Source organism: Kitasatospora sp. NPDC043949 (assembly GCF_056435365.1).
On sequence record NZ_JBWKEQ010000025.1, the window covers coordinates 1 to 54,833 of the forward strand.

Sequence of the window (54,833 nt, forward strand, 5' to 3'; positions counted from 1 at the left end):
CCCCCCCCCCCCCCCCCCCCCCCCCCCCCCCCCCCCCCCCCCCCCCCCCCCCCCCCCCCCCCCCCCCCCCCCCCCCCCCCCCCGCCGCCGTTTCGGGCCTCGGTCACTGCTGGGGGGGGGGCGGTTTACCGCTCGGCCCACTCGACCAGTTCGATCACGACCCCGTTCGGGTCGGTGACCTGGAACAGCTTCTCGCCCCACGGCTCCTCGCGCAGCGGCAGGGTGATCTCGACCCCTTCGCCGCGCAGCCGCCGCTCCTCGCCGGCGAGGTCCTCGACGACGAACGCCAGGATGACGCCGGTCGCGGTCCGGTCGCGCTGGTCCTCGGGCAGCACCTCCAGGCCGCGTCGCAGGCAGACGACGCCGACCCCGCCGCCGGGGTGCTGGAGCGAGACGAAGCCGTCGGCCGACATCTCCTCGGTGTAGCCGAAGTGCCGCTGGAGGAAGGCGGCGGAGGCGGTGGCGTCCTCGACGGTCAGGGCGAGGGTGGTGGTGGTGATCTGCATGGCGGAGCCCTCTCGTCGGCGCGAGCGCGCGGTTATCCCGTACGCTGTACACTATACATAGTACGGAGAATCACGCGAGGGGTGTCCGCCCTGGGGTCGGACGCGGGGGAAGGGCGTGGGGAAAAGCCGTGGGGAAAAGCCGTGGGGAGGCTCCCTGGTGGGAGCCTCCCCACGGCTCGGTGCGGTGCGTCAGGTGCGGGGTGTCAGTAGACGCAGGGGATGCCGCCGTCGCTCTGGGCGTCGACCGACGGGCCCTGTACGGGCAGGTTGGCCGCCGGGTCGGACGGGGCCCCGGTCGCGCCGCCGCCCGGCGCTGCGGCGCCGGTCTTGTCGTCGGTCGCGCCGGTGAAGCCGGTGCCGAGGGTGACGACCACCCGGTCGGCGGGGGCCGACGCGGACTCCGTGGCGGTGACGCCGTAGCGGGCGGCGATCTGGTCGGCCGCCTCCTTGGCGCCCTTGCCGTAGGCCACGGTGGTGGTCTTGGGCTTCGCGGCGGCGCTGCCGGTCTTGCCCGCCTTGAAGCCCATCGCGACCAGGGCCTTGGATTCGGCGGTGGAGGAGACCCCGGCGGCCGTGGAGGCGTTGAAGACGTCCACGGTGGTGGGGGCGGCGGCCTTGGTGGTGGGCGGCGCGGTCGTGGCCGGAGCGGAGGGGGCCGCCGGGGCGGGCGTGTCGCCCGCCGCGTCGGGGGCGGCCGGCGCGGAGTCGGCGTAGCCGAAGATCTGCTTGACGACCTTCTGGAGCTTCGCGGGGGTGACCAGGTTGACGTCCTGGCCGTTGCGGGTGCCGAAGCCGTCGAAGGTCAGGGTGTTGAACTCGACGTTGCCGCCGGTGAGGTTGGGGGCCTGCTGGGCGAAGTCGAGGACGTTCCACTCGTTGTCGATGACCAGGTCCTTCTGCACCACGCCGAACAGCTGCTGCAGCTTGCCGAGGTCGCTGATGACGCCGTCCTGCTTGAGCTTGTGCACGACGGAGGAGATGAAGGCCTGCTGGCGGTGGGTGCGGGCGAAGTCGCCGCTGTTGCCGTCCGGGCCGTCCAGGTTGTGGCGCTGGCGGACGAAGGAGAGCGCCTGGGAGGCGTTGAGCTTGTTGATGCCCTTGTGGAAGTCGGCACCGGAGCCCTGGCCCTCCATGGCCGGGTCCTTGGTGTCGTGGGTGAGGCAGACCTCGATCGGCTCGACGGCCTTGGCGATGTCGTAGAAGCCCATCAGGTTGACTTCGGCTATGTGGTCGACGGGCTGGTCGAGGAACTTCTGCACGGTCTGGATGGTGGCCGCCCGGCCGGCGTCGCGGCCGGCCTTCTCCAGGTCCGCGCCCTTGAGCCCCTTCGCCTGGAGGGCCGGGGTGGCCTTCTCCTTGGCCTCGCCGTAGGCCTCCTTGATCTTGCGCATGCCGGCCTGCTTGCCGTCCCCGGTGTAGGTCATGACGTAGTCGTCACGGGGGATGGAGACGGCCTGCGCCTTGCCGCCGCCGGCGGGGATGTGCAGCAGGATCAGGGAGTTGGTGTTGTAGCCGCCGATGTCGGAGCTGTGGCCGGCGTGCAGTTCGTCCTGGACGAACTCCGGCGGCAGGTCCGTCCCGTCCATGTTCTTGCGGCTGTCGAGGCCGATCAGCAGGATGTTGACGGAGTTGTCGAGGTGCTTGGGCGCGTTCTTCTTGGTCTCGGCGATGGCGTTGGAGGTGGTCATCCCGTCGGTGAGGGACGTCACCTCGTACCAGACCACCCCGCTGGCGCCGAACACCGCCAGGGCGACCGAGCAGGCCAGCGTCCGGCCCGCGATCAGCAGGGGGGAGATGCGGCGGGTCGGGGGCGCGGCGGCGCGGCCCCCGTCCCGGGTCTGCGGGTTCTCAGCCATGGTCCCTCCTCCGGTCCCGGACCAGCCGGACCACGATCACCAGGGCGGCCGCTGCGGCGGCCGCGGCCATCACGGGAAAGTCGTGGACCACCCACTTCGCGGAGCCGGTGGCCAGGTTCTTGCCCCGGTAGGCGTCGCCGTTGGCCAGCAGTTCCGCGCCGGCCGTCACCCCCAGGACCAGCAGCGGAGTGGAGGCGAGGACCCACCACCAGCCATTGCGGCTGCTGAGTGCGGCCGCCAGGCCGGTGCCGAGCACGGCGCCCACCAGGAAGGCCGTCCCCATGCCGGGGCCGGAGAGTTCGTCGATCCCGGCGCCCACCGCCGGCAGCCCCACGGCCAGGGCCACGGGCAGGGCCGCTCCGCCGGGGAAGGGGCGGACGGGGGCCTTGTTCGCCCGCCGACGGGCTCCCTGGTCGGAGGTGCGCCCCGGTGCCCGCCGGTCGGGTGTCCGCCCCGGTGACCGCTGGTCGGCCGTCCGTTGGTCGGTCGTCCGCGCCTGCGTCTCCTGGCCTGGCGTTCGCCCGCGTGCCTCCTGGTTGGACGTCCGTCCTCGCCGCCCCGCCACGCACTCACCCCCGGTGTTCCCGTGCCTTGCGCCCCTGTGGCGCCTGCGCCCGGTCCTCGTGTGATGAGCCGTTGTGCGCTGCCACTTCTGGACGCTGCTGTTCGGCCGGCCGGTTCCCGCGCTCGGCTTCCGTGTTCCGGTCGGGGGCAGGCGTGCTGTTGAATTCCCTCTACACGGGTGTAGAGGTTGTAGGCAGCATAGAGCACCCTTGTTCGATGGCAACCCGGCTCAGGCGGGCTCGGGAGACACTACACCGGGCAGTTTTCGAGAGTCCCGGTAGATGAGGAGTGACGCCGTGGCGGCGACGGGCGGAGCGGGACGGCCGGAGAAGCGCAAGGCGATCACGCGGGCCGCGACGGCGGTGTTCGGGCGCGAGGGATACGTCCGGGCCAGCATGGACGCGATCGCGGCGGAGGCCGGGGTGTCCAAGCGCACGGTCTACAACCACTTCGCCGACAAGGAGACCCTCTTCCTCTCCGTCGCACTCCAGAACTCGGCCGAACTGACCGAGGTCATGCGCGAGTTGATGGACAAGCACCTCGACCGGGTGGTGGACCTGCGCCAGGGCCTCACCGACTTCGCGGTCGAACGGGCCCGGGCCGTCCTCTCGGCCGGGGACCGCGGCGCGCTCGGCCGGGCCATCCGCGCCGAGGTCGCCAACATCCCGGCCGACGTCCTGGAGGCGTGGCTGGAGGCCGGCCCGATCGCCTCGCAGCGCGACCTCGCGCAGCGGTTCGAGGCGATCGCGGACCGAGGCCTGCTGGCCGTCGACGACGCCCCGCAGACCGCCGAGCAGTTCACGCTGCTGACCTTCCACGGCGTCGCCGAGCGCTCGTTCTGGGGCGCCCTGCCGGTGGCGGACGAGGAACTCGCCCGGATCGCGGCGCTCGGTGTCGACGCCTTCCTGCGGATCCACCGGGTGCCTGTGGCGCGGTGACGGCGCGGGTGCCTGCGGCGCGTTGACGGCGGACGCCGGAGCGTGAGACGCCCGCAGCGCGGTGACGGCGGACGCCTGACCGTGACACGCCGTCGGGGAGGGGTTCGGCGGCGTGTCACGGGGCCCACTCGTGGGCGAGCAGGTCGAGGACCGGCTCGCCGACGAACCCCTCCGCCGGCCCAGGGGTGGCTCGGGCGGAGGGTGGTGGGCGCGGACCGGTCCGCCCGCCGGAGTCGGCGAACGGACCGGGGACGGGCCGGGTCCGACGATTCGCGCCCCGGGCGGGAACCGTCGGACCCCTCTCGGGGAGCCGTCAGCCGATCTTCCAGCGCTGGGCCGGGTCGCTGCCGTTGCAGGACGTCACCGAGGTGAGCTGGGCGACGCCGTTGGACTTGAGGCACTGGCCGGTGGCCGCGTTCTGGATCAGGTACCAGCCGCGGTCCTCGCTGGTGCGGATCCACTTCTGGTTGGCCGGCAGCCAGTCGCCGGCCGGGCGGTTGAGGCCGTCCCAGCCGCCGGGGGTGTCCCAGAGCTGGACGGCGCCCGAGCCGGTGTCGAGGTCGACGACCTTGCCGGCCGAGCCGTGCGAGATGGCGGTGGTGCCGTCGCAGTAGCCCCAGAACGACCAGGTCTGCGCGGGGCTCTGGTTGCCCTGGTAGACGCCGATCCGCTGGCCGTTGGTCTCCGTGTTGGCCGGCAGGTCGAGGACGCCGGTGGCGCCGTTGTAGACGGCGGTGACGGTCTGCAGGTTCGGCGCCAGCTCGCAGCCGGCGGCGTGCGCGGCCGGGGCGGTGACCACGGCCGCCCCCGCGACGGCCGCGACGGCGCCGAGCCCGGCGAGGAACCTGCGGGTACGGGTGACGGGTTTCATCGGGTTCTCCTTCTTGGGTGTGGTGGATCCGGGTGTGGTCGAGGTGCGGCGTCAGCCGCGCGGGACCTGGAGGGCGTCCCACTGCTTGGGGCCGGGGACTCCGTCGGCGTCGCTGCCGGAGTCACCCAGCTTGTGCTGCCAGTTGCGGAAGGATTCGAGGTCCGCCCCGGACCACTCGGGGCCGGGGCCCTCGGCGTAGGCGGAGCAGCCCTCGGCGACCAGGCGCTCTCCCATCCGGGTGATGACGTCGCTCTTCTGGCCGTCCTGGAAGAAGTCGGCGCCGGGGAAGGGCTCGTAGCCGCCCTCGCCCCCGCCTCCGTCCCCGCTGCTGTCGGCCTGGGGCCGGGCGCCGCCGTTCGGCTGGTCGGCGGCGGAGGCCTCCTGCCCGAAGTAGACGGCCCCCTGGCGGTCCCGCCACTGCGGGTCGGCGAGGATGACGCCGTCGGCGAAGTCCGGGACGCCGTACCCGTACACCCAACTCGACTTGCGGTCACGGGTCTTGAGGTAGACGCCGTCGCCCTCGGAGCTGCCGTCGTCGTTGGTGTTGCCCTCGACGGTGGTGATGGTGGAGCTGGTGTAGGCGACGCAGATGCCGGTGTGGCTGCCGCCGCCGGGGCCGTAGAACACCTGGCCGCCGATCACCGGGTAGTCGGTGAAGCGGTCGCGGTCCCTGAACCAGGCGACGCCCTCGGCGCAGGAGGCCGTCACCGGGAACAGCCCGGCGTTGCCGGACTGCTGGGCGCACCAGGCGACGAAGGTCGCGCACCAGGCCTCGCCCTGGGACCACTCCAGGCCGGGGACGGCCGGGGAGTACTTCTGGATGTTGTTCCAGTGCGAGCCGCTGCGGCCCTCCTGGTATCCGACCTCGTCTCGGGCGACGCGGATCAGGTCCGCCGCGTTCGAGGACATGAGGGTGGCTCCTTGCTTGCTGTGGCTGCTGTGGCTGCTGTGACGGCTGAGGGGACGGGGAGGTCAGGCCTGGGCGAAGGTCTGGACGTAGCGGCCCCAGTTGCCGCGCTGGCGGGGGGTGTAGCCGATGCCGATGGAGGTGAAGTCGCGGCCCAGGATGTTGTCGCGGTGGTGCGGGCTGTTCATCCACATCTGCATGGCCTCCGCCACGCTGTTGCCCGGGGTGACGTTCTCGGCGGCCGAGCGGAACTGGAAGCCGGCGGCGTGGATGCGGTCCCACGGGTTGCTGCCGTCGGTGCCGTCGTGCTGGGTGAGGTCGTGGGACGCCATGTCGTTGGCGTGCCGCTGGGCGGCGGCGCTCAGGCGGTCGTCGAGCCGCAGCGGCTGGAGGCCGGCCCGGCCGCGCTCCGTGTTGACGGAGGCCAGCATCTCGGTGCGGAAGTCGCCGCCGGGCTGCGGCTGCGGCTGGGGCTGGGGCTGCTGCTGGCCGCCGGCGCTGCCGTTCTGGCCGCCGGCCGGGATGAGCTGCCAGCGCTGCGCCGGGTTGTTGTCGTCCTGCTTGGTGAGGGTGAGCGGGGCGCCGGGGGCGGCCGCGGTGAGGAACAGCTGGCCCTCGTCGCCGCGGACGGTCCGGACCCGGAACCAGTCGTTGTCGATGACGTCCAGCACCCAGCGCTGGTTGGGCTGCCCGTGCTCGTTGAACAGCCAGGTCTGGCCGGTGGAGTAGTTGTAGTCGATGACGACGGCCTGGCCGGGGGCGTGCCTGCCGTTGGTGAGCTGGGTCTCCAGGAGCCAGCTGCCGCCGTCCTTGGCCCAGAAGACCCAGCCCTGGGCGGTGGTGCCGTTGGGGCCCCAGGACTGGACCGGGGTGCCCGGGCTGCTCTGGCTGGAGCGCACGTCGGCGACCGTTCCGTTCGCGGACTTGAGGGTCCAGACCTGGCCGTTCTGCGGGAGCGTGGGCATGAGTGGCGCCTATCTTCGATGGGAGTGGCCCCGGCTCCGCACTGGTGCGGTCCGCGACCTGACGAGAGAGAAGATCGCGGACCGCGGTAGACAAGTGATCAACAAGGGGGGCGGCCCCCGGGCCCAGGGCCTGCCAGGTCTCGTCCGGCCCGCCGAGATCGGCCGGGACCTAGGGCTGCGGCAGGCCGTCCAGCAGGGCCCTGGTCCGCTCGGCGTCCTCGCCGAGTCCGAGCCGCTCGTACACCTCCAGCGCGTCCGCGAGGCAGGCGCGGGCCTGGCGGGGGCGGCCGAGGCCGGTGAGCGCGGTGCCCAGGGTGCGCAGCAGCGCGGCCTCCAGGGCGGCGCTGGTGCGGCGGGCGAGCGGCAGCGCCGCCTCGGCGGCGTCGGCGGCGAGCAGCCAGCGCTCGGCCTCGGCGTGGATCCGGGCGGCGAGGTCGCCCGCCGCCGCCGCGAACACCGTCACCTGGAGGGCGGCGAACTCGTCGCGGGCGCCGGCCGCGTGGGCGAGCGCCGCCTCCGGGTCGCCGCACAGGCGCAGGACCCGGGCCAGGTAGTAGCGGCCGGTGGCAGCGGACACCGGGCCGGAGCCGCTCATCAGGCGGGCGCCGCGCTCGGCGGCGTCCCGGGCCTCGGCCAGCCGGCCGGTCTGGGCGCAGCTGAACGCGAACTCGCCGAGGGCGCTGCCCTCGGAGCGTTCGGCGCCGAGGCGGCGGAACAGGTCGGCGGCGCGGCCGGCGTGTCGGGCGGCGTCGGCGTAGCGGCCGTGGACGCGGGCGTTGCCGCCGAGGGTGAGCAGGGCCTTGGCGAGGACGCGGACCTTCGGGCCGTCGCCGCTGCCCCCGTTGCCGCCGTCGTCGTCCTGGCAGAGCGCGACGGCCTGGCGGATGTCCTGCTCGGACTCGGCGTAGCGGTTGATGTGCCAGAGCATGCCGCCGCGCACGTAGCGGGCGAGGGCGAGCGGGCCGTGGTCGCCGCGGGCGGCGGCCTCGCGGGCGATGCGGTCGGAGAGGTCGGCGATGTCGCGGGTCTGGGTGCGTTCGGCGAGTACGGAGCCCATCCGGTCGGCGAGTTCGGCCGCCCGGTCGAGCGGCAGCGCCGCGTCGGCGCAGCTCAGGGCGATGGCGGAGGCGTGCACGCCGGCCTGTTCGCGCATCCAGCGGACGGCGGCGGGCCCGTCCGTGATCGTCTTGCCGGGGGAGCGGACGGGTGCGTCGAGCAGGCTGAGTTCGACCGGGTCGGCCTTGCGGGCGGCGCGGTCGGCGTTGCGGGCGGTGGCCAGGCAGTAGTCGACCAGCCGGTCGGCGGCGGCGGTGTGTTCGGCGGCGGGCTCCTCGGCGGCGAGCCGGCCGCGGGCGTAGTCGCGGACCAGGTCGTGGAAGCCGTAGCGGCCGAAGCGGGGGGAGTGCAGCAGGTTGAGGTCGACGAGCGCTTCGAGGAGTTCGTCGGTCTCGGCTTCGGTGCGGCCGAGCAGCGCGGCCGCGCAGGGCAGCGGGACGTCCGGGGCGTCGGGCAGGGACAGCAGGCGGAAGGCGCGGGCGAGTTCGGCGTCGAGGCGGTGGTAGGAGAGGGCGAAGGTGGCCTCCACGGTCCGTTCGCCGTCGCTGAGTTCGGCCAGCCGGTGTTCCCGGCGCAGCCCGTCGGCGAGCGCGGCCAGGGTGAGCGCGGGGTCGGCGGCGAGCCGGGAGGCGACGATGCGCACGGCGAGCGGCAGCAGTCCGCAGGCCCGCACGATCTCCTCGGCGGCCCCGGGTTCGGCGTCGACGCGGTCGGCGCCGATGATCCGGGTCAGCAGTTCCAGTGCCTCGGCGGGCGGCAGGGTGTCCAGGCGCATCTGGTGCGCCCCGGCGAGGCCGGCCAGCCGGACGCGGCTGGTGACCAGGACGGCGCAGCCGGACGAGCCGGGCAGCAGTGGTTCGACCTGGCCGAGGGTGGCGGCGTTGTCGAGGACGACGAGGACCCGCCGCCCGGCCAGTGCCGAGCGGTAGAGGGCGGAGCGCTCCCCGGTGTCGAGCGGGATCTCGGCGGCGGCCACGCCGAGGGCGCGCAGGAAGCCGGCGAGCACCGCGCCCGGGTCCAGCGGGGTGCGGTCGGCGCCGCGCAGGTCGGCGAAGAGCCGCCCGTCGGGGAAGCGTCCGTGGGCCTGTCGGGCGACGTGCACAGCGAGTGTGGTCTTGCCGACCCCGCCCATGCCGTCCAGGGCGGAGACCACGACGGCTCGCCCGCCGGCCCCGGCGAGGCGGTCCACCAGGGTCTCGACCTCCTCGGTGCGGCCGGTGAAGTCGGCCAGGCCGTCGGGCAGTTGGTCGGGCGGCTGCCAGGCGGCGGCGGGTTCGGCGCGGACGGAGGCGGAGGCGGCGGGGGCGGGCAGCAGGGACGGGTCCTCGCGCAGGATCCGCAGGTGCAGTGCGGCGGGGCCGTCCTCGGCCGTCGGAGCGGCGGCGGCGGCCGTCGGCGGCCGGCGGGTGTCCTCGTGCCGGGTGGGCCCGTCCCCGCCGGACGGCAGTCGGCGGCGGGCGTCCTCGTACACGGCGAGCGCCTCGGCCTTGCGGCCCGCCTGGTAGAGGGCGCGCATCAGGACGGCGGTCAGCCGGGGCCGTTCGGGGTGTTCCAGGGCGAGTGCGGCGGCCTCGGCCGTCAGACCGGTGTGGTCGCCGATCTCCGCGTCCAGCTCCAGCCGCGTCTCCTTGGCGTGAAGTCGCTGTTCGGCGAGGCGGGAGCGGACGGCCTCGGCGTGCGGCCCCGGCAACCCGGCCAGCGGTTCGCCGACCCACAGCCGCTGCGCGGCCAGCAGGACCTCCCGGACCTCCTGCGGCGGGGCCTGCTCGCCGCGCAGCCGTCCGGCCGTGGCCAGCAGTTCCTCCCAGCGGGCCGCGTCCACCTCCGCGTCCGGCACCCGCAGCGCGTACCCGTCGCCGACCCGCACCAGCGGCATCCGCTGCGGATCCGGCCCGGTGTACGGCTTGAAGGCCGAACGCAGCCGGGAGACGGCCAGCTGGACGGCCTTGCGGGGGTCGGCCGGTGCGGCCCCGCCCCACACCCCCTCCACCAGCACCGGCGTCGCCACCGTCCGTCCGGCGGCGTCCAGCAGCACCGCCAGGACGGCCCGCTGCTGCGGTCGGCCCAGTTCGATCTCCCGCTCCCCGTGCCAGGCGCGCAGTGGTCCCAGCAGTCCGAACCGCAGCCCGGACGCCCCGATGTCAACCATGTCCCGTCCCCGAATGTCGTCCGGTGCCCGGATCACGCCACTTCCGTACGGACGGCGGCGCCCCCTGATCCGGTCACCTATGCTCTGTCACGGATTGTGTACTTGAACTCATGGCTTCGAGGGGTGGGGGCATGGGGCTCGAATTCCGTGTTCTGGGGCCGCTGCGGGCCCGGTGCGACGGCCACGAGATCGATCTCGGTCGGCCGCAGCAGCGGGCCGTGCTGGCCGCCCTGCTGCTTGCCCCGGGCCAGCTCGTGCCCACTGAACGGCTGGTCGAGGGCTTGTGGGGCGAGGATGTCGCCCGTTGGCCCAAGGCCCCGGCCGGCCAGATCGGCACCCACGCGCACCGGCTGCGCCGTGCCCTCGCGGCCCCCGGCCTGCTGGTCGCCACCGCCGGTGGCTACCGGTTGGAGGTCGACCGGGCCGCCGTCGACCTGTTCCGCTACGAGGCCGGGGTGGGTGAGGCCGTCACGCTGCGCTACGACGACCCGGTGCGGGCCCGGGAACTGCTCGCCGGCGCGCTCGCGCTGTGGGAGGGGCGTGCGCTGGACGGCGTGCCCGGCGGTTTCGCCGAACGCGCCCGCGAACGGCTCGCCGCCGGTCACCATGCCGCCGTCAAGGTGCTGCACGACCTGGACCTGGCGCTCGGCCGGCACGCCGAGGCGCTGCCCGCGCTGGACGCGCTCGCCGCCGCACACCCGCGCGACGAGGAGGTGCAGCGCCTCCACCTGCTGGCCCTGCACCGCTGCGGGCGGACGGCCGAGGCGCTGGCCGCCTTCGAGGCGCTGCGCGAACGGCTGGACCGCGAGCTGGGGCTCGAACCGGCACCGGCGGTCGCGGACCTGCACGCCCGCATCCGGAGAGGGGACGCCGAGCTCGCGGCGCCGTCCGCCCCGGTACCGCCGTGCCGGCCCGCCCGGCCCTGCCAGCTGCCGCCGGACATCCCCGACCTGGTCGGGCGGGCGGCCCAGGTGCGGGAGGCCGAGCGGATCCTGCGGTCCGGTGCCGGTGCCGGTGCCGGCGGTGATGTCGACGGCGGTGATGCCGGGGCCTCGCCGGTGCTCGGCCTGTCCGGGCCGGCCGGCAGCGGCACCTCCGCGCTCGCGGTGCACCTGGCGCACACCGTCCAGGACGCCTTCCCGGACGGGCAGCTGTACGCGGCCGGCGGGACGGCGGAGCCGGGAGCGGTGCTGGCCGCTTTCCTGCGGGCCCTGGGGGAGCGGCCCGTCGAGGACGCCGGTGTCGGCGAACTGGGCGTGCGCTACCGGGCCGCGCTCGCCGGACGGCGGGTGCTGGTCGTGCTCGACGGCGTCACCGACCCGGCGCCGCTGCTGCCCGCGGTGGCGGGCTGCGCGGCCGTCGTGGCCGGCGCCGAACCGGGCGCCCTGCCCGCCGACGCGGCCCGGCTGGCCGTCGGCCCGCTGGAGCCGCAGGACGCGTACGAGCTACTGGCCCGGGTCGTCGGCGCCGAGCGGATCCGCCGGGAGCCGGGCCCGGCCGCCGAGGTCGCCGAGCTCTGCGGCTACCTGCCCGTACTCCTGCGGTCGGTGGCGGCGCGCCTCGCGGCCCGCCCGCAGTGGTCCGTCGCCGACCTGGTCCGCTGGCTCGCCGAACGGGGCGCCTGAGCGGCGCTCCGGGCCGGTGCGGTGGTCAGTAGAGGTCCGAGGACATCGCCCACATGCGGATGTCGTTGGTGGGCGTGGTGACGATGGGGACCTCGCCGTCACCCCAGTAGATGGCGACGCCGCCGAGCCTCTTCACCACCAGCCGGGCGCCCGGGTGCCCGTACGTGCCGGAGGACCAGCAGACGCCCCCGGAGGCGGAGTAGACGACCAGGTTGCCGTCGGACTGCATGACCGCCTTGTACCCGCAGTGGTTCACGTGGGTGCCGGAGTTCCAGACGGCCAGCGGGTTCGGGGTGTTGTACCCGCGGTAGACGACCAGGTTGCCGTCGGACTGCATGATCAGCCGGGAGTTCTCGGAGTCGACGTGCCAGCCCGGGTAGAGCGGCTCGTCGTTCCAGAGCGTGTGGGTCGTCGGGTCGTACGCCGCCTGCGCGGTGCCGGCCCCCAGCATCGTCCCCGTCAGCGCCAGCGCCGTGGCCGCCACCCCGACGGCCATGCGTCGCACTGCCTTCACTGCCTTCATCCCCGGGTACCTCTTTCGTCCATATCGCGCCCGTGAAAGTTCGGGGCGCCCCGTGGGACTGACCATGGGGCAAGGCGGTAGACAAACGATGAACGATCCCGTTGATGGGCGCGGGCGGGACGGCTCAGCCCCGGTGCTCCTCGTCCTCGTGGGTGGCGGCGTGGTCGGCTCGGCGGCCTGCGGTCGGGCCGGACATCACCCGCCGGGCGTTGGCCTCGGCCTCGCGCTCGAAGCGGTCGGACGGGTCGCTGACGCTCAGCCCGGAGCCGTTGTCGGAGCCCGCCACGGGGCCCTGCCGCTGCTGGAGCACGTGGGTCAGCTCGTGGGCGAGGGTGTGCCGGTCGCCGCCGCCGTCGCCGATGACGACGTGGTTGCCGGAGGTGTAGGCGCGGGCGCCGATCTCGGCGGCGGAGCTCCGGGCGGCGCTGTCGTCGTGGATCCGGACGTCCGAGAAGTCGGCGCCCAGGCGGGCCTCCATGTCGGCGCGGGTGGCGCCGTCGAGCGAGCGGCCGCCGCTGCGCAGCACGTCGTGGACGGCGGCGGCGGAGCGCTGTACCTGGCCGGCCCGCTGGAGCCGTCGGACGACGGCGGCGTTCCCGACGGACGCCTGGAGGCCGAGCAGCGCTGGTGCTGGTGCGGGCGCGTGCGCGGGTGTCCGGGCGGTCGAGGGGGCGTGCGCCTTGTCGTCACTGTCGCTGGTCCTCATCGGCGTCCCTTCGGGTCGATGGCCGGTGAGTCCTGGATACCCCGCCCACACCCGGAGCGATAGAGATGGCGGGGGCAGCAACCCTGCCCACCGAGGGCAGTCCCGCCCGCCGGTCGGTCCCCAACGCGCGGGCAGGGCAGGGGGATCGCCGTCGAGGGCAGGGCGTGCAGGCGAGGCGGCCATGGTGGATCAGTGAAGCCGGTACTCCTCGTGCGGTGTGGCCCGGTCCCACACCGCCTCGAATGCCGACTTCACCAGTTCGACGACGGCCGGCTCGGTGCGCCATTCACGGTCGACGACCTCACCGACGCCCGAGAAGTACGTGAACAGCACCGACGACCCGTCGAACAGCCAAAGGTCGGTGCCGGGGAGTGCGATGTCGGCCGCCTTCCGGCGGGGAAGCCAACGGATCTGTTCGCCTGCTCGGACGTTCGGGAACGTCACGTCGTACTCGGACCGGATGTAGTCGGTGACCGGTTCGGAGACGATCCGGGCGCGCCTCATCACGACACCGCGCGCCGTCGTCTCGGTCACCACGTCCAGGAACGGGCGCCACCAGGACGACCGCTCGGCGGCAGGGTCAAGGCGTTTGCCCTGCTGCCATGCGATGAACTCGGGGTCGCTGGGCTGGTAGGCGTCGCGCATCTCAAGGTGTACGGCGGAAACCTTGGCCGTGGCCAGGCCCTCAAGTACCGGGTTTGTCATCGCTCCTTACTCACTGTCGGGCTTGGGGATGAACTGAAGCATGATCTTGGGAAGCCTGATGATCGTCTCGTGATCGGGCACGTCGGTGGAGTGGCCGGGGATCGAACCGATCTCCTGACATGCCTTCACTTCGTTGTCCGTGGCCTTGTAGGACTGGATCAGCGAGTCTCCGGTTTCCTCGTCCAACCAGATCGTCGGCGAGTCCGTGTCCGGGGTGTTCGGGATGATGCCGAGGAACCTCAGGGCCATTCTCACTCCCGTAGTCGAGTGGGGTGCACCGGTGTGCGTGAGCCCCACCCTTCCGGTTGATCGCCGCCAAGAGGGCGGTAGGACGTTTGCCGCCCGCTCGTTGGGCTCCAACGAGCGGGCGGGTGCGGCCTCCTCCTACGGCACCTGGCTAACGCCAGATTGCCTTGCTGGACGCCGGATGGCGTGCGTGCACCGGTCAGTGGAGCTGGAAGTCCTCGTGCGGGACCGCCCGCTCCCAGACGGCCTCGAACGCGGAGTGGGAGAGCTTCACGGGTTGCGGGTCGGTGCTGATCTCGTCGTCGACGAAGTCGCCCTCGCCGCTGAAGTGGTGGACGACGAGCAGCCGCCCGTCGATGAGCCAGAAGTCGTTTCCGGGGAGCGCCAGGTCGGTCGTCTGCTGACGGGGGAGCCACCGGACCTGCTCGCCGGAGGCGATGTTCCGGAACGTGATCTCGTGTTCGAACCGGATGTACTCGCTCACCGGCTCCGACACCACACGGGCGCGCCGGACCTCGACGCCTCGGGCGGTGGTTTCGTGGATCAGCTGCAACCACGGGTTCCACCACGACGAGCGGTCGGCCGGGTCGTCCCGGTGCCCGTCGAGCCAGCGGAGGAACAGTGGGTCGTCCCGCATGTAGCCGTCGCGCATCTCAAGGTGAAGCGCGGAGCGGGTGCAGGATCGCAGCAGGTCCTCAAGTGGGGGATCTGCGGGCATCGTTCACCTCCGGGAAGAACTGCATCGTTCGCTTGGGAGATTCGACCACGGCCTCGACCCTCCGGGCGCCGATCTTCGCGGAGACGCCCGGACAGGAAGTCCGGCGATCTGTCAGATCCGGCTCTCAGCGGCCGAGGTGAGCAGCCGCCGGGCGTCCGCGTCGTAGAGCGCGCTCGGGGCCAGTAGATCGGGAAGGTGATGGCCGGCGAGGTGGCTCGCTGGGGTCTTGTCGTATCGCGTGGCCGATACCTCGCCTGGCTTTCCGTTTGTTGATCAGACGCTCGACGGTGTCCCGTTCCCCAGAGAGGTCGGTCTCACGGGCGGCCATGTGGAACCGCCAGATCCGGGACCAGCGGCTCGGCAAACGCATCGGAGCCGACACCGGCGCTGTGCGGGGCGGAGTCGCCTTGTCCTGGCAGTGCCGGTGGCTATTCGCCGGTCACGCCGTCGGTGAGCTCTCGAACGATGTCCAGATGGCCCGCGTGGCGGGCGTACTCCTGCAGAACATGGAACAGGATCCAGCCCAGGGTGGGCCGCGTGGTGCAGTCGTCCGGGAAACGGCCGCCGGCCGCGGCGACGGTGGTCAGCGGCGTACCCGACACGACGGCTCGCGTGTACTCGCCGCCCGCGTGCAGCGCGGCAAGCAGGTCGGCGGCCGTCTCCTCCGGGCCGACGTACCAGCGGTCCGCTGGGCCGCGGTCGCCCCAGGGCGCCGAGACCTGCTCGGCCCGGAAGCCCCAGCGCAGCCAGCGCTGCTCCATGTGGACGAGGTGCTTCAGGAGTTCGAGCAGGGTCCACCCGGAAGGGAGCCGGCTGGCACGCAGCTCTGCGTCGGACATGCCCTCGATCTTGGCGCCGACCACGGACCGGTAGTAGTCGAGATAGTCCAGCAACAGCTCGCTGGGATCGGAGAGTTGCTGGTCAGGCTCGGGCAAGGAGGAAGTCATGGGTCCGATTCTGCCACTGCACGGCCCGGCACCCGGAGGGTTTTCCGTTGCCGGCGGTCCCATCGGACCGGCCGGGCAACGAGAGCGCCCGCTCGTCGAGATCGACGAGCGGGCGAGGGTGTGCAGATGGGGAGTGGGCCTGCCTCAGGTGGCGAAGAGGCGGCGGCGGGGAGGGCGCGCGACGACCGAGGCGTGTTTGAGGGTGCCGGTGATCTCGATCCGGAGCCGGGGGCTGGTGGCGTCGCCGCCGCCGTTGGAGCGCTGCTTGACCTTGGAGAAGACGAGGGTGAGATCGTCGGTGTCGAGGGTGACGAGGCCCGGCGGGCTGATGATGAGCAGCTTGCCGTGCCGCAGGGCCGCGTCGATCAGAAGGGTGTCGGCCGTGATGACCGCTTCGGTGAAGTCGAGGACGACCGTGCAATGTTTCGGCCGCAACTCGATGTGCCGGGGGACCACCCAGCGCCCGGCCCGGGTGTACTTGCCGCCGCGCTGGTCGATGACCAGCACGTCCTTCGGCGTGGGCACGGCCGACGCGAAGCTCGGCAGGTCGGTGGTCAGCTCAGCCAGCTCGGCGAGCGTCCGGGCCGAGAGCGCGGATTCCAGCCGGGCTTCGAGCTCCTCGGGGGTGAGCCGGCCGTCTGCGGCGGCGACCTGCAGCGTTTCTACGGTGCGGTCCCGGTCCTGATGGGATGCCCGTAGCGCGGGCAGGTCTCTCGACATGGGTCCACGCTAACCCAGTGCGGGCGGCCCGGAACAGGGAGCTGAGCGGAGGCGGTCAGCACCGAGTGTGCTGACCGCCGGGCGTGCGTGGAGTTCAGGCTCGGACGAGATGGTCGAACTCGCCGGCCTTGGCGCCGAGGAGGAAGGCGCGGAGTTTGGGGACGGTGGTGGTGACGATGACGTCGGGGTCGTCGGACTCGCGGAAGTGACGGAGGCTGTCGACCCCAGTCGCTAGTTCAAGACATGTGCTGCCGCCGTCTGCGTCGCTGAAGGATGACTTCTGCCAGGCAAGGTCGGACATCGGGCGCCTTTCACGTTTGAAGCTGGTAGATGAGGTGCTGAAGGAGTCCCCACGAGTCACGAGAGGAATCACGCCTGGGCTTCGACGCATCCACGGCCGGTAATGAGAGATCGCAGGCCTCGCGAAACTTCTGGTGGTAGGCCACTACATCTGATGGATCCCCAAGGTGAATAGCGCGCTTGGGCCCATCCAGGATGATGGTCGACAGCGCGGTGCACCCGGGGTCGCAGATCAGGAAGGCGCCTGTGTAGGGGACCTTCTTGGGGGCGTCGAATGGAATGATCTCGATCGTGACATTGGGTAGCTCCGCCATATCGACGAGGTGAAGAAGCTGCTCGTGCATGACCGACTTGCCGGCGAACCGCATCTGAAGAGCTGCTTCGTGGATGACGAATCGAAACTGACGCCTACTGTCGGTCAGGACGCGCTGCCGCTGTAGACGGAACTGGACGGCGGTCGCCGTGTCCCAACGGCCATCTTGGTAAGCATCCTTGTAGATAGCTTCGATATAGCCCGGGACCTGCAAGCTGCCGGGGATATGGAGCGTATCGAACACTGAGAAGGTCTGTGCCCTGTCCTCCGCCTCGGCCAGATCCAGCGCGAGTGTCGGAACTTTGCCCTCGAACTCGCTCCACCAGCCCTTGCCGCTGCTCCGCCCCATCTCGGTAAGACCCGCGCGGTATACCGGGTCCGTGCAGCCATAGGCGTCGAGCCAGACTTCGAGGCGTTCGGGGTTGAGAGTGATCCGACCAGCCTCGGTGTGGCTCACTGCCGGAACCTTCATACCGACCAGTGCCCCGGCGTCGGCAGACGACAGCCCGGCGGCTGTCCGCAGGTGCTGCAGCTCCTCGCCGAATCGGCGCTGCCGTTGGCTGATTGGTCCCTTGTATCCCACGATCGTCCTTCCCTGTCGGCGCAGTCTCGCGCACAACCCCTCCGGGATGCCACCAACGAGTGATGGCTGGTACGAGTCTCCTGGATCTGCTTGCAACCTTGCCAGACAGACCCCTACTCTCAGTGTTGCACTGATCACATGACGGAGCGTCAGTCCGGTTCATGGCGACGTTTCCGCCGATTCCCCTCCTCTCCTCCTGGGGTCTCCCATGCGTGCTTCCAACCCTCCCGACTGGACCGCCGCCCGCACCGAGCTGTGCGACCTCCTCACCACCGCCGGCTGGCCGCCCCCCACCATCTCCGACGCCGAACTCGCCCTCCACGAACTCTTCTTCAACGCGTGGAAGCACGCCGGGAGCCTCGCGCCCCTCGTCGTGCTGTCCCTCCTCAACCGCAGGCTCCGGGTCTCGGTCTGCGACGACAGCCAGACCCTCCCGCCCGAGCCGTGCGTCCCCGCCGACCCCCTCGCCCTCTCCGGCCGGGGCCTCCACCTCGTCCGTTCCCTCACCCACCGCTTCGGCACTGACCTGCGTAAGCAGGGCAAATCCGTCTGGTTCGAACTGCAGTTGGACGCCGCCTGATGCCTCTTCCCCGCCGCTACCCGATGCTGCCGACCGACCCCCGGATCCGGTACTACACCGACGACCACATCCGCACGCTCCTCGCCGAAGTCGACGAGCGCGGCCGCAGGTTCGGCCTCATCTTCCCCTCCGCGACCACCGACCGCACCATCGACGGCCGCATCCTCGTCCGCTTCAACACGGCCCCCGCCTCCACCCTCCTCAACCTCCTCTCCCTCCTCCTCGCCGCCGACCGAGACCGCGACGACCCGTGCGCTTTCTGATCGCGGCCGCCTTCGCCGTCCTCCTCGCCCTGGCGATCGCCACCGTCGTCCTGGGCGTCATCACCGCACTCAACGTTGCAAAGCCCGACGAGGAGGACCCCTGACATGTCCGACCCCGCCCCGGAGCCCGACTTCGGCCCCAACCCCCTGGCCAACGCCCTCGCCGCGACCCACTACGCCGTCGCCGCCGCCTTCAACACCCTCGCCCCCGGCGCCGCCCAGCCCGTCCCCGACGACTTCGACTGGCGCGAACTCGAAGCCTTCATCTTCCACTTGGGCTTCGCCGCCGACGACTCCGACGCCGCTCTCAACCTCTACCGCCTGCTCACCGCCGTCCAGCGCATCGCCTACCGCGAGGCCGCCGGTCGCAACGCCGCCGGGCACCCCGCCCGCCTCAACCCCCACCTCAACCCCAGCCCGAGCCCTCGCTCGTCCTCGACCGCGTTCACCCGTGGGAGTGGTGCCGGGTGAATGCCACCGACCGCGCCCCGCGCGGCCCCTAGCGTGGGCAGCGCCAAGCGCCAGCCACCCCAGGGGAGGGGACCCGACGTGTCCGACGTCGCCGAATACCTGCTGCTCTACGTCGAGGGCGACGCGGTCGTGGCGCACGACGCCGACCTGCGCCCGCACACGTTCCCCCTCCCGCCCGGCGAGCTGGGCGCCACCATTGCCCGGGCCGACGCGGCCGGCGGTGCGCAACTCCTGTTGACCGTCAGCTCGTCCGTGGTCATCTCCTGCCGCAAGATCTGACGGATCGTCAATCTCCGGGCGTGTTCCGCGCCGACCGCCGTCCGTGTCTGGTTGGCTACCCGGATGCGAGGCGACAGGCGCCTCCAAGTCAAAGGAACACCGGCATGACGACAGAGCGCACCAACCCGGCGGCCCGGCTCGGGTTCGAGCCCGGGCAGGTCGTCCAGGAGATCGGCTACGACGAGGACGTCGACCAGGATCTCCGCGAGGGCATCGAGGTGCTGATCGGCCAGGACCTCGTCGACGAGGACTACGACGACGTGGCCGACACCGTCCTGCTCTGGTTCCGCGAGGACGACGGCGACCTCACCGACGCCCTGGTCGACGCCATCGGCCTCCTCGAAGAGGGCGGCATGATCTGGCTGCTCACCCCGAAGCCGGGCCGGGGCGGCTACATCGAGCCCAGCGACGTCAACGAGGCCGCCCAGACCGCCGGCCTCGCCTCGACCAAGGCCATCAGCGCCGCTGCGGACTGGACCGGCATCCGCCTCATCGCCCCCAAGCGCTGACACCCCCGGAGCAGGAAGTCGGCCCCGCCGACTTCCTGCTCCACGCCCTTCGCCTCACCGCTGCGGCAGCTCGCACCCGTCCGGCCCGCAGACCTCGCCGCTGCCCTCACCGCCGGCGCCGCAGACCAGCAGGGGCACCGCCACCCGGCTCTCCCAGGCCTGCTCCAGTGCCGCCGTGAACGTCTCGGCGGGCTGGGCGCCCGAGACCCCGAGCCGCCGGTCGAACACGAAGAACGGGACCCCGGTGGCGCCCATCGCGCCCGCCGTCGCCTCGTCCTCGCGCACCGCCTCCGCGTAGGCGTCCGGATCGGCCAGCACCGCCGCCGCGGCCTCGCCGTCCAGCCCCGCCTCGACGGCCAGTTCCACCAGTCGCCCTTCCGCGAACGCGGATCGCGCGTCGGCGAAGTTGGCCCGGTACAGCGCGTCCAGCAGCTGCCCCTGCCGCCCGTGGTCCTTGGCGAAGTGCAGCAGGCGGTGCATGTCGAAGGAGTTCGCCGCGTCGCGCCCCTCGCGGAGGTACGCCAGCCCCTCCCCGTGCGCGTTGTCCGCGATCCGCGCCTCCGCCGCTTCGGCCTGGTCCAGGCTGAGCCCGTACTTGGCGGCGATCAGCGGGACGACCGGCCGCGCCTCGGCCGGCGAGTGGGGGTCGAGTTCGAAGGAGCGGTGGACGACCTCCACGTCTCCGCGGTGGGGGAACCGCTCCAGGGCCTGCTCGAACCGGGCCTTGCCGATGTAGCACCACGGGCAGTTGATGTCGGTCCAGATCTCCACGCGCACGGCGTCGCTCCCGTCTCCAGCCGTGCGGGGCCTTCCCGCACCCGGCTCCGTGGTCAACGCCGACGACCACCTGAATATTTCTCGTGATGAAATATTCAGGTGCCCGACGGGACCGGCCTCACCGCAGCCGCGCCGTCGCGAGGTGGATCCTGAACCCGTACGGGAGGTGCCCGTCCGCCGAGCCCGACGCCGCCCGGGCCTCCGTGAGGAACGCCTCGTGCAGGACGGCGCAGGCTCCTCGTCGAGCGCTGGGATGCGCCGGTCTGCGGGGGGCCGTGAGCAGGAAGTCGGCCCGGTCGACTTCCCACGCACGGGGCCGCCGGTCAGCAGGAGATGTTGCCGCCGCCGACGTCGGTGCCGAGGACGCCGACGAACTTCTTGTAGAGGTTGATGCGGTCGTTGCGCTCGTCCGGGTTCTTGCCGTTGCACTCCAGGTCGCCGTTGATGCTGCGGATGGTCTCGCCGAAGCCCTTGCCGTTGACGATGGCGTCGTGCGCGGTCATCGTCCCGGCGCCCTTCTGGGTGTTCCAGAACCAGAGGCCGGTCTTCCAGGAGACGGCCGGGTCCTTCTCGGCCAGGTAGGGGTTGTTCAGCAGGTCGATGTGCAGGGCGTCGCCCGCGGCCTTGTAGTTGAAGTTCCAGCTGATCTGGAGCGGGCCGCGCCCGTAGTAGGCGCTCTTGCCGGCGGGACAGCCGTAGGGCTGCGAGGCGTCGCAGTAGTGGCTGTAGTTGGCGGTGTTCTGCTCGACGACGTACTTCAGGCCGCCGGTCTCGTGGCTGACGTTGGCGAGGAACGCCGCGGCCTCGCGCTTGCGGGTGGCGTCGTTGCCGGTGGTGGTGAACCCGGGGTAGGCGCTGAGGGCGTCGGTCAGGCCGCGGTAGGTGTAGAAGGAGTTCCGGCTCGGGAACATCTGGTTGAACTGGGCCTCGCTGACCACGAACGAGGCGGCGGCCGCTGGTGTGGCGTGCCCGGTGAGGGCGGTGGTGCCCAGGGCGACGGTGCTCAGGACGGCGGCCGAGGCGGCCATGGACAGGGTGCGGGAGAGCTTCATCGTCACTTCTCGCTTGTCGTCGGGGTGGGGGTGCTCCGGTGGGTGCTCCAGTGAGTGCTCCGGTGGGTGCACCGGGGGGTGCTTCGGGAGCGAAGCGTCGGGAACATCGTGGTGCGCCGATTCCGGGAAAAGGCGCCGACCAGCACCCAAACCACTCGTTCGGGGTGTATCCGACCTAGAGGTGAGCGCGATTCAGGCCAATTCCAGCTCGTCCGACACACCGGCAGATTGATCATCCGGTCATCAGATACGCGGGATAGCCTCGTCCGCGCACAAGGCAGACACCGCGAGCGGGGGGACGACCACATGGGGCACGCCGACGACGAGGGCGACGAGCGGCTGGCGGCGGAGGGCGAGGTGGCGGTGGCCCGGCTGGCCATCGACTCCGGAGACCTCCCGCACGCCGCCGACCACCTGGCCGACGCGATCCTCGCCGACCCCCAGCTGCCCGAACTGTACGAGGCGCTGGCCGAGTTGTGCGCCGCCGCCGGAGGACCGGCCGCCGCCCGCGACCTGTTCCCGCTGGACGGCCAGGTCTACCTGGGCACCGTCGCCTGCCGGGCCCACGTCGAGGCCGCCGCCGGGGACTGGGACACCGCCGTCGGCCTGCTCGCCTCCGCGATCCAGTACGAGCCCGCGAGACCCTGGGCGCACACCGCCTGGCTCGCCCGCGAGGACCTGCCCGCCCTCGTCGACCCGGACGCCGTCGCCCAGGCGGTGGCCCGGGCCGCCGGCGGACTGCCCGACCCGCTGCCCGCCGAACTCGCCGAAGCCGTCCAGCCGTTCGAGGACTTCGTCCAGTCCGTGGTGGCCCGCCACGGCGACCACGCCTTGCTGCTCGCGATGGCCTCCGGCCTCACCCGCCGCCTCGGCGCCACCGACCGCGCCGTCGAACTCGCCGAACTGGCCCACCTGCTGGCCCCCGGCTACCTGCCGTCCGTGATGCTCGGCAACGCCCTGCGCGCGCACGGCCGGCCGGAACGGGCGCTCGCCGTCTGGGAGGCCGAACTGGCCCGGGTCGAACCGGAGCGGGACAACTCCAGCAGCTACCTCGCCGTCGACGTCGCCGAGTTGTACGGCGCCCTCGGCCGCCCCGCCGACGGCCTGCCCTGGCTGGACCGCGTGCTCGCCACCGAACCCGACCACCCCAAGGCGGCCCCCGCCCGGTACGGCCTGCGGCACGCCGCCGACGGCGACCCCGCCCACCTGCTCGCCCTGGCCGACCACCACCGCGCCCACCCGGACCACGAGTACGCCCAGGACCTGCTGGAACGGCTCAGCCACCGGGAACCCTGGCTCGGCATGGTCTCCGGCGCCACCGAGGCGACCGTCAACGTGCTGCACCAGCTGCTCGCCGCCCCCGGCACCACCCGCGACAGCGAGATCGAGTGCAGCGCCTCCGCCGTGGAACCGCCCAGCTCCCTGCTGGCCGTCCGCCTCGCCCTGCCGCGCGCCACCGTCGACTACCGGTCCGTCGCCGAGCCCGACCCCCGGCTCCCGCTGGCCGAACCGGCCACCCGGATCTGGGCCTGGGACGGGACCGACCCGCGCCCGGCCGTCGCCCCGCCCGCACCGGACAGCGCCGAACTCGTCCGGGCCACCGCCGAGATCGTCTGGGCGACGGTCCCCGCCGCCTACGACCACGCCGTCCGGCTGGCCGGACTGCCGCTCGACGACCTGCTCGGCGCGCTCGTCCACCCGCCGATGCCCCGGGAGGACGACCTCGGCCGGGCCCTGCTCGCCCACCAGCCCGAACTGTGGGTGCGGGCCGTCCAGGTCTTCGCCTGCCTCGGCATCGCCCACCACCGCACCGACCAGCCGTGGGAGGACTCCGACCGCCGCCGCGTGCTGGTCGACCTGCTGCTCGGGCCCGAGGACTGGGTGGTCGAGGCGGCCGGCTTCGCCCTCGTCGCGATCGGCTGGACGCACCCCGAGACCCGCGCCGACATCGCCGACCGGCTCCGGCAGCGGCTGCACTACAGCGCCCGGGCCCGCCGCACCCGCGTGGTGACCGTCCTGCGCTCGCTCGCCGCGCTGGCGCTCACCGCGCCCTGGCTGCCCCGGGCCGACCTCGACCTGGCCCGGCGGCTGATCGAGCGGGCCGAGGCCCAGGAGGCCAGGGAAGCCCGGGAAGCCGGGGAAGCCCAGCAGGCCGAGGTGGTGCCCCGGGAGCAACCGGAACCCCGCCCCGGCCTCCTGCGCCGCCTCTTCCGGCGCGCCTGACGGGCGCTACAGCAGAGGTCGGCGGGCGATGCCCGTCACCCGACGCCCGTCACCCGATGCCCGGCAGCGGATCCTGGTCGACGTCGAAGCGCGCGACCCGCTCCGCCGGATCGCGGCACTCCGGGCCGAGCCGCAGGATCCGCGACTCCGGGTCGTGCAGCGGGCGATGGCAGCGGCGGCAGGTGACGCGGGGCCGGATGGCCTCGGGAGTGTCGGTGCCCGGGATCGGGTCCGGGCCGCCAGCGGTCGAGCCGCCGCCACTCGGGCCGTTGCTGGTCGGGCCGTTGCTGGTCGGGACGCTGGTCATGGGGAGACGGTAGCCCGGCCTCGGGGAACACCGGTACAGCGGTTGGCGCCGAGCTTGATCATGGTCGGCTAGGGACCTCTCTTTCGGATCTTGTCGAATCAGCGCGGCATCGGGCGGCCGGGAAGACCGGAGTGAGCAGGCCTGAACGTCTGCGTAGAACGGGAGAGGAGCCGGCGTCGACTGGCTGATCGGCTTCTGGACACGGGGTCAGCCGTGGTACTCAAAGTCCTCGATGCAGAAGCAGGCCGCGCTGACCGAGGTGTCCCCTGCCCGCTCCGCCCGTGCCCACACCTGAGAGTCGCCCGGGCTGATGTCCCCGCCGCAACCCATGCGCAGGTCCAGGCCGCGGTCCTGGATGTAGCGGATGATGTCCGCCTCGACGGCGGAGGGCTTGCGGCCGATCAGTTCGATGCCGTAGAGGGACACTAGGGGGCCGCTGCGCCCGTGGACGCTCACCCGGGCCAGCACGGAACCCCTGCCCGCCTGCGACGCGTAGAAGTAGTGCGCGCTCGCCCCAGCCCGGGCGTAGTACTCCTTGCTCACGTGCCACTCCTCGGGAGTGCCCTGGTCCTCCCAAGGGCTGCCCACCGGGAAGGGGTGGTGGCCCCAGCTCTCGGCCGGCACCTCGCCGTCCAGGGCGGCCGACACCTGCTGCGGACTCATCCCGAAGCGCAGCGGACCGACTCCCTCCAGCGGGGTGCAGTACCACCGCTGTCGGTCCCCCTGCTTCCTGTTCCTCAGGCTGGCTGCGCCGCAACCGGGACCGCGGCCTGCTCCGCTTCCGGCACTGGCCGTCCCGGACCCGCCGCCCTCGGTGCCGCGCTCGACGGGCTCTTCAGCAGCAGGGCGCAGGCCAGCGCGGCCAGCAGGGCGAGGCCGGCGGAGACCAGCAGGCACAGCCGCATGCCGTCCAGGAAGGAGTTGCTCAGCGCGGTCAGGGCCTGTCCCGTGGCGGGGCCGAGGTCGAGTCCGGCGACGGCGCCCAGGCCGTGTTCGCGGGCGGAGTCCAGGACACGCGCGCCGGTCTGGGCCGGGACGCCGGCGTTCGCGAGCTGTGCGGGCAGGGCGTTCAGGGCACGGGTGGTGAGCAGCGCCCCGAGGACGGCGGGGCCGAGCGCGGCGCCGACCTGGCGGATCGCGTTGTTGCCGGCCGCGGCCATCCCGGCCAGGTGGAAGGGAACGGCGGAGACTGCGGAGGCGGTCATCGGGGTGAGCACCGCGCCCATGCCGAGTCCGAGCAGCACCAGTCGCCAGGTCAGCGCCGCGTAGGAGGTGTGGGCGTCGACGCCGGTCATGGCGAACATCGCGGCGGCGACCAGCGCCAGCCCGGAGGTGATCAGCACCCTCGGCGGGATCCGGTGCATCAGCCGTCCGACAGGGAGGCCGGCCACCAGCGAGGTGCCGGACACCAGCACCATCCGCAGTGCCGCCTGCATGGTGCTCAGGTGCTGGACCAGGCCGAAGTACAGGCTGAGCACGAAGAAGAAGCCGATCAGGCCGAGGAAGCTGACCACGGCCACCAGTGCGGTGGCGGTGAACGCGGGGCTGCGGAACAGCGCCAGGTCCAGCATCGGGCTGGTACTGCGGAGTTCCACCAGGACGAAGGCTCCGGCGGCGACCGCGCCGAGCGTCAGCGCGGTGATCACAGCGGGTTCGTCGAAGCCGTCCGCGCCGCCCTCGATGACGCCGTAGACCAGTGCGGTGACGGCGGTGGCGGCGGTGATCTGGCCGGGCCAGTCGAGCCGGCGGCCGTGCGGGGCGCGCGAGTCGGGCAGCCGGAACGCGGCGACGGCCAGCAGGGCCACGGAGAGCGGTATCGGCAGCAGGAAGATCCAGCGCCAGGTGGTGTGCTCCAGCAGGGCGCCGCCGATCAGCGGGCCGACGGCGAGCGGGGCCGTCAGGCTCATCGCCCAGAAGCCGATGAACTTGCCCCGCTCACGGTGGTCGGGCACGGCATGGCTGATCAGTGTGAGTGTGGTGGGCAGCAGAGCGGCGGCGCCGATGCCGGAGACCGCCTGCCCGACCCACAGTGCCTGCACCGAGCTGGACAGCAGCGAGATCGCGGCGCCCAGCGCACAGAAGACCATGCCGGTCTGGAAGACCTTCTTGCGGCCGTGGACATCGCCCCAGACGCCGGTGGTCAGGATCAGCGCGGCCATCGGCAGCACGAACGCGTCCGACACCCAGGACAGTTCGGAGGTCGACGTGCCCAGCGCGCGCTGGATCGCCGGCAGGCTCACCGACACGGTGGTGACGGGCAGGTAGGCGACGAAGACACCCAGGCAGGCCATGACGAGCGTGGCGGCCCGTCCGGCCCTGAGGTCCGGCGTCGTTGTGGAGTTCACGGGGTCGTTCCTTCGGCTGCTGCGGGGGAGGCCCCGCATTCTCGGAGCGCCGCCGGGAGCGTGCGCCCGCTCCCGGGGGCGACGGCCGATGGCAGCCGCCCGTGGAGCCGCCGATCAGCTTCTCCCCGAAGCACCCGAAACCCGCAGTCGATCCCAAGAAGCCTCCCGGAACCTCCGCCTGGGCGCCTGGCGATGGGACCATTCCTCCATGGCTGATGATCTGGACCGCAAAATCATCCACGGTTTGCAGTGCGCGCCCCGGGTCTCGTTCCGGCGGCTCGGGGAGGTCATCGGCGTGTCCGAACAGACTGTGGCGCGCCGCTACGCCGCCCTGCGGCGGGACGGCCTGCTGCGCGTCGTCGGACTGGGCAACCTGAACGCCGACGGCCAGGCGGAGTGGATCGCCCGGCTGCGCTGCCGACCTGATGCGGTGGCACCGCTGGCCCAGTCACTGGCCCGCCGGTCCGAGGTGGCGTACGTCGGCATCGCCTCCGGCGGCTCGGAGATCATCTGCATCATCCGGTCCCCCGCCGGAACCGACCATGACGACCTGCTGCTGCGCCAGCTGCCGCGAGCGGGCGCGGTCCTGGACGTGAACGTCGACCTGGTCGTGCGTATCTACGGCGGTCCCGGAACCGCGCCCTGGACCGACCCCGACGCCTCGCTCACCCCCGAACAGGTGCGGCGGCTGACCTCCGGCCACCCCACCCCGGCAGTGGCCTCGTCGACGCCCCTGGGTGAACAGGACCTGCCGCTGCTGCGCGCGCTCGCCGAGGACGGCCGGGCCACCCATACCCACCTGGCCAAGGTCACCGGCTGGTCCAAGCCCCGGGTCGCCCGTCGCCTGGAGGCACTGGAGGCAGCAGGCTCGCTCACGTACGACGTCGACACCCTGGCCGAGCGCCTCGGCTACCGGCTCAACGCCACCCTGTGGCTGCAGGTCGACCTACCGCGGCTGCACCAGGTCGGCGAGGAGGTCGGCGGCCACCACGAGTGCGCGTTCGTCGCCGCGATCAGCGGACGCCACAACCTGATGGCCGTGGTCGCCTGCCGGGACACCCCCGACTTCTACCGTTACCTCACCGGCCGCCTGGCCCACGTCGAGGGCATCCGCGGCTACGAGATCAGCGTCCGGGTGAACCGGCTCAAGCAGTCCGCCTCGCTCATCCACCACGGGCGGCTGATCCACCCGGCGCTCGTATGACGCCGGCACCGGGCTGCCGAACCGCCGAGCGACCGCCCCCGTCGCTCCGTCGAGCTGTCGGCGGGGCCGTGAAAAGATCCCCCCATGGCCACGGACCGCAGCAGCGCAGGAGATCCGGCGCGCACCCTCGCCCTGCTCTGGGGGCTGACCGCCGAGGAGAAGCCCGGCCGGCGCGGCCCGCGGCAGGCCCGGTCGACCGGCGAGATCGCCGCCGTGGCCATCGCCCTGGCCGACGCCGAGGGCGTGGACGCCGTCACCATGCGCCGGGTGGCGCAGGAGCTGGGGCTGTCCCCGATGGCGCTGTACACCTACGTCCCCGGCAAGGCCGAACTGCTCGACCTGATGCTGGACACCGTCTACGCGACGACGCCGCGCAGCACCCCCGCCGACGACGGCTGGCGGGCCAGGGTGACCGCCGTCGCCGACGACAACCGGGCGCTGCACCGAGCCCACCCGTGGGTCTCGGCGGTCTCCACCAGCCGCCCGCCGCTCGGCCCGGGCCTGATGGCCAAGTACGAGTACGAGCTGCGCGCCTTCGAGGGCACCGGCCTGCCCGACGTCGAACTGGACGCGGCGCTCACCCACCTGCTGGGCTTCGTCCAGACCTGCGCCCGGATGGCCGCCGACGAGCGCGCCGCCCGGCAGGACAGCGCGATGACCGACGCGCAGTGGTGGGCCGCCAACGCCGAGCTGCTCGCCAAGGTCTTCGACGCCGAGCGCTACCCGGTCGCGGCCCGGGTGGGCGCCGCCGCCGGCGAGGCCCACGGCGGCGCGTACGACCCGGACCACGCGTACGCCTTCGGCCTGGCCCGCGTGCTGGACGGGCTGGCGGCCCTGATCAGCGAACGCTAGGCCGGGCGTCGTACTCCGCGCGGGCGGCCTCGACGGCGGGGACCCGCTGCTCGGACCAGTGCGCGAGGGCGGCGACCAGTTCGGCGGCCTCCCGGCCGAGCGGGGTGAGGCTGTAGTCGACCCGGGGCGGGATCACCGGGTGGGCCTCGCGGTGCACGAAGCCGTCGCGTTCCAGCGTCTGCAGGGTCTGCGCGAGCATCTTCTCGCTGACGCCGGAGACCCGTCGGCGCAGTTCGCTGAAGCGGTAGCCGCGCTCGCGCAGCGCGCCGAGCACGAGGACGCCCCAGCGGCTGGTGACGTGCTCCAGCACGCCCCGGGACGGGCACATGCGGTCGAACACGTCCGCCGGCGGCAGCTCGCGCACCGGGACGGCCGGGCGGCCTTCCTCCAGGGTCTTCATGACTGTCCTGCCATTACCTTCATGTCAGTACCGTACTTTGAAGTGCGTACTTTCGAAAGGTTAGTGCAGTCCCTAGGGTGAGTTTCGAGGCAGGAACCCCGTCGAGGCAGAAACCCACCCAAGGAGCATCCCCATGTACGTCGTCACCGGTGCCACCGGCCAGCTCGGCCGTCTCGTCGTCGAGGGCCTGCTGGCCGCGGTCCCTGCGAGCGAGGTGGCGGTCGCCGTCCGCTCCGCCGGGAAGGCGGCCGACCTGGCCGCGCGCGGGGTGGCCGTCCGCGTGGTCGACTACGACGACCCGGCGTCCCTGGCCGGCGCCTTCGCGGCCGGTGACCGGGTGCTGCTGATCTCGGGCAGCGAGGTCGGCCGCCGGATCCCGCAGCACCGCGCGGTGGTCGACGCGGCCCGTGCGGCCGGTGTCGCGCTGTTCGCCTACACGAGCGCGCCGGGCGCGGCGACCTTCCGGCTGGCCGACGAGCACAAGGCGACGGAGGAGCTGATCCGCGCATCCGGCCTGCCGTCCGTCCTGCTGCGCAACGGCTGGTACACCGAGAACTACCTGGGCGACGCGGCCGGCACGGTGGCGCGCGGCGTGGTGCTCGGCAGCGCCGGGGACGGCCGGGTGGCCACCGCCCCGCGCAAGGACTACGCGGACGCGGCGGTCGCCGTGCTCCTCGGCGAGGGCCACGAGGGCCGGGTGTACGAGCTGAGCGGCGACGCCGCGTGGAGCCTGGCGGAGCTGGCGGCCGAGCTGGCGCTGGTCTCCGGGCAGCCGGTCGCGCACCAGGACGTGGCACCGGCGGAGCACCTCGCGGCGTTGGTCGGCGCGGGCCTGCCGGAGGGCTTCGCCGAGGTGCTGGTGGACGTGGACGCGGGCATCGCCCGTGGCGAGCTGGCCGGCACCCCGGGCGACCTGGCCCGGCTGATCGGCCGCCCGACCGTCCCGCTGGCCGAGTCGGTGCGCGCCGCGCTCCGGGCCTGAGGCGCTCCAGGCCTGAGGCGCTCCGGGCCTCAGGTCCTCCCGCACTCCGGACCCGCCGTGGGCCCGCGTTTCCCGAGGTCAGCGATGTCATGACCAAAATGCGGAAACGGAGATGACAGCCTGCCCCTCCGCCCGCTACCGTCACCTCGACACACGCGCGCGGAGGGCAGGCGGCCATGCCAGAGACAACCCAGCAGGACAGCGGCCGAGGCCTCTGGTACGGCGTCGCGGCCTACGGCATCTGGGGCCTCTTCCCCCTGTTCTGGCCACTGCTGGAGCCCGGCGCCGCCGACGACATCCTGGCCAACCGGATGGTCTGGTCCCTGGTCGCCGTGGTGCTGCTGCTGATCGCCCAGCGGCACTGGAGCTGGATACGCCCGCTGCTGCGCCAGCCCCGCCGGCTCGCCATGCTGGCCGGCGCGGCCACGGTGATCTCGATCAACTGGGGCGTCTACATCTGGGGCGTCAACGCCGGGCACGTCGTCGAGACCAGCCTCGGCTACTTCATCAACCCGCTGGTCACCATCGGCTTCGGCGTCCTGGTGCTCAAGGAGCGGCTGCGGACGGCGCAGTGGGCGGCGGTCGGTGTCGGCGCGGCCGCCGTCGCGGTGCTCAGCGTCGCGTACGGGCGGCTGCCGTGGATCGCGCTCACCCTGGCGCTCTCCTTCGCCACGTACGGGCTGCTGAAGAAGAAGGTCGGGCTGAGCGGCCTGGAGAGCCTGGCGGCGGAGAGCGCCTTCATGTTCCCGTTCGCGCTCGGCTACCTGGTCTACCTGGAGGTCAGCGGGCGCGGCACCTTCGGCCACACGGTGGCCGGCTCGTACGGCTGGGGGCACTCCGGGCTGCTGCTGCTCAGCGGCGTGATCACGGCGATCCCGCTGCTGTTCTTCGGCGCGGCGGCCGTGCGGGTGCCGCTGACCGTGCTCGGGCTGCTCCAGTACCTGGCGCCGGTGTTCCAGTTCCTGATCGGCGTGGCGGTGTTCCACGAGTCGATGCCGCCCGCCCGCTGGGCCGGCTTCGGCCTGGTCTGGCTGGCGCTCGCGGTGCTCACCTGGGACGCGCTGCGCCAGGTACGGGCCGACCGCGCGGGGCGGGCCGCGGCTGTGCCGCAGCCCGCCCCCGCCGAGGCGGCGGTCAGGCGCTGATCCGCCCCTGCTGGTCCGCTCCCGCTGAGGCGGCGGTCAGACGCTGATGTCCCGGCTGGTGAAGCGGGACCAGGCCGTCGCGCCGAACACGGCGACGTAGGCGGCCTGGAGGCCGAGGTCCTTCCACACGCCGTCCCAGTACATCGGCTGGCGCAGGAGGTCCGCGAAGCTGAGCCAGTAATGGGTGAACAGGAACGGCCTGACGGCGTCCAGCTGCGGGAAGGCGTCCAGGATCTGCACGGTGACCACCAGCCCGACGGTCGCCGCCATCGCCGCGATGCCGCTGCCGGTGAGCGTGGAGACGAACAGCCCGATCGCCACCAGCCCGGCCAGCGAGGCCGCCACCACCCCGGCCACGAGCACCGCCCGCAGCAGCGCGTCGCCGAAGCCGATGGTGTCGCCGGAGATCAGCGTCACCTCGCCGAGCGGGAACAGCGCGGCGCCGGTGGCCAGGGCCGCCGCCGCGACCGCCACGGTGGCGGCCAGGCAGAACACCAACCCGGCGGTGAACTTGGCGGCCAGCAGCCGGGTGCGCCCGGCCGGCGCGACCAGCAGGTAGCGCAGCGTCCCGGTGGCCGCCTCGCCGGCGACCGAGTCCCCGGCGACCACGCCGACCGTCATCGGCAGGAACACCGGCAGCGCGACCGCGAGGGCGGTGAAGACCAGGAACAGGCCGTTCTGGGTGGTCTGCGCGATGAAGTTCACCCCGCCGCCGCCCTCGTGCGGGCTGCCCGTGTTGAGCTTGACGACCACGCCGATCAGGATCGGCAGCACCGCCAGGATCCCCAGCAGCACCTTGGTGCGCATCCGGCGGAAGGTCAGGTGCAGTTCGTTGCGGAACAGCGCCAGGAACCCGGCCGCCGTCTGCGGCCTCCGCCCGGTCCGGACCGGCACCGCCCCGGCCTGCGACATCCCGGCCTGCGACAGCTCAGCCTGCGACATCGAAGCCCTCCCCGGTCAGCGCCACGAAGGCGTCCTCCAACGTGCCCCGCTCCAGCCCGAACCCGTGCACCCGCACCCCGGCCTCGACCAGCGCCGCGCACAGCTTCGGCAGCGCCTCCTCGACCGGGGAGCCGAGCGAGCCGAGCGCGCCGAGCTCGCCGTCCACCCGCCCGTCGCCGGGCAGCAGGGAGCCGACCCGGTGGGCCGCCAGTACCTCCACGGCGTGCGCCACGTCCGGCGTGCGGACCACCAGTCGGCCCTGCGCGCGGGCGGCCAGTTCGGCGACGGTGCCCTGCACCACCAGCCGGCCCCGGGACATCACCGCCGCGTGCGTGCAGACCTGCTCGATCTCGTCCAGCAGGTGCGAGGAGAGGAACACCGTGGTCCCCTCCGCCGCGACCTCCCGCACCAGCGCCCGGATCTCGCGCATGCCCTGCGGATCCAGCCCGTTGGTGGGCTCGTCCAGCACCAGCAGCTCGCGCGGCTGGAGCAGCGCCGACGCCAGGCCGAGCCGCTGCTTCATGCCCAGCGAGTACGCGCGGGCCTTCTTGGCCGCCGCGGCGCTCAGCCCGACCCGTTCCAACGCCGTCTCGACGCGCAGGCGCCGGGTGCGCGGGTCGGCGGTCGGGTCGGCGGCGTCGAACCGGACCAGGTTGTCCCGCCCGGAGAGGAAGCCGTACAGCGCCGGGCCCTCGATCAGCGCGCCCACCCGGGGCAGCACGGAGGCGACGGACTGCGGCATCGGCTCGCCGAGGACGGTGGCGACGCCGGAGGTGGGGGCGATCAGGCCCATCAGCATCCGGATGGTGGTGGTCTTGCCGGAGCCGTTCGGGCCGAGGAAGCCGAAGACGGAGCCGCGCGGCACGCTCAGGTCCAGGCCGTCCACGGCGAGCTGGCCGCCCCGGAAGCGCTTGGTCAGACCGCGGGTCCTGATCACGTCGTCGGGCCGGGAGGAGCCGGGGGAACCGGGGGAGGAGGTGGAGGGGGAGGTGGAGGTGGAAGGCACGGGGCCCGGGCGCTGCTCGGCGCCCGGACCCCCGGCCGACTCCGTAACGTCCCCCGTTACGGGAGCCTTCGTCATCCGTCAGTTCACCCCGGCGGCGTGCTGGAGCACCGGCAGGGTCACCGCGCCGGCGAACACCCGGCCGTCGTCGGTGACCAGGACGTTCACCACCTTGGTGCTGATCAGCGTGCCGCCGCCGACCGGCTTGCCGAGCGACTTCACCAGCGCCTGCGGGTTCAGGGCCGCGCCCCGGCCGCCGTGCTTGCCGCCCTTGCCGCCGTCCTGCGGCGCGTCGACGGCGCCGCCGGGCAGCTGCGCCGAGACCACGGTCGTCCAGCCCTCGCCGATCACGTTCACGCCGCCGTGGTCCCGGCCCGAGGCGTCCTGACCGGCCTGGCCCCCGGGCGCGGAACCCTTGGGCGCGAAGCCCTGCGGCACCTCACCCTTGGCGCCCTCGTCCGCCTTGTGCTCCGTCACCTTGGCGCCCTTGGGCACGGTGAAGTCGAAGGTCTTGGCGGCCGGCTTGGCGAAGGACACGTCGGTGAAGTGGACGTCCAGCACGGTGGAACCGTCGACGCCCTTGACCACCACCGAGAGCGGCACCCCGTTGTCGGCGGCGACCGCGATCCGGACCTCGGCGACGGTCGAACCGGACTGCGCGGGCTTGACGCTCAGCTGGTACGCCTTCTGCCCGGCCACGTTGGCGGTGCCGGCCACGGTGACCGACGTGGTGCCCGCGCTCGCGGTCAGGAACTGCCGGGCGGCCTCCTGCGGGGTCGTCGGCACCCCGGTCAGCGGTGCCCCGGCGTGCTTGCCGGCGGTGTCGGGGTGCTGGGCGGGCGCCTGGCCGGTCAGGCGCACGGCGGTGTTGGTCGAACTGTCCCAGGCCCAGGCCTGGTCGCCGTTGTGGACGACGGTGTAGCCGGCCATGTCCTCCAGCAGGTCGACCCGCTGGCGGTCCGGGCCGTCCACCGCGACCCGCAGCGTCTGGTCGCCGCCGAGCAGGCCGAGCAGCTTGGCCTGCGGGTCGGCCGAAGAGGAGCCCTGGCCGCCGCCGCGCCCGGCCGCCGCGCCGAGCCCGCCGGCCGCGACGCCCAGCAGCTGGCTGGGCAGGCCGAGGTCGGTGGAGACGGACACCGTGCCGGAGAGGCTCTGCGCGTCGGAGCCGAGCACCTTGGCCACCAGCTGCTCCGGCGTCAGCGAGGGAAGTTCGGGCGGGGCGTCGGCGGCCAGTGCGGGCACCAGGCCGATCCCGGCGGCGATCACCGCGGCCACCGTCAGCGGCACCCCGGCCCGCACCAGCATGCGCCGCCGGGAGCGGTACGGCACGCCGCCGTCCACGTTGTCCCCCGCCGCCGTGTCATTGGTCATGGCGTCCTCAACTCCTCTACGAACACGAGCGATTGGCTGTGCCCTTCCATTAGAGGCCCGCACTCCGGCCCCGTCATCGCCCTGCGGGGCCAGTTCGGGGTCAACCTCGCGGGTACATCGACCCTGAGACGCCCTCAGGGTTGGCTACTCCGAACGTACGACACCTGGCGTAGGGTCGCGCCATGGACGGAACCGCCATGGACGCAAGCAACCCCCCGACCGCTAACGCGATGCGGCGCGCCCTGCGCCGAGCCCGGGACGGCGTCGCCCTGGACGTCACCGAGACCGCGGTGCTGCTCCAGGCCAGAGGCGAGGACCTGAACGACCTGTGTGCGAGCGCCGCCCGGGTCCGCGACGCGGGGCTGGCGGCGGCCGGGCGGCCCGGCGTCATCACCTACTCCAAGAGCGTCTTCATCCCGCTCACCCGGCTCTGCCGCGACAAGTGCCACTACTGCACCTTCGTCACCGTCCCCGGCAAGCTGCGCCGGGCCGGCCACGGGATGTTCATGTCCCCCGACGAGGTGCTGGACGTCGCCCGGCGCGGGACCGAACTCGGCTGCAAGGAAGCCCTGATCACCCTCGGCGACAAGCCCGAGGACCGCTGGCCCGAGGCCCGCGAGTGGCTCGACGCGCACGGGTACGACGACACCATCGCCTACGTGCGGGCGATGTCGATCCGCATCCTGGAGGAGACCGGCCTGCTCCCGCACCTCAACCCCGGGGTGCTCGGCTGGACGGACTTCCAGCGGCTCAAGCCCGTCTCCGCCTCCATGGGCATGATGCTGGAGACCACCGCCACCCGGCTGTGGAGCGAGCCCGGCGGCCCGCACTTCGGCTCGCCGGACAAGGAACCGGCCGTCCGGCTGCGGGTGCTGGAGGACGCCGGGCGCAGCTCCGTCCCGTTCACCAGCGGCCTGCTGATCGGCATCGGCGAGACGTACCAGGAGCGCGCGGAGTCGCTGTTCGCGCTGCGCAAGGTCTCCCGGGCCTACCACGGCGTCCAGGAGCTGATCCTGCAGAACTTCCGCGCCAAGCCGGACACGGCGATGCGCGGCATGCCCGACGCCGAACTGGACGAGCTGGTCGCCACCGTGGCGGTGGCCCGGCACGTGATGGGCCCGGCGGCCTGCCTGCAAGCGCCGCCGAACCTGGTGGACGGCGAGTACGGGCGGCTGATCGCGGCCGGCGTCGACGACTGGGGCGGCGTCTCCCCGCTCACTCCCGACCACGTCAACCCCGAACGCCCGTGGCCGCAGATCGAGCGGCTCGCCGAGCGCTCCGCGGCCGCCGGCTTCGAACTGCGCGAGCGTCTCGCCGTCTACCCCGAGTACGTCCGGCGCGGCGAGCCCTGGCTGGACCCGCGGGTGCTGCCGCACGTGCGCGCCCTCGCCGACCCGGAGACCGGGCTGGCGAACCCGGACGCGGTGGTCCGCGGCCTGCCCTGGCAGGAGCCCGAGGACCTGCCCGTCTCGTACGGGCGGACCGACCTGCACGCCACCATCGACACCGAGGGCCGCACCGGCGACCGCCGGGCCGACTTCGAGGACGTCTACGGCGACTGGGAGGTGCTGCGCGAGCAGGTGCTCGCCGAGGGCGCGCCCGAGCGGCTGGTCGGCGACCTGCGCGAGGCGCTGGCGGTGGCCGCCGACGACCCAACGCGGCTCACCGACGACCAGGCGCTGGCGCTGTTCCACGCGGACGGCCCGGCCCTGGACGCGCTCTGCCGGATCGCCGACGACGTCCGCCGGGACACCGTCGGGGAGGACGTCACCTACTGCGTCACCCGGAACATCAACTTCACCAACGTCTGCTACACCGGCTGCCGCTTCTGCGCGTTCGCCCAGCGCCGCACCGACGCCGACGCCTACACCCTGTCGCTGGAGCAGGTCGCCGACCGGGCCGCGCAGGCCTGGGAGGTGGGCGCCACCGAGGTCTGCATGCAGGGCGGCATCCACCCGGACCTGCCCGGCACCGCCTACTTCGACATCGCCCGCGCGGTGAAGGAGCGGGTGCCCGGCATCCACGTGCACGCCTTCTCGCCGATGGAGGTGGTCAACGGCGCGACCCGCACCGGGCTGTCCATCCGCGACTGGCTCCAGCGGGCCAAGGAGAACGGCCTGGACAGCATCCCGGGCACGGCGGCCGAGATCCTGGACGACGAGGTCCGCTGGGTGCTCACCAAGGGCAAGCTGCCAGCCGCCACCTGGGTCGAAGTGGTCACCACCGCGCACGAACTGGGCATCCGCTCCTCGTCCACCATGATGTACGGGCACGTGGACACCCCGAAGCACTGGCTCGGGCACCTGCGGCTGCTGGCCGAGATCCAGCAGCGTTCCCTGGAGACCAACGGCACGGGCGGCTTCACCGAGTTCGTGACCCTGCCGTTCATCCACACCAACGCGCCGGTCTACCTGGCCGGCATCGCCCGGCCCGGCCCGACCGCCCGGGACAACCGCGCGGTGGTCGCGATGGCCCGGCTGCTGCTGCACCCGCACATCCCCAACATCCAGACCAGCTGGGTCAAGCTGGGCGCGGAGGGCGCCGCCGAGATGCTCCGCTCGGGCGCCAACGACCTGGGCGGCACGCTGATGGAGGAGACCATCTCGCGGATGGCCGGCTCGGCGTACGGGAGTTACAAGTCGGTGCGCGACCTCCAGGCGATCGCCGAGGCGGCGGGCCGCCCGCACCGCCAGCGCACCACCACGTACGGCGAGGTGCCGGCCGAGCGCCGGGCCGCGGCGCTGGCCTCGGACGGGCACCTGCCGGAGCTGCTGCCGGTCCTGGACTGATCCCGCCACCGGCCTCCCGGTTCCGCCGGTCCCGGCCTGCTGGTTCCCCCGGCCCCGCTGCCGCCCGTACGGCGGCCGGGGCCGGGAAACCGGAGCACGAGGGACGCCCTTGATTCGCTCGGGTCTTCGAATACAGTGCCAGGGCGCGCGCCGCGGCCGTGCGTCGCGCAGCCCCCTGCCCCGAGGAAAGGCGCCCCGTCGTGATGCCACTGTGGTCACGCGCCCAGCAGCAGGACTTCCGCAGCCGGGTGCGGGGCTGTCTGCTCGGCGGTGCCATCGGCGACGCGCTCGGCGCCGGCGTCGAGTTCGAGCCGCTGGAGAAGATCCGGGCCCAGCACGGCCCGCAGGGCGTCACCGGCTACGTCCCCGCGTACGGGCGCACCGGCGCCGTCACCGACGACACCCAGCTCACCCTGTTCACCGTCGACGGCCTGATCCGCGCCCACATCCGGCGCGACACCGGCAGCTGGCATCCGCCCACCGACCTGCACCTGGCCTACCTGCGCTGGGCCGCCACCCAGCGCGACTGGGGCCCCGACGAGCGCCGCCCCGACCTCGGCTGGCTCGGCCGCGAGGAGTGGCTGTACGCCCAGCGCGCCCCCGGCCAGGGCTGCCTGTCCGGCCTGACCGGGGCCGACGCCGAGTTCCTCGGCACCGTGGAGCGGCCGAAGAACCCGCACTCCAAGGCCTGCGGCACGGTGGTGCGGGCGGCGCCGTTCGGCCTGCTCACCAGCTGGGAGCCGGGCCTGGTCTTCCAACTCGCGGTGGAGTGCGCGGTGCTCACCCACGGCCACCCCACCGGCTACCTCGCGGCGGGCGCGCTCGCGGTGATCGTCCAGAGCGTGGCCCGCGGCGGCACCCTGGAGGAGGGCGTCCACCTCGCCCTGGCGCTGCTCTCCGAGCGGCAGGCGCACGAGGAGACCACCGCCGCGCTGCGGGCCGCGCTGGACGCGGTCCGGGCCGGCGAGCCGTCCGCGGACCGGGTGGAGGCGCTGGGGGAGGGCTGGGTCGCCGAGGAGGCGCTGGCGATCGGGGTCTACTGCGCGCTGGTCGCGCACGACGTGCGCTCGGGCCTGCTGCTCGCCGTCAACCACTCCGGGGACAGCGACTCCACCGGCGCGGTCTGCGGGAGCCTGCTCGGGGTGCTGCACGGTGACACCGCGCTGCCGTCGGGGCTGGTGGCCGGGCTGGAGGGGCGAGGCGCCATCCTCGAACTCGCCGACGACTTCGTGCTGGAGCTGATGCACGGCACCGAACTGCACGATCCGCGCACCCCGGAGGGGCTGACCTGGTCCGAGCGGTACCCGGTGGTGCGCTGAACGGGGCGGACGGGGCGGACAGGACGGACGGGGCGGACAGGACAGATGGGGCGGGAAGTTCGGGCGGGAACGACGTTTGCCCGTAGCGTCGGCCGCCGGCGAGGGCGACGGCCACTGCTACGGGCAAACGGGCCGAGCTCGGATTCGCACCGGGGGCGCGGGGCCGGGTCGGTGGCCGCCGCCGCAGGGTCAGCGGCGGCCGAACACCCCGGTGGCCGCAGCGCTCGCGAACGCGGTCCAGGCCTCGGCGGAGAAGCGCAGCTGCGGCCCCTGAGGGTCCTTGGAGTCCCGTACCGCCACCGCCCCCGTGGCCGGCGTGGCGATCTCCACACAGGCGCCGTTGCCGCCGCTGTGGCTGCTCTTCCGCCAGCGGGTTCCGTGCTCGGAGGTGGTGCTCATCAGTGGTATCCCTCTTCAATCTCAGCTATCAGTGCCCGGCTCTCCGCCACGCCGAGTGCCGCCGCCCGCAGGTAGTCGTACAGACCGGTATAGCGGCGGACGTCCGCGTCCTTCTCCAGGTAGAGATCGCTCGTCACCCCTTCGAAGTAGACAACCGTGGAATCGGCTGACTCGGGGAACTCCAGCAGGGAGAATGTCCCGGTCATACCGGGGTGGGCCCCGGCCGAGAACGGGATCACCTGGATGGTGATGTTCGGGTGCTGGCTCAGCTCCATCATGTGCTTGAGCTGCTCGGCCATCACCTCGCGGCTGCCGACCTCGCGGCGCAGCACCGCCTCGTCTATGACGGTCCACAGGCTGCCGAGCTGGTTCTCGCCCTGGATGCGGTCCTGGCGCTTCATCCGGACCTGCACCCGGCGCTGCACGGCGAGCGCGTCGGTGTCCGGCTGGGTTCCCTCCACGACGGCCTGCGCGTACTGCTCGGTCTGCAACAGGCCCGGGACGAAGGAGGATTCGTACGCGCGGATCGAGGAGGCCTCGGCCTCCAGCCCGATGTAGACGCTGTACGGGGTCGGCATGTCGTTGAAGTCGTGCCACCAGCCGCGCTGGCGGGACTCCTTGGCCATCTCCATGAGGCTGGCGCGCATCTGCTCGTCGTTCACGAGATAGACGTCGCAGAGGTCGCGCACGTCGCGCTGGCTGATGCTGCGGCGGCCGTTCTCCAGTCGGCTGATCTTCGACTGGGAGACCATCAGCCGGCCCGCCACCTCCTCCGCCGTCATCCCGAGGCCCTCGCGGAGTTTGCGCAGCTCCGAGCCCAGGCGCCGACGGCGCACGGTGGGATTGATGCTCGTCGACACATCGACCTCCGGCCGGACCTCTGGTGATCGTTGGAACGGCAGCCCTCGGAACACTTCGGACATTGGGACCAACCCCCCTGACTTGGAGCAGCATGTCACCTTGGGCCAGGTCGGCGTCAGGGAATCACAGCAGCGCAGTAGAACAGATCGTCGGAAAAGCACTTCTGTGAGACGGCGAGGGCCCTCAAGTGGTAATGCGGCTCAGCGGCTCGAACCGGTACGGGCTAAGGATGTGCTCCCCGGCGGCGCAGGTGCCATTGGCACGTGCGAGGGCAGGACCGCCGGGCTCCCCGGACGGGCCCCAAAGGGCCTTCGGGGACGGCAGAGGGGCGGTCGCCGGGCGACTTCCGTCGCGGGGCGACCGCCCCTCCGTGCTCCTGGTGGTGCGGGTGCTGCTTCGGTGGTGCGTCGGGTCCTTCAGCGCCGTTGCTCAGCGCCGTCGGGCGGCGTGAACGGGGCGGCGCGCGCCGGTGGAGGTGCCGCCGGGCCCGTGGTGCCCGTGGTGCCCGCCGGTCCCGTGGTGCCCGCCGGGCCCATGGTGCCCGCCGTCACGGGCCGTACGGGCCGTGCGGGCTGCACGTGCCGCGCAGGCCGTACGGCGATCGGTGCGGTGTCCCGCGCGCCCGGGCGGTCCCGGTCAGCGGACGCCGACCCGTGAGGCGGCGACCCGCCCCGAGCCCCGGCCCGCCGCGCGGGCGCCGGAACGCCCGGTGCCGGTACCGGTCCCGGAACCCTGGGCAGAACGGTTCTGCTGCGCCGGCAGGCCGTTCTGCACGTCCATCACGGCGTGCGCGACCATCCCGCCCAGCGGGTCGTACCGGATCAGGTCGCGCAGCCGCGACCGCGAGGACCGGCCCTCGTTGCCCGGATACAGGTGCTTGCCCAGGCCCACGGAATGGGCCAGGGCCGCCAGCGCCGCCGTCCGCGGGTCCGGCGGCACGCCGGTGCGGATGGCGGTGTCCAGCCGCTGTTTGATCGCGGCGTTGGTGCAGTCGTCCGACGCCTGATAGCGGGTCGTCGGCAGCACCCCGCACACCTGGCCCGGCACGGCCGTGACCATGCCGCAGCGCTCCAGGTGCGCCAGGTAAGTCTGCCGCAGCCCCAGCCGGGGCCCGCCGATCCAGTGCGCCGCGCGGACCGGACTGCCGCGTCGGCGCAGCAGTTCCAGTGCGTGGTCCAGGGTCGGGTCGCCGGTCGGCCGTGCGAGCACGACAGCGATCCGGTCTCCCTCCGGTACGATCCGTCCGGCCAGGGACAGCTCGACGAGCTGGGCCCCGGCGAGTCCGAGGTCGAGGGTCTGCGGCTGCGCCGTGGTACCCGTGGTCGGGTCCAAAGCGAGCAGCAAGAGTTCCTCGGGAACAGTTCTGCGGCTCTTGCCCATCCAAGCCTCCCCGCGTGGATGAGAGACAGGGTGACGCCTCTCACACGGGCTTGTCGAGTACGCCTCCGAATCGTGACCTTGCGGTGGAGGCGGGGAACCAGGGGCGGCGGGCCCGGCGTCTGACCGGTGAACAGACCGCAGTACGCCCGTGCGACGGCAATAAGCGCCGGTCGGGCGGGGTGTGCGCGGCCGGATCGGCCGGCGGTGGCGGAGACTGTACAGGTACACGGGGCGGGGCGTCGGCTTCCCGAAATCGGGTCTGCCGGTGCCCCGCCGGGCGTTGAGGAGGCTGGGATACGTGGGCGAGTCCCCCGACAGGGTGCTGAGGGACGGCGAGCGGGCGCAGGAGCGCGAACGCGAACGGACCGGGACGGCCGGCGGTGCGGGTCCGGACCCGGACGGTGCTCCGGACGGCAACCCGAACGGCAGCCGGGAGGCCGAGACCGGCCCCGGCGACACGCCGGCGGCGGGGGCCAAGCGCGGCTCGACCGTACAGCTCCGTGTCCGGGATGTGGACAGCAAGACCACGATGCTGCGGCTGCCGGTGGACAGTGCGACCACCGCGCTGCGGCTGCCCGAGGAGCTGACCAGGCCCGCCGGTGACGGAAGTTCCGACGTCGCGGCCGGGGAGGCGGAGGCCGTGACGGCCTCCGACGGCGAGGAGAAGGCGGCCGGACGGCCGACCGGAACCGACCCGCGTCTCGCCATGCGGACGGCCGCGGCGGATGCGGGAGCCGTGGCGGGGAGTGCGGAGAAGGGAACGGAGAAGGGCACGGAGAAGGGGGCGAAGGAGGCCGGCGGGAAGGCCGCGTCCGAGGGCGACACGCCTGGGGCCGCCGCACCCGCCGAGGTTGCCGTGCCCGCCGCGCCCGAGAGCGACGAACCGGACGAGGCGGCAGCCGGGCCGGCCAAGCCCGCGCCTGCGCGCGCCTCCGCCGCCGCCGTGGCCCCCGCGGCCGCCGCGTCCGGCACCGTGCCCGAGCCCCCGGCGCCGACCCCGCAGCCCGAGCCGTCCCCCGTCCCGGAGCCGGTGCCCGAGCCGCACCCGGCGCCCAAGCCCCTCCCCGAACCCGAGCCGCAGCCCGGTCCGGAGCCGCTGCCGAAGCCGACTCCCGCCCCCGTGCCCGGCCCCGCCCCGGCCCCCGAGCCACTGCCCACCCCCGACCCGCGGCCGGTGCCGCCCGTCCCGCCGCTGCCGAAGCCCGAGCCGCTGCCCCTCCCGGAGCCGCCGCCCGCGCCGGAGAACACCGCCGAGGCGATGGAGGTCCTGGCGACCCTCAACGCGCGCCCGGTCTCGCCGCTGCGCCGCGCGCTCAAGCGGATCACCATCTGGACGGCCTTCCTCGCCGTGGTGCTCGGTGCGGCGGTGGTGGCCCAGCTGCTGCGTCCGCTGCCGGACGCCAAGGTGCGGATGTCCGCCGCGGGCAGCTTCAGCTTCGCCGGCGACCAGCTCGACCTCGCCTGGCCGGCCAAGGGCCAGTCCGCCGCCGAGGTGGTCGGCGTCGGCAGCCTCGGCAGCTCCGGGCAGGAGACGCCGTCCTCGATCGCCAGCGTCACCAAGGTGATGAACGCCTACCTGATCCTCCAGAAGTTCCCGCTGAAGAAGGGGGAGAGCGGCCCGAAGATCACCGTGGACAAGCAGGCCGCGCAGGAGTCCGGCAACGTCGACGAGTCCCGGGTCACCCTCACCGAGGGCCAGGTGCTCACCGAGTACCAGGCGCTGGAACTGCTGATGCTGCCCTCGGCCAACAACGTGGCCCGGCTGCTCGCCCGCTTCCACTCCGGCTCCGAGGACGCGTTCGTCAAGCTGATGAACGAGACGTCGGCCAAGTTCGGCATGACCAACACCACCTACGCCGACCCGGCGGGCTTCCTCGCGGACACCAAGTCCACCGCCAAGGACCAGCTGAAGCTGGCCGAGCAGGTCATGCAGGACGAGATCTTCCGGCAGATCGTCTCCACCCCGGAGACCAACTTCAACAACGCGAAGATCTCCAACACCAACAACCTGATCAACCCGAAGACCGGGGTCATCGGCGTCAAGACCGGCTCCAGCACCCCGGCCGGCGGCTGCCTGATGTGGGCCGCCTACAAGGAGATCGGCGGTGTGAAGCGGCTGATCATCGGCGTCACCCTGGGCCAGCAGGCCACCTCGCCCAACCCCGGCGACGGCATCCTGCCGACCGTGCTCAAGGTCAGCGGCAAGCAGATCCAGGCCGCGCAGGGCGGCCTGACCGGCCAGACCGTGGTGAAGAAGGGCGACGTCGTCGGCACCGTGGACGACGGCCTCGGCGGCAAGGTCCAGGTCGTCGCGACCAAGGACCTCGTGGTGGCCGGCTTCCCGGGCATCACCGGCACGGTCACCCTGGACGCGGCCAAGCTCGGCCACACCGCGAAGGCCGGCCAGGAGGTCGGCCTGCTGCGGGTGGGCGCGGGCGACGACAAGACGGAGGTCCCGGTGGCCCTTCAGTCCGACCTGAACCCGCCGTCCATCCAGTCCCGGCTGACCCGCACGCTCTGACACCGCGACGACGGAGGGGGAGCCGGTTCGCCCGGCTCCCCCTCCGTCGTGTTTCCGCGTGCTCCGGGTCTCGCTCGTCAGTTGTCGCGTGCTCCGGGTTCGTCCCGTCAGTTGTCGCGGTCGAGCAGCGCGACCGTGAACCCGCCGAGCGGCGTGACCTGGTCGGGCGCGCCGTACTGCGTGCGGAGAGCCTGCGCCTGGTCCTCCGGCATGGTGGTCAGCGGGTCCTCGGTGTCCCCGAGGACCAGCAGCCAGATCCGCGCCGCCTGCCCCAGACAGGCCTCCGGCTGCGGGCACGGCGTCGGCGACAGGTCCTCCGCGTCGTCGGCGCTCTGCGCGACGAACACCGGGTACGGGTGGACGTCCGACGGCAGGTAGTAGCTGACGCCCGGCCACACCATCGCCCAGGCCTGGTTGCCCAGGGGGGCCGCCATCCCGTCCCCGGACCGGTAGCCCGCGGCGATCACCCCGGCCGCCGCCCGGAACGGCTCCTCCGACCCGTTGTGCGAGCCCACGTAGCGCACCGCGGGCTGCTTCGGCAGCGCCGCCACGGCCGGGGCGGCGAGCAGTCCCAGCGCCAGCAGTCCCACCGCCGCCCTGGCCGGTCCCGGAGCGCGGAAACGTTTCGCCCAGGCCGCCGCGACGCCGTACACCGCGCCGACCCCGCCCCCGGCCAGCACCGCCCACGCGGGCACCGTGAACAGCATGTACCGCTCGATGAAGTACGAGGTGCCGCCCTGCGACACCACCCACACGCCCATCACCGGCAGCTCCGCGAGCAGCAGCGCCTGCCCGGCCTGCACCCGCCGGCCCGGCAGCAGCAGCGCCGGCAGCGCCAGCAGCACGAAGGCGTAGAACACCGTGTGCGAGCCGAACAGGTGCTGGCCGAAGTGCACCAGGCCCCCGAGGTTCGGCGTCTCGATCCAGCCCAGCTGCCGGTCCGACTGCCGGCTGCCGAGCAGCACCACCGGCAGCACCGGCACCGCCGCCACCCCCACCGCCACCGGGTACTGCCACAGCAGCCGCCGCTCCGCCGCCCCGCGCGTGCGCCACAGGTGCAGCAGCACCAGCGCCACCTGCCCGGCCACCGTGCTGAACGAGATCAGGTGCCCGGCGCCGGCCACCGCCATCGCCGCGCAGTACGGCGCCCACCGCCGCCACGTCGGCCGCTCCAGCGCCCGCACCAGGAACCAGGTGGCCGCCGCGATCGCGAAGGTCACCAGCGCGTACGCGCGCGCCTCCTGCGCGTACCGCGACACCTCCGGCGGCACCGCGAACAGCAGCCCCGCGCCGACCGCCGCCACCCGGTTGCCGAACAGCCGCTCGGCGGTCAGCGCCACGAACGCGGCCGCCCCCGCCATCGCCAGCACGGAGGGTATTCGCAGCGCCACCACGGAGTCGCCGAACACCGTCGTCCAGCCGTGCATCAGCAGGTAGTACGCCCCGTTGCTGGCGTCCACGTGCTGGAGCAGCCGGAGCAGGTCGCCCAACGACCGGGTGGCCACCGTCCAGGTCGCCATCTCGTCCCGCCACAGCTCCGGCGTCCCCAGCCGGTACCCGCCCACCGCCAGCATCACCACCGCGGGCCACACCCACACCTGCCCCAGCAGTCGCACCACCGGGTGCCCAGCAGGTCTCATCGGGTCCTTCGTCTCCTTCGCACGGCGCGGCAAGGCGGTCGAACACTTTTCCGGCAGGCTACTTGACCCGCTCTGACCCCTCGTCGGCACCCGCACCCCCACCCGGTCCCGACCCGGCCAGGCGCGGTCTCGACCAGGCCCCGGCGCGGACGCCGACCGCTCCTGGCCGGAACGGTCCAGGGCCACTTCCGTCCAGCCGAAGTCCCTTCCACCGCCGCTGAGCGGCGACGAAGCTGGTGATCGCCGCCAGGGAGCACCGCTCAGGGCGGCACCGGAGAGCGCGTCACCGCGGGACGCGGCCACCGGATCCCACCCTCACGTCGCAGCAGGAGAGGACGCCGTCATGCTCCGCACCGTCATGACCGAGGCCACCGCGGTCGCCACCCTCGCCGTCGCAGGCCGGGCCGCCGCCGCGGCTGCTTCTTAGCGCCTGTCCGGGGCTGACGGCCCCACCACCTCGCCCCGGCCCCGCCGGGCCCCATCGACCGGCTGCTCCTGCGGGGCGGCCGTCCCGCCGGGCCCGCTCCCGAGGCAGGCCGATCCGAGCGCCGTACCCCGGCCTCGCCGAGCGCAGCACCCCGCAGCACCCCGCACCAGCGCCTCGCACCAGCGCGTCGAACCAGCGCGTCGAACCGCCGCCAGGCCGGCTGCTCCCGCAGGGCAGCCGACCGGAATCCGCGCGCCGCGTGAGCCGCCCGTCACCGTCGGGCCCCGAGCACCTCGAAGCCGGGCCCAGCCGCCAACCCCGTCCACCACGTCCGGAGGTCCGCCATGTCCGCCAACCGTTCGAAGCTCGCCAACGTCGCCCTCGCCGGGGCCCTCGCGCTCGGCGCGGTCGTCTCCACCGTGTCGCTGACCGCACCGGCGCAGGCCGTCGGCACCTCGTCCGTCAACGGCCCGATCAGCCGCTCCGAGATCATCGCCCGGGCCCAGAACTGGGTCGACCAGGCGGTGCCGTACAGCCAGAGCCTCTGGCACAGCGACAGCAACGGCTCCTACCGGCAGGACTGCTCCGGCCTGGTCTCGATGGCCTGGCACCTCGGCTCCAGCCGGGTCACCTCCACCCTCGACGACATCTCCACCCAGCTCGGCAGCCTCGACGACCTGCAGCCCGGCGACATGATCGACAACATCAGCACGCACGTCGTGCTGTTCGCCGGCTGGACCGACGGCAGCCACAACACCGCCGTGGTCTACGAGGAGCCGCGGCCGGGCCTGACCGCCCGCAAGATCAACTACTCGCGCAGTTCCCTGATCAGCGGCGGCTTCAAGCCCTTCCGCTACGACAAGACCGTCGACAGCACCCCGCTGCCGCCGAAGCAGGGGGCCGTGGGCTGGGGCGCCCAGGTCGTGGTGAACGGTGGCGGCAACGTCTTCCACACCACCCGTTCCTCCAACGGGAGCTGGACCGGCTTCGGGAACGTGGAGAGCGTCGCGGGCGACATCGGCGGCGTCCAGTCCATCGCGGACGCCGGCATCAACGGCGACACCCACCTGCTCGCCGTCGGCGGCGACGGGAACATCTACCACACCATCCGTCACTCCGGCGGCAGCTGGGACCGCTTCACCGACATCGGCCCGCAGACCAACAGGCTGGGCAACGTCACCAAGGTCTCCGCGGTCTCGATCGGCGGCGACCTGCACGTCGTCGCCGTAGCCGACGGCAAGCTCTTCCACACCGCCCGGCTCGCGAACGGCACCTGGCTGCCGTTCGGCGACATCACCCCGGCGGGCGGCGCCGTGACCAGCGCCTCGGTCGCGAGCGTCAACGGCGAACTCCAGGTCGTGACGGTCTCGGGCGGCACGGTCTACCACGCCATCCGCGCCGTCAGCGGCTCCTGGTCGGCCTGGGGCAACGTCTACGACGCCGCCGGGAACGTCGGCCCCGCCCAGGACGTGGCGGTCGCCGGCACCGGATCCGACGCGCAGATCGTCGTGGTGAACAACAACGGCCAGCAGTTCCACGGCGCCCGCTACGGCAACGGCACGTGGCAGCCGTTCGCCGAGCTCGCCCCCGTGATCGGCTCGTTCACCGCCAACCGGGTCAGCGCCGCCAACATCGACGGCGAGTTCCAGGCCGTCTTCATCACCAACGACGACCGGATCATGCACACCATCCGCGACGGCTCCGGCAGCTGGGACCCGGCGGCCCCGATCCAGCTGAACGGCGTGAGCGGCAACCACTACGCCGTCTCCATCGGCGGCACCTACAACTGACCGTCCCCGCCCGCCGGTTCCACCCGCCGGCCCACCGCCGCCCCGCCGCGGTGGGCCGGCCCCCTCGCCGCCGCTCTCCTGCCGTCTCGCCGCTCGCCCCCGGCTCCGACCCGCGCGAGCCGTACCGCCCCTCCGAGAAGAGGTCACGATGTCCCGCGCCTCCCGCCGACCCCGCGCAGCCCTCCTCACGTTCACCGCCCTCGCCGCCCTGAGCCTGTCCACGGTGGCCGCCGGCTCGGCCCAGGCGGCCTCGGTGGCCACCTGGGACCGGGTGGCGCAGTGCGAGAGCAGCGGCGACTGGAGCTACTACAAGGCCGGCTGGCCGTACTACGGGGGCCTGCAGATCACGAAGAGCACCTGGGAGGCGTACGGCGGCACCCAGTACGCGCCGATGCCCCACCAGGCCACCAAGCAGCAGCAGATCCTGACGGCGGAGCGGATCCTTGCCGGCCAGGGCGCCGGGGCCTGGGCGGCGAAGTGCAACGGCGGTCTGAGCACCGACCACGCCAACCCGTACCCGTCGCCGACCGCGCCGGTGAGCAAGGCCGGCGACCTCTTCCACGCCACGCGCCTGGTGGACGGCAACTGGACGTCCTTCAGCCCGCTGGACGGCTACGCCGGCTCGGCCTTCTTCAACGGCTCGCAGGACGCCATCGCGGCGACCCCGGACGGCTCGACCCAGACGCTGGCCACCGGTGCCGACGGCAACCTGTACCACACGGCGCGCTACCCGAACGGATCCTGGACGGGCTGGGCGCCGCTGGACGGCTACGCCGGGTCGGCGCGGTTCGCGGCCCGGGCCGAGGCGATCGCCGGAATGCCGAACGGCGACACCCAGGTGATGGCGATCGGCAAGGACGGGAAGATCTACCACAACGCCCGCTACGCCTCGGGCGCCTGGCAGGGCTGGCTGCCGATCGGAGACTGGGGCGCGCAGAAGATCGCGGCCGCAGGACTGCCGGACGGCAGCATGCAGGTACTGATCACCGGCAACGACGGCAACGTCTACCACAACGTCCGTTCCGCGAACGGCGCCTGGCAGGGCTGGAACGCCGTCGCGGGCGTCGGCGCCGCGACCTTCCAGGCGAAGGACGTCGCGATCGCCGGAATGCCGAACGGTGACACCCAGCTGCTGGCGACCGGCAGCGACGGGAAGATCTACCACAGCGCCCGCTACGCGAGCGGCTCCTGGCAGGACTGGAACGTGGTCGACGGATACGCCGGCGCGGCGAGCTTCCAGTCCGGGAGCTTCGCGATCACCGGCATGCCGAACGGCGACGCCCAGCTGATCGCCGTGGGCAACGACGGCGTCGTCTACCACAACGCCCGCTACGCCTCGGGCAGTTGGCAGGGCTGGTGGAGCACCTCCTTCGGCGGGCAGAAGGTCGCCGCCGCCGGCCTGCCGGACGGCAGCGCCCAGATGGTCGTTTCCCGCAGCTGAGCACCGCCCCCGGCCCGGCGGGCAGCCGTCACCGCCCGCCCCGACGCCCCGTCGGAGCCCGGAGGGCGGCACGTCCGGCCCCGTTCTCGGCAAGATCGCGAAGCCGCCGCCCGGGCGCCGCCCGACCCGCTACACTGAGCCGGTAGCGGCTTGCCCTCGGGCCGGCCGCCCCCGGATCCGCTTACGGGATGCAGTCGCTCCCCGGCGGATCCTCGCCTCAGTAGCTCAGGGGATAGAGCACGGCTCTCCTAAAGCCGGTGTCGCAGGTTCGAATCCTGCCTGGGGCACCAGAGACGCGTGTGTCGCCGTAGGCCCCCCGCCCACCAGGGCGGGGGGCCTACGGCGTTTCCGGGGCCGGGCCGGGTCGGGGGCGGCGTACCTCTCGGGGAGGAGGGGGCGCGGTCGGCCGTCCGTCCTCGGAGTGATCATCGAGGAGACCTCGTGCTGACGGGCCGGGGCGGGTGCGGACCCTAGGCTCGGTGAGGCCCCTGCCAGTGCGTCGTGCCTGGTCAGGGCGGACGAGCCGGGGAGCGATGACGACGTACCGATACACCGTGGCCGAGCTGCGCGGGCAACTGCGGCAGCTGCTCCTGAGCGGGGCCGCGATCGCGCTGGGGGTGGCCTTCCTGATCGCCTCGGTCAGCGGCAGCGGGGCGCTGGTGGACTCCTTCAGCCAGACCGCGGCCGCCGAGGTCGGGCCCGGCGACGTGCAGGTGACCAGGACCGCCGCCGGCGGTGGGCTGGACGCCGCCGCCGAGCGGGCCCGGCGGACGGCCGGGGTGGCCGGGGTGGCGCCGCGACTGGTCGGCAAGGGATCGGTGCTGACGGCCGACGGGCGCCCGCTCGACCAGACCGCCGCGGTCAGCGCGGTCGCCGACGACCCGGCGCTGCGCTGGCAGTTGCTCACCGGCGGCCACTGGCCGGCCGGGCCCGGCGAGGTGCTGCTCGACGCCGACACCGCGCACCGGCTCGACGCCGCCCCCGGGGCCGAGGTGCGGCTGGCCCGGGCCGACGGCTCCGCCGCCACCGCCCGGCTGGCGGGCGTCCTGGACGGCCGGGGCGCGCCCAGCCTCGCCGGGCGCCCGATCGTCGGCGTCCCGGCCGGTGCGGTCGCCCAGTACGCGACCGGCGTCACCACCGCCCAGCTGGACGTCCGGGTCCGGCCGGACGCCTCGCGGGCCCGGACCGTCGAGGCGCTGCGCGCCGTCCTCGGCGACGGCGTCGAGGTGCGCACCCGAGACGCCTCCGTCACCGAGGCGACCCGGCAGAGCCGGACCCTCTACGGGGTGGTGCTGATCGCCGCGCTCTCCTTCGTGCTGATCGCGCTCGCGGTGGCGCGGATGGTGGTCGGCAACACCTTCACGGTGGTGCTGGCCCAGCGGACCCGCCAACTCGCCCTGCTGCGCTGCGTGGGCGCCGACCGGCGGCAGCTGCGCCGGCTGATCCGCCGCCAGGGGCTGCTGCTCGGGACGGGAGCCTCGGCGGCGGGCGTGCTGCTGGGGGTCGGCCTGTGCGCGGCGGGGACGGTGGTCGTCGGCACGCTCGACCTCGGCCCGGTGCACCTCTCGCTGGCGCCGGCCCCGCTGACCTGCGCGCTGGCCGGGCTGTTCGGCGTGCTGCTCACCCTGCTGGCCGTCCGCGGCCCGGCGAAGGCCGCGGCGGCGGTGCCGCCGGTGGCCGCGCTCGGCGGCACGCACGGGCCGGTCGGCGGGGCGGCCAAGGCCCGGGCGGCGGTGTGGACGGCGGTGCTGCTGTGCGCGGGGACGGCGCTGCTGGTGGCCGGCGCGGTGGCCCCGCCGCCGCTGTCGCTGCTCGCGGTCACCGTCGGCGCGATCGTCAGCTTCTTCGGCGTGCTGCGGCTCGCCGACCGGCTGCTGCCCGCCGTCGTCGGCGTGCTGGGCGGCCCGGCCCGGCGGCTCGGTGGGACGGCCGGGCGGCTCGCCACCCAGCAGCTGCGGCTCAACCCGGGCCGCACCGGGGCGACCGGCTCGGCGCTGCTGCTCGGCGTGACCGTGATGGTCGGCGCGGTCACCGCGCTGGAGATCACCTCCAACTCCCTGGTGCCGGCGGTGTCCGCGCGCCAGCCCGGGGTCTTCTCGGCGGTCGTCACCGGGGGCGGCGCGCTGCCCGCCGGGGCGGTCACCGCGCTCGGTGCGCAGCGCGGGCTCGCCGTCACGCCGGTCCGCTCGGCCACCGTCGAACTCGACGGCCGGCCCACCCTGGTCGCGGCCGCCGACCTGGCCCGGCTCAACCCCTCGGCGGACGGCGTCGACCAGGCCGGGGCGCTCGCCGACGGCGCCGCGCTGAGCGGTCTCGGCGGCGGCGGGGTGCGCCGGGTCGGGGGTCCGGCGGGCGGGCCCGGCACCGACCTGCGGGTCGAACCCGGACGCAGCAGCCTGCCGTTCACCCTGCAGACCGGTGCGACGCTGCTGGTGACCCCCGCGACCCTGGACCGGCTCGCCCCCGGCGCGGCCGTCACCACGGTCTGGATCAGCCCGGGCGCGGGCGAGGACCGGTCGACCGCCCGCCGGGCGCTGGACCGGGCGCTCGCCGACCACCCGGAGGTGGCCGTCACCGACACCGGCGCGCAGGTGGAGACGCTGCGGCTGCTGCTGGACCGGATGACGACCGTCAGCATGGCCCTGCTGTCCTTCTCGGTCGCCATCGCCGGGCTCGGCGTCGCGGCCACCCTGATGCTCAGCGTCAGCGAACGCGCCCGCGAGATCGGCATGCTGCGCGCCATCGGGATGTCCCGGCGGCAGCTGCGCCGGATGCTCACCCTGGAGGCGGTGCTGCTGTCGCTGGCCGGGGCGTTGGTCGGCACCGGACTGGGCGTCGGCTACGGCTGGGCGGCCGCGCGTTCGCTCACCTCCACGGTGGGGACGGTCGGCGGCCCGCCGGTGGTGCTGGTGCTGGCCGCGCTCGGGCTGACCGTCCTGACCGGGCTCGCCGCCGCCGTCCTGCCAGCCCGTCGGGTCGGCCGGATGACCGTGGTGGACGCGATGCGGACCGCCTGACCGGCCAGCGCACCCGGCTCGGAGCGGCCGGGCCACCCCGCCTGCCCGGAGCGGCCGGGCACGGAGGTCGACCGGCTCAGGCCAGGGTGAAGAGGGCGCGCGGGGCGGCCGGGCGGGCGCCGGCGACGGCCAGGTCGGCGAGCATGGTCTCGGTCTCCCGGGCGGCGCGCAGGACGGCCGGGTCGAGGTCGACGACCACCAGTTCGCGCCGGTCCTCGCCGGCCTCGGCGAGCAGCCGGCCGTCCGGGGCCCACACCGCGCTGCCGCCGCAGGTGTGCCAACCGCCGGTGTGGCCGATGTGGTTGGCGAGCACCGTGTAGAGGGTGTTGTCGAGCGCGCGGGCGGGGAACCAGGTGCGGGACTCGTGGTGGCCGTGGCCGACGCTGAACAGCGCGCCGACCAGGTAGGCGTGGCAGCCGTCGAGTGCGGCGGCGCGGGCGTGCTCGGGGAAGCCCGAGTCGTAGCAGACGCCGAGGCCGAGCCGCCAGCCGTCCAGCTCCAGGGTGCAACCGGCCGCCCCGGGGCGGTAGTAGTCGCGTTCGGTCTTGAACAGGTGCTGCTTGTCGTAGCGGGTGACGAGGCCGCCGTCCGGGCCGAGGACGAAGGCGGAGACCCGCAGCTCGTCGCCCACCTGCGCGGCGGCGCCGACGATCGCGGCGGTGCCGGTCTCGCGGCAGGCCTCGGCGATCGGCGCGAGGCGCGGATCGCCGGGCTGGACGGCGTACTTGAGCGGGTCGGTGCGGATCAGCTCGGGCTCGTAGCCGGAGAGGAACTTCTCGGCGAACAGCACCAGGCGGGCGCCGGCCGCGGCGGCCTCGCGGATCAACTCGGCGGCCTGGGCGGCGTTGGCGGGTATGTCACCGGCCACGGCCTGGGCCTGGACGGTGGCGATCCGCAGCGGGCGCTCGGGGTGACGGACGGCGGCGGTGGGGACCGGGTCGGGAGACATGGCCGTCACGCTAGCGGACGGCTTCGGGCAGCCCCGGACGGCCTCGGACGGCCGCGCGTGGATGCCGACGGCCTCAGTGGACGGCCCCGTCCGGGTGGTCGGTGGCGGCGTCGCCCAGCGGGTCGGTGCCGCGCGGCGACCGGACCGACGGCACGGTGATCCGCTGGACCCTCGGCCGGGTACGCCAGTTGACCCGCCGTACGTCGCGGGCGAGCGCGCCCGGTCGCCAGAGTTCGACGACGGCCGTCACGGCGCCCAGCACGAATCCGGCGGCCAGCCAGCCGGCGACCACGTCGCTCGGCCAGTGGACCCCGAGGGCGATCCTGGTCCAGCCGATGGTCAGCACCGTCGCCGCCGCCACCGCGCAGGCGGCGATCCGCCCGCGTCGGCGGACCCGGTACCAGACCAGGCCGACCAGCACCGCGCAGGTGATCGCCGAGGCCATGGCGTGCCCGGAGGGGAAGGCCGGGCCGCCGGCGTGCGAGACCGGGTCGGCGAAGGAGGGCCGTTGGCGGTCGACGGCCAGCTTCAGCGCCCACTGGCCGCCCCAGCCGACCAGGGTCTGGGCGGCCACCCAGCCGGCCAGGACCCGGGCGCCGATCAGCCACAGCCAGACGGCCGCGATGCCGAGCAGGGTGCGCATCGTGACCGTGCCGCCGATGTCGGAGAGCGTCTGCACCGAGGCGGTCCAGATCCGGTGCCGCCGGGCGAAGGTGTGCAGTTCGCCGATCCAGCTCTGGTCGAGCTGTTCCAGCGGATGCCAGTGTCGGGTCACCAGGGCGGCCAGGAGGCCGAACAGCGCGGCACAGACCACCGCGAGCGCCGAATCCCGCAAGAGGCGGCGGTGACGCGCAGTGACGGCGGTCGAGCTGTTGGTCAGGTGCATGGCTGACACCTTCCCAGTGTCCCGGGGCGATCAGGACCACGGGTGATAGCGATTCGGCATCGTTTGTGGGGAGAACCTGCGTGCGCCGGGGAGCGGGCGCCGGCGGAAGGCGGGGGCGCGCGGGAACGCGCGTGCCCGTTCGGGGGTTTCACCCTGTATGGCGGCCGGTGGGGCGGCGGGCGCGTGTGCGGGGCGTGACGGAAGCGTTCGGAAGCGGTAGTGGAAACGACACCGAAGGTGTTCGTCCGGTCACCGGGTGTCCATGGCCGGGGTGAAAACCAGCAGGGTACTGCATCGCGGGGAAGAATCTGAGTGACTTGGGAATGTTGTCCGGATTCTGTTCGTTGGATCGTTACGTGTGAGCCCCGGCGGGGCCCGCACTTCTTGCCCTCTCGGGGGGCAGGCAGGCAGACCTCGGCAATTCCAGCAAAGGGAGCAAGCATGGCCACCCGTGCCGTCGTTCGCGACAGGGCCGACCGGACTCGCGCGGCCCGCCCGACCAACCTTGAGGCCGACCGCGACCTGGTCGGTATGTACCTCGACGAGATCGCCAGGACACCCCTGCTCGATGCCGCCGAGGAGGTCGAGCTCTCACTGCGGATCGAGGCCGGCGTGTACGCCCAGCACCTGCTGGAGGAGGGCGTGTTCCCCGAGGGCGTGAAGCGCGAGGAACTGGAGGCGATAGCCGAGGACGCCGAGCGCGCCAAGGACGTCTTCATCCGCTCCAACCTCCGGCTCGTGGTGGCGGTCGCCCGCCGGTACCCGCGCAGTGGCCTTCCGCTGCTGGACCTCATCCAGGAGGGCAACGCCGGCCTGGTGCGCGCCGTCGAGAAGTTCGACTACGCCAAGGGCTTCAAGTTCTCCACCTACGCCACCTGGTGGATCCGGCAGGCGATCACCCGGTCGATCGCCGACCAGTCCCGCACCATCCGGCTGCCCGTGCACCTGGTCGAGGAGCTGGGGCGGATCCGGCGGGTGCAGCGGGAGAAGTCGAAGGAGCTGGGCCGCGAGGCCGAGCCGGCCGAGATCGCGGCCGAGCTGGACACCACCGAGGCCCGGATCAAGGACGTGCTGGACTGGGCCCGCGACCCGGTCAGCCTCAACATGGCGGTCGACGACGAGGGCGAGACCCAGTTCGGCGACCTGGTCGAGGACACCGGGGCGACGTCCCCCGAGGACGCCGTGATGGTGATGCTCCGCCGCGAGGAGCTGGACGGCCTGATCGGGCGGCTGGACGACCGCACGGCCTCGATCATCCGCTCCCGCTACGGGATGGAGGACGGCCGCGAGCGCACCCTCACCGAGGTGGGCAAGCAGCACGGCCTCACCCGCGAGCGGATCCGCCAGATCGAGAAGCACGCGCTGGCCGAGCTGAAGAAGATCGCCGACCACGCGGGCTTCGAGGCCGCCTGAGAACCCGAGCCAACTGCCTGCGGCTCCATCCCGCCCCGGGGGGGGGGGGGGGGGGGGGGGGGGGTGAGGGGGGGGGGGGGGGGGGGGGGGTGGGAGGG

The 54,833-nt window shown here is 73.3% G+C and carries 49 protein-coding genes, 1 tRNA gene and 1 pseudogene; 20 read left to right on the forward strand and 31 right to left on the reverse strand.

All coding sequences use genetic code 11. The annotated features are described in order from the left end of the window. Positions 1 to 125 precede the first annotated feature (125 nt). The 3 genes from AC07AL_RS21130 to AC07AL_RS21140 form a co-directional block, all read right to left on the reverse strand. The gene (locus AC07AL_RS21130) at positions 126 to 506 is read right to left on the reverse strand and encodes a VOC family protein (protein WP_363630087.1); all 381 of its coding nucleotides are present in this window, start codon (positions 504 to 506) and stop codon (positions 126 to 128) included. Positions 507 to 709: 203 nt separating this feature from the next. Next, positions 710 to 2,362: an LCP family protein gene (locus tag AC07AL_RS21135; RefSeq protein WP_478317939.1), complete on the reverse strand. Its 1,653-nt coding sequence runs from the start codon at positions 2,360 to 2,362 to the stop codon at positions 710 to 712. Continuing rightward, positions 2,355 to 2,708, reverse strand: a complete 354-nt coding sequence (locus AC07AL_RS21140) for a DUF6542 domain-containing protein (protein WP_363585403.1) — start codon at positions 2,706 to 2,708, stop codon at positions 2,355 to 2,357. Before AC07AL_RS21140 ends, AC07AL_RS21135 begins: the two co-directional genes overlap by 8 nt. Positions 2,709 to 3,207: 499 nt before the next feature. Between AC07AL_RS21140 and AC07AL_RS21145 the strand changes: the two genes are divergently transcribed. Further along, complete coding sequence (locus AC07AL_RS21145; protein ID WP_363630091.1) at positions 3,208 to 3,864, forward strand: TetR/AcrR family transcriptional regulator; 657 nt, start codon at positions 3,208 to 3,210, stop codon at positions 3,862 to 3,864. A gap of 313 nt (positions 3,865 to 4,177) precedes the next feature. On the opposite strand, the gene AC07AL_RS21150 is transcribed toward AC07AL_RS21145, so the two are convergent. From AC07AL_RS21150 to AC07AL_RS21165, 4 genes are all read right to left on the reverse strand, one after another. Beyond that, a complete protein-coding gene (locus AC07AL_RS21150; RefSeq protein WP_363630093.1) occupies positions 4,178 to 4,735 on the reverse strand; it encodes an RICIN domain-containing protein in 558 nt (185 codons plus the stop codon). Positions 4,736 to 4,786: 51 nt separating this feature from the next. Further along, entirely contained in the window at positions 4,787 to 5,644 is an 858-nt protein-coding gene (locus AC07AL_RS21155) for a peptidoglycan-binding protein (protein WP_363630095.1), read from the reverse strand. Positions 5,645 to 5,707: 63 nt separating this feature from the next. Beyond that, on the reverse strand, positions 5,708 to 6,607 hold the full coding sequence (locus tag AC07AL_RS21160; protein WP_363630097.1) for a CAP domain-containing protein: 900 nt from the start codon (positions 6,605 to 6,607) through the stop codon (positions 5,708 to 5,710). A 169-nt stretch (positions 6,608 to 6,776) separates the two neighbouring features. Continuing rightward, entirely contained in the window at positions 6,777 to 9,812 is a 3,036-nt protein-coding gene (locus AC07AL_RS21165; RefSeq protein ID WP_363630099.1) for an AfsR/SARP family transcriptional regulator, read from the reverse strand. Positions 9,813 to 9,943: 131 nt separating this feature from the next. On the opposite strand from AC07AL_RS21165, the gene AC07AL_RS21170 reads away from it, so the two are divergent. Further along, the gene (locus AC07AL_RS21170) at positions 9,944 to 11,437 is read left to right on the forward strand and encodes an AfsR/SARP family transcriptional regulator (protein WP_363585397.1); all 1,494 of its coding nucleotides are present in this window, start codon (positions 9,944 to 9,946) and stop codon (positions 11,435 to 11,437) included. Positions 11,438 to 11,462: 25 nt separating this feature from the next. On the opposite strand, the gene AC07AL_RS21175 is transcribed toward AC07AL_RS21170, so the two are convergent. From AC07AL_RS21175 to AC07AL_RS21215, 9 genes and pseudogenes are all read right to left on the reverse strand, one after another. Continuing rightward, complete coding sequence (locus AC07AL_RS21175) at positions 11,463 to 11,960, reverse strand: hypothetical protein (RefSeq protein WP_363585396.1); 498 nt, start codon at positions 11,958 to 11,960, stop codon at positions 11,463 to 11,465. Between the two features lie 169 nt (positions 11,961 to 12,129). After that, positions 12,130 to 12,666, reverse strand: a pseudogene (locus AC07AL_RS21180) (eCIS core domain-containing protein); the annotation flags it as partial. Positions 12,667 to 12,855: 189 nt separating this feature from the next. Further along, a complete protein-coding gene (locus AC07AL_RS21185; RefSeq protein WP_478317940.1) occupies positions 12,856 to 13,371 on the reverse strand; it encodes a DUF6879 family protein in 516 nt (171 codons plus the stop codon). 6 nt (positions 13,372 to 13,377) lie between these two features. Next, positions 13,378 to 13,620, reverse strand: coding sequence for a hypothetical protein (locus tag AC07AL_RS21190; RefSeq protein ID WP_478317941.1), 243 nt, complete (start codon positions 13,618 to 13,620; stop codon positions 13,378 to 13,380). A gap of 196 nt (positions 13,621 to 13,816) precedes the next feature. Continuing rightward, complete coding sequence (locus AC07AL_RS21195) at positions 13,817 to 14,335, reverse strand: DUF6879 family protein (RefSeq protein WP_363585393.1); 519 nt, start codon at positions 14,333 to 14,335, stop codon at positions 13,817 to 13,819. A gap of 428 nt (positions 14,336 to 14,763) precedes the next feature. Beyond that, positions 14,764 to 15,282, reverse strand: coding sequence for a DinB family protein (locus AC07AL_RS21200; RefSeq protein ID WP_350877627.1), 519 nt, complete (start codon positions 15,280 to 15,282; stop codon positions 14,764 to 14,766). A gap of 144 nt (positions 15,283 to 15,426) precedes the next feature. Beyond that, the gene (locus AC07AL_RS21205; RefSeq protein WP_363630113.1) at positions 15,427 to 16,002 is read right to left on the reverse strand and encodes a DUF1707 SHOCT-like domain-containing protein; all 576 of its coding nucleotides are present in this window, start codon (positions 16,000 to 16,002) and stop codon (positions 15,427 to 15,429) included. Positions 16,003 to 16,096: 94 nt separating this feature from the next. Beyond that, complete coding sequence (locus AC07AL_RS21210; RefSeq protein WP_363585391.1) at positions 16,097 to 16,303, reverse strand: DUF397 domain-containing protein; 207 nt, start codon at positions 16,301 to 16,303, stop codon at positions 16,097 to 16,099. 10 nt (positions 16,304 to 16,313) lie between these two features. Next, the gene (locus AC07AL_RS21215; protein ID WP_363585390.1) at positions 16,314 to 17,198 is read right to left on the reverse strand and encodes a helix-turn-helix domain-containing protein; all 885 of its coding nucleotides are present in this window, start codon (positions 17,196 to 17,198) and stop codon (positions 16,314 to 16,316) included. Between the two features lie 208 nt (positions 17,199 to 17,406). Between AC07AL_RS21215 and AC07AL_RS21220 the strand changes: the two genes are divergently transcribed. From AC07AL_RS21220 to AC07AL_RS21240, 5 genes are all read left to right on the forward strand, one after another. Further along, the gene (locus AC07AL_RS21220; protein WP_363585389.1) at positions 17,407 to 17,778 is read left to right on the forward strand and encodes an ATP-binding protein; all 372 of its coding nucleotides are present in this window, start codon (positions 17,407 to 17,409) and stop codon (positions 17,776 to 17,778) included. Further along, positions 17,778 to 18,041, forward strand: coding sequence for a hypothetical protein (locus AC07AL_RS21225; RefSeq protein WP_363585388.1), 264 nt, complete (start codon positions 17,778 to 17,780; stop codon positions 18,039 to 18,041). Before AC07AL_RS21220 ends, AC07AL_RS21225 begins: the two co-directional genes overlap by 1 nt. A gap of 105 nt (positions 18,042 to 18,146) precedes the next feature. Next, complete coding sequence (locus AC07AL_RS21230; RefSeq protein WP_363585387.1) at positions 18,147 to 18,512, forward strand: hypothetical protein; 366 nt, start codon at positions 18,147 to 18,149, stop codon at positions 18,510 to 18,512. Between the two features lie 78 nt (positions 18,513 to 18,590). Next, positions 18,591 to 18,791 carry a hypothetical protein gene (locus AC07AL_RS21235; protein WP_363585386.1) on the forward strand — a complete coding sequence of 67 codons (201 nt, stop codon included), beginning with the start codon at positions 18,591 to 18,593 and terminating at the stop codon, positions 18,789 to 18,791. Between the two features lie 104 nt (positions 18,792 to 18,895). Beyond that, positions 18,896 to 19,300 (forward strand): DUF3052 domain-containing protein, encoded by a 405-nt coding sequence (locus tag AC07AL_RS21240; protein WP_363585385.1) that lies wholly within the window; start codon positions 18,896 to 18,898, stop codon positions 19,298 to 19,300. Between the two features lie 54 nt (positions 19,301 to 19,354). On the opposite strand, the gene AC07AL_RS21245 is transcribed toward AC07AL_RS21240, so the two are convergent. Continuing rightward, positions 19,355 to 20,077, reverse strand: a complete 723-nt coding sequence (locus AC07AL_RS21245; RefSeq protein ID WP_478317942.1) for a DsbA family oxidoreductase — start codon at positions 20,075 to 20,077, stop codon at positions 19,355 to 19,357. A gap of 323 nt (positions 20,078 to 20,400) precedes the next feature. Next, complete coding sequence (locus AC07AL_RS21250; protein ID WP_363585383.1) at positions 20,401 to 21,129, reverse strand: chitinase; 729 nt, start codon at positions 21,127 to 21,129, stop codon at positions 20,401 to 20,403. Between the two features lie 306 nt (positions 21,130 to 21,435). Here AC07AL_RS21250 and AC07AL_RS21255 point away from each other — a divergent pair, with 306 nt between their 5' ends. Next, positions 21,436 to 23,352 (forward strand): hypothetical protein, encoded by a 1,917-nt coding sequence (locus AC07AL_RS21255; RefSeq protein WP_478317943.1) that lies wholly within the window; start codon positions 21,436 to 21,438, stop codon positions 23,350 to 23,352. Positions 23,353 to 23,401: 49 nt separating this feature from the next. Here AC07AL_RS21255 and AC07AL_RS21260 read toward each other — a convergent pair whose 3' ends face one another. From AC07AL_RS21260 to AC07AL_RS21270, 3 genes are all read right to left on the reverse strand, one after another. Then, positions 23,402 to 23,659 carry a DUF6011 domain-containing protein gene (locus tag AC07AL_RS21260; protein WP_363630119.1) on the reverse strand — a complete coding sequence of 86 codons (258 nt, stop codon included), beginning with the start codon at positions 23,657 to 23,659 and terminating at the stop codon, positions 23,402 to 23,404. A gap of 207 nt (positions 23,660 to 23,866) precedes the next feature. Then, positions 23,867 to 24,322 carry a hypothetical protein gene (locus AC07AL_RS21265; protein WP_363630121.1) on the reverse strand — a complete coding sequence of 152 codons (456 nt, stop codon included), beginning with the start codon at positions 24,320 to 24,322 and terminating at the stop codon, positions 23,867 to 23,869. 74 nt (positions 24,323 to 24,396) lie between these two features. Next, positions 24,397 to 25,950: an MFS transporter gene (locus AC07AL_RS21270; protein WP_363585409.1), complete on the reverse strand. Its 1,554-nt coding sequence runs from the start codon at positions 25,948 to 25,950 to the stop codon at positions 24,397 to 24,399. A 262-nt stretch (positions 25,951 to 26,212) separates the two neighbouring features. Here AC07AL_RS21270 and AC07AL_RS21275 point away from each other — a divergent pair, with 262 nt between their 5' ends. Together AC07AL_RS21275 and AC07AL_RS21280 are read left to right on the forward strand one after the other, a co-directional pair. Next, a complete protein-coding gene (locus AC07AL_RS21275; protein WP_363585379.1) occupies positions 26,213 to 27,208 on the forward strand; it encodes an Lrp/AsnC family transcriptional regulator in 996 nt (331 codons plus the stop codon). Positions 27,209 to 27,292: 84 nt separating this feature from the next. Further along, positions 27,293 to 28,060, forward strand: a complete 768-nt coding sequence (locus tag AC07AL_RS21280) for a TetR/AcrR family transcriptional regulator (RefSeq protein ID WP_363585378.1) — start codon at positions 27,293 to 27,295, stop codon at positions 28,058 to 28,060. Here the strand turns inward: AC07AL_RS21280 and AC07AL_RS21285 are convergent. After that, entirely contained in the window at positions 28,047 to 28,388 is a 342-nt protein-coding gene (locus AC07AL_RS21285) for a winged helix-turn-helix transcriptional regulator (protein WP_350877776.1), read from the reverse strand. The two genes, AC07AL_RS21280 and AC07AL_RS21285, sit on opposite strands and share 14 nt — an antisense overlap. Before the next feature lie 205 nt (positions 28,389 to 28,593). On the opposite strand from AC07AL_RS21285, the gene AC07AL_RS21290 reads away from it, so the two are divergent. Continuing rightward, positions 28,594 to 29,442 carry an SDR family oxidoreductase gene (locus AC07AL_RS21290; RefSeq protein WP_363630123.1) on the forward strand — a complete coding sequence of 283 codons (849 nt, stop codon included), beginning with the start codon at positions 28,594 to 28,596 and terminating at the stop codon, positions 29,440 to 29,442. Between the two features lie 176 nt (positions 29,443 to 29,618). Beyond that, positions 29,619 to 30,587: an EamA family transporter RarD gene (gene rarD, locus AC07AL_RS21295; protein ID WP_363585376.1), complete on the forward strand. Its 969-nt coding sequence runs from the start codon at positions 29,619 to 29,621 to the stop codon at positions 30,585 to 30,587. A gap of 36 nt (positions 30,588 to 30,623) precedes the next feature. Here rarD and AC07AL_RS21300 read toward each other — a convergent pair whose 3' ends face one another. From AC07AL_RS21300 to AC07AL_RS21310, 3 genes are read right to left on the reverse strand one after another with little or no spacing between them, the layout of a single operon-like run. Then, complete coding sequence (locus AC07AL_RS21300; protein ID WP_363585375.1) at positions 30,624 to 31,529, reverse strand: ABC transporter permease; 906 nt, start codon at positions 31,527 to 31,529, stop codon at positions 30,624 to 30,626. Then, on the reverse strand, positions 31,516 to 32,610 hold the full coding sequence (locus AC07AL_RS21305; protein ID WP_400809734.1) for an ABC transporter ATP-binding protein: 1,095 nt from the start codon (positions 32,608 to 32,610) through the stop codon (positions 31,516 to 31,518). The genes AC07AL_RS21300 and AC07AL_RS21305 overlap by 14 nt, the downstream gene beginning before the upstream one ends. Before the next feature lie 3 nt (positions 32,611 to 32,613). Continuing rightward, on the reverse strand, positions 32,614 to 33,903 hold the full coding sequence (locus AC07AL_RS21310; RefSeq protein WP_363585373.1) for a LolA family protein: 1,290 nt from the start codon (positions 33,901 to 33,903) through the stop codon (positions 32,614 to 32,616). A 182-nt stretch (positions 33,904 to 34,085) separates the two neighbouring features. Here AC07AL_RS21310 and AC07AL_RS21315 point away from each other — a divergent pair, with 182 nt between their 5' ends. Together AC07AL_RS21315 and AC07AL_RS21320 are read left to right on the forward strand one after the other, a co-directional pair. Next, positions 34,086 to 36,692 carry a bifunctional FO biosynthesis protein CofGH gene (locus AC07AL_RS21315; RefSeq protein ID WP_478317944.1) on the forward strand — a complete coding sequence of 869 codons (2,607 nt, stop codon included), beginning with the start codon at positions 34,086 to 34,088 and terminating at the stop codon, positions 36,690 to 36,692. A 203-nt stretch (positions 36,693 to 36,895) separates the two neighbouring features. After that, positions 36,896 to 38,011, forward strand: a complete 1,116-nt coding sequence (locus AC07AL_RS21320) for an ADP-ribosylglycohydrolase family protein (RefSeq protein ID WP_350877669.1) — start codon at positions 36,896 to 36,898, stop codon at positions 38,009 to 38,011. Between the two features lie 189 nt (positions 38,012 to 38,200). On the opposite strand, the gene AC07AL_RS21325 is transcribed toward AC07AL_RS21320, so the two are convergent. The 3 genes from AC07AL_RS21325 to AC07AL_RS21335 all read right to left on the reverse strand — a co-directional run bounded on the left by AC07AL_RS21325 (position 38,201) and on the right by AC07AL_RS21335 (position 40,651). Beyond that, complete coding sequence (locus AC07AL_RS21325) at positions 38,201 to 38,410, reverse strand: DUF397 domain-containing protein (RefSeq protein WP_363585371.1); 210 nt, start codon at positions 38,408 to 38,410, stop codon at positions 38,201 to 38,203. After that, positions 38,410 to 39,270 carry a helix-turn-helix domain-containing protein gene (locus AC07AL_RS21330; protein WP_350877673.1) on the reverse strand — a complete coding sequence of 287 codons (861 nt, stop codon included), beginning with the start codon at positions 39,268 to 39,270 and terminating at the stop codon, positions 38,410 to 38,412. Before AC07AL_RS21330 ends, AC07AL_RS21325 begins: the two co-directional genes overlap by 1 nt. Before the next feature lie 637 nt (positions 39,271 to 39,907). Further along, the gene (locus AC07AL_RS21335) at positions 39,908 to 40,651 is read right to left on the reverse strand and encodes a GOLPH3/VPS74 family protein (RefSeq protein WP_363585370.1); all 744 of its coding nucleotides are present in this window, start codon (positions 40,649 to 40,651) and stop codon (positions 39,908 to 39,910) included. 298 nt (positions 40,652 to 40,949) lie between these two features. On the opposite strand from AC07AL_RS21335, the gene AC07AL_RS21340 reads away from it, so the two are divergent. Next, positions 40,950 to 43,172, forward strand: a complete 2,223-nt coding sequence (locus tag AC07AL_RS21340) for a hypothetical protein (RefSeq protein ID WP_478317945.1) — start codon at positions 40,950 to 40,952, stop codon at positions 43,170 to 43,172. Between the two features lie 107 nt (positions 43,173 to 43,279). Here the strand turns inward: AC07AL_RS21340 and AC07AL_RS21345 are convergent, their stop codons facing one another. Next, positions 43,280 to 44,812 carry a glycosyltransferase family 39 protein gene (locus AC07AL_RS21345; RefSeq protein WP_363585368.1) on the reverse strand — a complete coding sequence of 511 codons (1,533 nt, stop codon included), beginning with the start codon at positions 44,810 to 44,812 and terminating at the stop codon, positions 43,280 to 43,282. A gap of 771 nt (positions 44,813 to 45,583) precedes the next feature. Between AC07AL_RS21345 and AC07AL_RS21350 the strand changes: the two genes are divergently transcribed. The 4 genes from AC07AL_RS21350 (at position 45,584) to AC07AL_RS21365 (ending at position 51,487) form a co-directional block, all read left to right on the forward strand. After that, entirely contained in the window at positions 45,584 to 47,029 is a 1,446-nt protein-coding gene (locus AC07AL_RS21350) for a hypothetical protein (RefSeq protein WP_478317946.1), read from the forward strand. A gap of 148 nt (positions 47,030 to 47,177) precedes the next feature. Further along, positions 47,178 to 48,470: a transglycosylase family protein gene (locus tag AC07AL_RS21355; RefSeq protein ID WP_363585366.1), complete on the forward strand. Its 1,293-nt coding sequence runs from the start codon at positions 47,178 to 47,180 to the stop codon at positions 48,468 to 48,470. Positions 48,471 to 48,684: 214 nt separating this feature from the next. Then, positions 48,685 to 48,760 (forward strand) — tRNA-Arg (locus tag AC07AL_RS21360). Between the two features lie 243 nt (positions 48,761 to 49,003). Then, a complete protein-coding gene (locus AC07AL_RS21365) occupies positions 49,004 to 51,487 on the forward strand; it encodes an ABC transporter permease (protein WP_363585365.1) in 2,484 nt (827 codons plus the stop codon). 76 nt (positions 51,488 to 51,563) lie between these two features. On the opposite strand, the gene AC07AL_RS21370 is transcribed toward AC07AL_RS21365, so the two are convergent. Both AC07AL_RS21370 and AC07AL_RS21375 read right to left on the reverse strand, forming a co-directional pair. After that, on the reverse strand, positions 51,564 to 52,436 hold the full coding sequence (locus AC07AL_RS21370; protein ID WP_478317947.1) for a carbon-nitrogen hydrolase family protein: 873 nt from the start codon (positions 52,434 to 52,436) through the stop codon (positions 51,564 to 51,566). 73 nt (positions 52,437 to 52,509) lie between these two features. Further along, on the reverse strand, positions 52,510 to 53,322 hold the full coding sequence (locus tag AC07AL_RS21375) for a phosphatase PAP2 family protein (protein ID WP_363585363.1): 813 nt from the start codon (positions 53,320 to 53,322) through the stop codon (positions 52,510 to 52,512). Between the two features lie 441 nt (positions 53,323 to 53,763). On the opposite strand from AC07AL_RS21375, the gene AC07AL_RS21380 reads away from it, so the two are divergent. Then, complete coding sequence (locus tag AC07AL_RS21380) at positions 53,764 to 54,735, forward strand: sigma-70 family RNA polymerase sigma factor (protein WP_363585362.1); 972 nt, start codon at positions 53,764 to 53,766, stop codon at positions 54,733 to 54,735. Positions 54,736 to 54,833 lie beyond the last annotated feature (98 nt).

Excerpts from the sequence above, each read along its gene's own strand:
- AC07AL_RS21150 (WP_363630093.1), bottom strand. The coding sequence starts at position 4,735 with ATGAAACCCGTCACCCGTACCCGCAGGTTCCTCGCCGGGCTCGGCGCC.
- AC07AL_RS21290 (WP_363630123.1), top strand. The coding sequence starts at position 28,594 with ATGTACGTCGTCACCGGTGCCACCGGCCAGCTCGGCCGTCTCGTCGTC.
- AC07AL_RS21335 (WP_363585370.1), bottom strand. The coding sequence starts at position 40,651 with ATGGGCAAGAGCCGCAGAACTGTTCCCGAGGAACTCTTGCTGCTCGCT.
- AC07AL_RS21190 (WP_478317941.1), bottom strand. The coding sequence starts at position 13,620 with ATGGCCCTGAGGTTCCTCGGCATCATCCCGAACACCCCGGACACGGAC.
- rarD (WP_363585376.1), top strand. The coding sequence starts at position 29,619 with ATGCCAGAGACAACCCAGCAGGACAGCGGCCGAGGCCTCTGGTACGGC.
- AC07AL_RS21365 (WP_363585365.1), top strand. The coding sequence starts at position 49,004 with ATGACGACGTACCGATACACCGTGGCCGAGCTGCGCGGGCAACTGCGG.
- AC07AL_RS21255 (WP_478317943.1), top strand. The coding sequence starts at position 21,436 with ATGGGGCACGCCGACGACGAGGGCGACGAGCGGCTGGCGGCGGAGGGC.
- AC07AL_RS21200 (WP_350877627.1), bottom strand. The coding sequence starts at position 15,282 with ATGACTTCCTCCTTGCCCGAGCCTGACCAGCAACTCTCCGATCCCAGC.
- AC07AL_RS21270 (WP_363585409.1), bottom strand. The coding sequence starts at position 25,950 with ATGGCCTGCCTGGGTGTCTTCGTCGCCTACCTGCCCGTCACCACCGTG.
- AC07AL_RS21130 (WP_363630087.1), bottom strand. The coding sequence starts at position 506 with ATGCAGATCACCACCACCACCCTCGCCCTGACCGTCGAGGACGCCACC.
- AC07AL_RS21225 (WP_363585388.1), top strand. The coding sequence starts at position 17,778 with ATGCCTCTTCCCCGCCGCTACCCGATGCTGCCGACCGACCCCCGGATC.
- AC07AL_RS21230 (WP_363585387.1), top strand. The coding sequence starts at position 18,147 with ATGTCCGACCCCGCCCCGGAGCCCGACTTCGGCCCCAACCCCCTGGCC.
- AC07AL_RS21380 (WP_363585362.1), top strand. The coding sequence starts at position 53,764 with ATGGCCACCCGTGCCGTCGTTCGCGACAGGGCCGACCGGACTCGCGCG.
- AC07AL_RS21265 (WP_363630121.1), bottom strand. The coding sequence starts at position 24,322 with ATGAGTCCGCAGCAGGTGTCGGCCGCCCTGGACGGCGAGGTGCCGGCC.
- AC07AL_RS21250 (WP_363585383.1), bottom strand. The coding sequence starts at position 21,129 with ATGAAGCTCTCCCGCACCCTGTCCATGGCCGCCTCGGCCGCCGTCCTG.
- AC07AL_RS21280 (WP_363585378.1), top strand. The coding sequence starts at position 27,293 with ATGGCCACGGACCGCAGCAGCGCAGGAGATCCGGCGCGCACCCTCGCC.
- AC07AL_RS21185 (WP_478317940.1), bottom strand. The coding sequence starts at position 13,371 with ATGACAAACCCGGTACTTGAGGGCCTGGCCACGGCCAAGGTTTCCGCC.
- AC07AL_RS21310 (WP_363585373.1), bottom strand. The coding sequence starts at position 33,903 with ATGACCAATGACACGGCGGCGGGGGACAACGTGGACGGCGGCGTGCCG.
- AC07AL_RS21205 (WP_363630113.1), bottom strand. The coding sequence starts at position 16,002 with ATGTCGAGAGACCTGCCCGCGCTACGGGCATCCCATCAGGACCGGGAC.
- AC07AL_RS21315 (WP_478317944.1), top strand. The coding sequence starts at position 34,086 with ATGGACGGAACCGCCATGGACGCAAGCAACCCCCCGACCGCTAACGCG.
- AC07AL_RS21260 (WP_363630119.1), bottom strand. The coding sequence starts at position 23,659 with ATGACCAGCGTCCCGACCAGCAACGGCCCGACCAGCAACGGCCCGAGT.
- AC07AL_RS21320 (WP_350877669.1), top strand. The coding sequence starts at position 36,896 with ATGCCACTGTGGTCACGCGCCCAGCAGCAGGACTTCCGCAGCCGGGTG.
- AC07AL_RS21370 (WP_478317947.1), bottom strand. The coding sequence starts at position 52,436 with ATGTCTCCCGACCCGGTCCCCACCGCCGCCGTCCGTCACCCCGAGCGC.
- AC07AL_RS21135 (WP_478317939.1), bottom strand. The coding sequence starts at position 2,362 with ATGGCTGAGAACCCGCAGACCCGGGACGGGGGCCGCGCCGCCGCGCCC.
- AC07AL_RS21300 (WP_363585375.1), bottom strand. The coding sequence starts at position 31,529 with ATGTCGCAGGCTGAGCTGTCGCAGGCCGGGATGTCGCAGGCCGGGGCG.
- AC07AL_RS21220 (WP_363585389.1), top strand. The coding sequence starts at position 17,407 with ATGCGTGCTTCCAACCCTCCCGACTGGACCGCCGCCCGCACCGAGCTG.
- AC07AL_RS21305 (WP_400809734.1), bottom strand. The coding sequence starts at position 32,610 with ATGACGAAGGCTCCCGTAACGGGGGACGTTACGGAGTCGGCCGGGGGT.
- AC07AL_RS21160 (WP_363630097.1), bottom strand. The coding sequence starts at position 6,607 with ATGCCCACGCTCCCGCAGAACGGCCAGGTCTGGACCCTCAAGTCCGCG.
- AC07AL_RS21175 (WP_363585396.1), bottom strand. The coding sequence starts at position 11,960 with ATGAAGGCAGTGAAGGCAGTGCGACGCATGGCCGTCGGGGTGGCGGCC.
- AC07AL_RS21240 (WP_363585385.1), top strand. The coding sequence starts at position 18,896 with ATGACGACAGAGCGCACCAACCCGGCGGCCCGGCTCGGGTTCGAGCCC.
- AC07AL_RS21325 (WP_363585371.1), bottom strand. The coding sequence starts at position 38,410 with ATGAGCACCACCTCCGAGCACGGAACCCGCTGGCGGAAGAGCAGCCAC.
- AC07AL_RS21275 (WP_363585379.1), top strand. The coding sequence starts at position 26,213 with ATGGCTGATGATCTGGACCGCAAAATCATCCACGGTTTGCAGTGCGCG.
- AC07AL_RS21355 (WP_363585366.1), top strand. The coding sequence starts at position 47,178 with ATGTCCCGCGCCTCCCGCCGACCCCGCGCAGCCCTCCTCACGTTCACC.
- AC07AL_RS21145 (WP_363630091.1), top strand. The coding sequence starts at position 3,208 with ATGAGGAGTGACGCCGTGGCGGCGACGGGCGGAGCGGGACGGCCGGAG.
- AC07AL_RS21350 (WP_478317946.1), top strand. The coding sequence starts at position 45,584 with ATGTCCGCCAACCGTTCGAAGCTCGCCAACGTCGCCCTCGCCGGGGCC.
- AC07AL_RS21170 (WP_363585397.1), top strand. The coding sequence starts at position 9,944 with ATGGGGCTCGAATTCCGTGTTCTGGGGCCGCTGCGGGCCCGGTGCGAC.
- AC07AL_RS21165 (WP_363630099.1), bottom strand. The coding sequence starts at position 9,812 with ATGGTTGACATCGGGGCGTCCGGGCTGCGGTTCGGACTGCTGGGACCA.
- AC07AL_RS21195 (WP_363585393.1), bottom strand. The coding sequence starts at position 14,335 with ATGCCCGCAGATCCCCCACTTGAGGACCTGCTGCGATCCTGCACCCGC.
- AC07AL_RS21345 (WP_363585368.1), bottom strand. The coding sequence starts at position 44,812 with ATGAGACCTGCTGGGCACCCGGTGGTGCGACTGCTGGGGCAGGTGTGG.
- AC07AL_RS21210 (WP_363585391.1), bottom strand. The coding sequence starts at position 16,303 with ATGTCCGACCTTGCCTGGCAGAAGTCATCCTTCAGCGACGCAGACGGC.
- AC07AL_RS21155 (WP_363630095.1), bottom strand. The coding sequence starts at position 5,644 with ATGTCCTCGAACGCGGCGGACCTGATCCGCGTCGCCCGAGACGAGGTC.
- AC07AL_RS21375 (WP_363585363.1), bottom strand. The coding sequence starts at position 53,322 with ATGCACCTGACCAACAGCTCGACCGCCGTCACTGCGCGTCACCGCCGC.
- AC07AL_RS21285 (WP_350877776.1), bottom strand. The coding sequence starts at position 28,388 with ATGTGCCCGTCCCGGGGCGTGCTGGAGCACGTCACCAGCCGCTGGGGC.